This window comes from Yersinia proxima (assembly GCF_902170785.1).
GTDB classification, from domain to species: Bacteria; Pseudomonadota; Gammaproteobacteria; order Enterobacterales; family Enterobacteriaceae; genus Yersinia; species Yersinia proxima.
On the sequence record NZ_CABHYG010000017.1, the window covers coordinates 403,701 to 461,371 of the forward strand.

Here is a 57,671-nt window from a genome sequence, read left to right on the forward strand (position 1 = left end):
GCGACATTACTGGCAGCGACTACTCATGCACCTATTATGGCCGCTCTCATGGTGTGTGAAATGACCGGAGCCTATACTCTACTGCCAGGGCTACTATTATCCTGTGTTATTTCGACAACAATAGCCCGTTGGTTGCGCCCTATTTCGGTATATCACTCACGGTAAAATACGCCAATAATAAATAACCGTAATATACACATTAATATGTATTACTTAGCCATTGCTGCCAGATCTAAATACTTTGCTAAAGGCTTTTGTTCTGGATGCGGCAGATAAGGCAATTGCCCTAATTGCGGCGCCGGTAAACGCTCACGCAACATGGCGATTGTTTCCGCATAATGCGCCAATCCCGGATTAATACGATTGGCAACCCAGCCTAATAACGGCAATCCATCATTGATAATCGCCTGAGCAGTTAATAAGGCATGATTAATACAACCTAATTTAATCCCAACCACTAAAATGACCGGTAATTGTTCTTGAATCACCCAGTCAGAATAAAAACGTTGGTCATTCATCATCACTTTCCAGCCACCACACCCCTCAACAACAACGGTATCGGCTTTAGTTGATAATCGCAACAATCCTTCCGTCATTTTATTGTAGTTTATCAGGGTGTCAGAGCAGGCATGGATAACATCCCCGGCTAATGGGTATGGATTAACATCCTGATAATCCACTTCAATAGAGGATGAAGCCTGTAAAATCAGTGCATCTTGGTTACGCAGCCCATCGGGAGTTTCTTTACTCTCCGTCGCTACTGGTTTATAGCCAACAGCTGTTCTGCCATTTTGGCTTAAGGCCTGAAGTAAGGCCCGTGACACTACGGTTTTACCAACAGCTGTGTCGGTTCCCGTCACAAAAACACGCGTTAACATAACAATACTCCGCAATCTGGCCACTTCGACTCACGTCTTTTCGCCTAATATTAGCGAAAATTGCAACATGGATAAAAGTCTAGGCGATGCCGACTACAAACAGCTTGCGTTAGCGCAATGTTTTGCCGAACTGAGCACAGTTTTTAACGGATATCGGCCGATAATATAGTGAACATATCCAATATACCCATTAATAATTAACTCTTAATTATTAATTACGTCCTATCCTTGCAGTAATTTAACTAATAATGAGCCGTTATATAACGCTTCTTTTACCAGCGCAGCCCCCGGCATTGTCCCTTGATTAAAAAATTTAGTCTGTTCAACCAAAATATGTTCGCTATAAGCGGGCAGTGCTTGTTGGTGAATGCAAGATGCAATGGCGGGATGCAGAATAGAAGCCGCTTTATTTAATGGTGAGCCAACAAGAATTTTTTCTGGATTAAATAAATTGACCATTATGGCAATAATTCGCCCAACACTGTGGCCAACGCCCAAGATAATATCTTTGGCTAATTGATCGCCAGCCAAAGCCGCATCACATAAAGACTCGACCGTCAGTGGCGAACCATGTAATAGCGAACTCATTGATCCATTTAATCGTTGTTGGGCAATTTCCAGCATATTTTCAATACTGGCAACCGTCTCAAGACAACCATGATTACCGCAATAACAGCGCTTCCCATAAGGGTCAACTTGAGTATGGCCAATTTCAACCACACTGCGGCTACCTGCATGTAATACTCTGCCCGCAGTAATCACCCCGGCACCGACATTATGGTCAATCACCACTTGAATCACATTCTGACAGCCGCGCGAAGCGCCATACAAGGCCTCTGCCATCGTCCAGGCGCAAATATCATGTTGCAGATAAACAGGTAATCCCGTTCGCTGCTCTAGCGCTGGGCCAAGTAGCATCTCATCTACTTCATAGAATGGCATCTTATGCACGATGCCCGCCGGTGCATCAATGATGCCAGGCATGGTAATAGCAATAGCCGTTAGCCGCTCAAGTTTTTCCTGGTGGCGGATAAAGAATTGATCGACTTCGCTAAGGATACGATTGAGTAAGGGTTCTGAATGACTGTCCGGTAAGGGAATTTGATCTTCAACCACCAGTTTACTACTGAGGTCACGCAGCGCGAGAGTAATGGAGCCTCGGCTAATTCGCCCGGAGACATAGTGCCAAGCCTCGGTATCCAGAACCAAACCAATTGCTGGCCGTCCACGGCTACCGACATCTTGATATTCTGTTTCTTTTACCAAATGAGCTTCAACTAATTCCCGCACAATCTTGGTGATACTGGCGGGGGCCAGTTGCGCCCTTTTAGACAGTTCAATACGGGATATCGGGCCGAACAAATCAATCAGCCGATAAACGGCCCCTGCATTGGTTTGCTTGATTTGATCAATATGCCCAGGCTGTCCATCCGTTATCACTAAACCGGCTCCTTCTCTGTCACCGAGTATTTTTCGCGCTTCTAAATAAAGATTATCGGCTATGTTGGGGCTTTTGGCATATGGCGTCAACTATTTGATTAGTTATGTGATTTACTGCACATAATCGGTGATATCCATTGACTCAACGCTGATTATTTAGCCGAATGAAGAGCAAAAAACATCCACCAATATTATTTAAACTTTGCCATCAAAAATGCCTTTATGCTTTACCTGTTGGGATATCCGCCATCATTAGGCGGATCAATGCTTCCGCTGGCGCAGTCACCGGGCGATGTTTATGATTGACCAGCCACACCTCTGTAGTGGCACTGGCTTCCGCTAACGGTAAGTATTTCACCCCATCCACTTTTATCCGAGTAAATGACGCTGGCAAGATAGAAACACCCAGACCGGAGGATACCAGCCCGACAATAGTCATCGCCTCTCCGACTTCTTGCGTGATATAGGGCGTGATACCCGCACGCGCTAATAGTGTCAAAATTTCATCATAAAGTGCAGTCCCCACCTCTCGTGCAAAGAAAACAAAAGGTTGTTCAGCTAACGAACTAAATTTGACACTCCCCTGAGGTAAGGCGGCTAACGGACTTTCTTCATGGACAACGGCCACTAAAGGCTCACGCAGCAACAAGCGATATTGCAACGCATCTGGCAGACGGGTATTACGCATTACGCCAATATCAAGTCGCCCATCCAGCAAGGGTTCAATTTGCTGTTTGGTATTCACTTCCTGCATTTTAATGTGAACATGTGGGTGTAATTGGCGAAACGCGCGCAAATTCTTTGATACAGCGCTGATAAAAGGTGCTGACGAGGTAAAGCCAATGGTTAACTCCCCCGACTCCCCACGATGCAGGCGCGCGGCTTTCTCTGTCGCTGAGTTGACCTGCGCCAAAATTTGGTATGCCTCTTTTAAGAACAGCGCGCCTGCTTGGGTCAGACTGACATTGCGGTTATTGCGGGCCAATAACCTGGCTCCGATTTGCTCTTCCAATATCTGAATTTGTTGGCTTAGCGGGGGTTGCGAAATACGCAAACGCTCAGCTGCTCGTCCGAAATGTAGCTCTTCTGCTACCGCGATGAAATAACGTAAGTGCCTGAGTTCAATACTCATCCTACCCCATTGATACTTTTAAAGTCTTATTGCGAATGATTAATATATTAGACAAAAAACTCTGCTATTTCTATGATCCTGTTATTACGCCGAACAACGATTGATCCTGCTCTGTTGCGGTGAACAAACTGTTTTGATTGTGCTTGTTTTTATTGTGCTATTGATAAGGAAATACCGTGACCACCTCTTTGCACACTACGGATACCGCAGTGTCGAACCTCGCCGCAAATGACGATGCAACTGCTACAGCGCCTAAAACTACTCGTTTCACTAAACGTCCTTATATTCAACGCGGTACACCGGAATTTATTCGTGTCACTCTGGCTTTCTTTTCGGCCGGATTAGCCACCTTTGCTCTGCTTTATTGTGTACAACCTATCCTGCCGTTGTTATCGCAAGATTTTAACATCTCTCCTGCGGGCAGTAGTTTATCGCTATCAGCCGCTACCGGGATGTTGGCGTTTGGTTTGATGTTTACCGGGCCATTATCGGATGCTATTGGCCGTAAATCCGTGATGGTGGTGGCCTTGATGCTGGCCGCTATCTGCACTTTGATTTGTTCATTTATGACCAGTTGGCAGGGGATTTTGCTAATGAGGGCTTTGATTGGCTTATCCCTTAGCGGTGTAGCTGCAGTGGCAATGACCTACCTCAGTGAAGAGATCCATCCCAGCTTTGTCGCGCTCTCCATGGGGTTATATATCAGCGGTAACTCGATTGGTGGGATGAGTGGTCGTCTGGTCACTGGGGTACTGAGTGATTTTTTCTCCTGGCGTGTTGCATTGGCCGTGATTGGTTTATTTGCGTTGGCTGCAGCCTGCATGTTCTGGCGTATTCTTCCGGCCTCTAAACATTTCCGCCCGACATCATTGCGCCCCAGAACGCTGGTGATTAATTTCAAACTACACTGGCGTGATTCAGGCTTACCACTGCTGTTCGCAGAAGGCTTTTTAATCATGGGCAGCTTTGTCACTTTATTTAATTACATTGGTTATCGTTTGCTAGCGCAGCCTTATTATCTCAGTCAAGCTGTGGTGGGGTTATTATCGATAGTCTATCTGACCGGCTCTTATAGTTCGCCTAAAGCGGGTGCATTAACCAGTCGTTATGGCCGAGGGCCGGTATTAATGGCATCGATAGGTATGATGCTAATTGGGGTCATTATTACCGGCTTCTCACCGGTAATAACCATATTTATTGGCATGATGGTATTTACTGCTGGTTTTTTTGCTGCACATTCGGTCGCCAGTAGTTGGATTGGTCGTCGGGCGCGCCGGGCTAAAGCACAGGCTTCATCATTATATCTATTTTGTTATTATGCCGGCTCTAGTGTGGCGGGGACATTAGGTGGTATTTTCTGGCTAAATTTAGGCTGGACGGGTGTTGTGGTATTTATCGCCACCCTTTTGTTGCTGGCATTGTACGTTGGGCAACAGTTGCGTAAATTGCCAGAAGCGGCCAGAATCTAATCTTAAATGAGGCAAAGTTGATTGGACGCCAAATTACAATTTGACGTCCTCTTCGCTATGTACCTATTATTAAGAGGAGCTTAACGACCCTAAGCGATTGTTGCTTGAGATATAAATTAAGTATCTAATGTATTAAGGGATTTATTACTGAATATTTCCTTAATTTATGTAAGGTCAGGAGAAAATATGACAAACCACTTCCTCACGCTTTGGGATATACTCGCGACAACATTTTCCATTTTCTTTTTCATCGCATACTTGCTGATTCTGTTTCAGGTCATTTCCGACCTTTTCCGAGACCATGAATTAAGTGGGTTTTATAAAGCGATTTGGATTCTGTTTTTACTCTTCATTCCACTTCTAACGTCTCTGGTATACCTCATCACACGAGGTAAAGGTATGGCTCAGCGCTATCGAGCTTCGGTACAAAAATCAGTATCCGAAACCAATGAGTATATCCGTCATGTTGCCGGTAAATCGCCAGCAGAGCAGATTGCTGACGCGAAAAAATTATTAGATGAAGGGACTATTACTGAAGGTGAATATCAGCAGCTAAAAGCTAAAGCACTGTCCTGATATTTTGATTCATCACTCAAGGCCAAATGTCATTTATCTCGTCATTTGGCCTTTTTATTTTTGCATTAAAGCGATAAAAATAATACGAAGTGGTGCACAATTGTCTCACCGCTTATAATCCTCACTTGTGCTTATTTTTTGCGAGATTCAGGAATGAAACACTCTTCGCTACGGCGTTCGCTATTATTAGCCGGTATTACCCTGCCTTTAGTCAATTTTGCACTCCCCTCCTGGGCCGCCGGGGTTTCAGGATCGTTGGACAAACAACTGGCAGAGCTTGAGCAGAGTGCTAATGGTCGTTTAGGTATTGCGATGATTAATACCGCCAATGGCAGCAAAATTCTGTATCGTGGAGCTCAACGTTTCCCATTTTGTAGTACTTTTAAGTTTATGCTGGTTGCTGCGGTATTAGGTCAAAGCCAATCTCAGCCGAATTTGCTCAATAAGCATATCAATTACCATGAAAGTGATTTGTTATCCTATGCGCCCATCACCCGTAAAAATCTGGCGCATGGCATGACCGTTTCTGAGTTATGTGCGGCTACTATTCAATATAGTGATAACACTGCCGCGAATTTATTAATTAAACAACTGGGTGGTTTGGCGGCGGTTAATCAGTTTGCGCGCAGTATTGGCGATCAGATGTTCAGGTTAGACCGCTGGGAACCGGATTTAAACACCGCGCTTCCTAATGACCCACGTGATACCACCACTCCTGCGGCTATGGCAGCGAGTATGAATAAATTGGTGCTGGGTGATGCATTGCTCCCTGCCCAACGCAGTCAACTTGCAACATGGTTGAAAAGAAACACCACTGGAGACGCCACCATTAGAGCGGGTGCCCCTGCTGATTGGATGGTGGGTGATAAAACCGGCAGTGGTGATTATGGAACCACCAATGATATTGCGGTGCTCTGGCCAACTAAAAGCGCACCGATTGTTTTAGTCGTGTATTTCACGCAACGTGAAAAAAACGCGAAGTCACGCCACGATGTATTGGCCTCCGCAACCAAAATAATTTTGTCGCAAATCTCCTGATTTCCGGTGTGGTGGTGATTACTGCCCGTTATAAAATATTTGATATTTGTTTTTAAAAAAATACCACGCGTTCCGTTTCCTGGAACGACAAGGAGTGATGCAGTTTGCTTTATTCTAAAACAAGTGACCCATTTTTTTCTCCTTTGTCAGGAGATAATCTTCATTTTTAGGATTGCGACCTATAATCAATGGAATACGTTCAATAACATTTATTCCCCCAAGACTTAAAGCATTTATCTTTTCTGGGTTATTGGTCAGTAATCTTACATTTTCCAAAAAGAGGAGTTTTAGCATTTCAGCGCAAATAGAAAAATCACGTTCGTCTGCAGCGAAACCCAAATGAATGTTGGCCTCTACCGTGTCCATTCCAGAATCTTGCAACGAGTAAGCACGTATTTTGTTTAATAAACCAATATTGCGTCCTTCTTGGCGATGATATAGCAATACTCCACTACCTTCTTCGGCAATACGTGCAAGCGCGGCTTCAAGCTGGAACCCGCAATCGCAACGAAGGCTAAACAAAGCATCACCGGTAAGACATTCAGAATGAATGCGACATAGCACAGCTCCGTTATCAGGGATATTACCGAAGATTAATGCAATGTGGTCTTTTTTAGTGTCGCTTTCTTCAAAGCCAACGATAATAAAATCTCCCCATGGCGTGGGAAGTTTTGCTTTTGCAATAAGTTCGAGGCGCATGGCTGCATCTCCGGAAAAGGGATTTCACAGTTGACTATGTTGCTTATTATTGTTTTTTTCTTATTGACCTTACTATATTAATCATTTCCAGGGCTGTCATTGCTACTTCAGTACCACGATTGCTCATTTTTGTGCCTGCACGCTCTATTGCTTGTTCAATATTTTCCGTTGGCGTTACACCAAAGGCAATAGGGATATCATTTGCAAGGGCGATGCGATTAAGTGCAGAGCATGCTTCACGGCCTAAAAGTTCGGAATGCGTCGTACTTCCTCGAATGGTTGAACTTAATGCAATAACTGCATCAAGACAGGTTGTCTTGGTTAAAATTTGCACTGCCAAGGGAATTTCATATGTCCCTGGTACCCAAACCACGGTTATGTCTTCATCTGCAACATGTCCGATTCTCTTCAGCGTGTTAATTGCACCATCCAGTAATGATATATTTATAAAGTCATTAAAACGCGCAATAACAATGGCTATTTTTGCATCGGCAACGGTATGATCGCATTCAATAACATTCATCGTTAACTCTCCAGAATAATTTAATAAAAATAATTAGCTATTAAAGTGTAAATATGGAAATCAATATTATTTCTATCCTGAATCTGTATTGCGAAACTAATAAACATACTAGAATAGTTCTTTGCTTTTACCAGCCATTGATTTGAAAATCAGAATTTTATTAGGTTAGTTTTCTGTGCCAAACTAGTAAATACACCGTACTGCCGATTCTTTGCAGATGACTTATTTATCAAAAATAACTCAGTGCTTTCATAGTGCTCTTTTTACTGGTATAACTTAATGTATGTTGTAACTAAAATATGATTTATGACCAAAACGATGAATAAATATGACTTGATAGATCGACTAAATAACCACTTTACCGCGTTGGAAGTTGGATTGCAGGAACTCCACCAGCAACTTAAGGATTTACCCTTGCTCGCTGCCCGCGTCTTTTCCTTGCCTGAAATAGAAAAAGGCACCGAACATCAACCGATTATGCATATTCCTGTCAGCGCAACAGTAGGAACAGAGGCGCGAGATTTGGCGATACAACACTACCAGCGGTTATTTATTCACCATCAAGGTCAGAATGTCAGCAGTAAAGCCGCCCTCCGCCTCCCCGGAGTACTCTGTTTTTCAGTGACAGAGCGCCAACTAGCTGCTTGCCAGAAGAGTATTCAACACATTAATCAATTAAAAACCGCACTGGAGCACATCATTACCGTTGAATCAGGCTTGCCAAGTGAGCAACGTTTCGAATTTGTTCACACCCACTTGCACGGGTTGATCACGCTCAATACCTATCGCACCATTACGCCGCTGATTAATCCTGGTTCAGTGCGCTTTGGTTGGGCTAATAAACATATTATTAAGAATGTCACTCGCGAAGACGTTCTGGCGCAGCTAAACAAGAGTCTACATGCCGGCCGCGCCGTCCCCCCTTTTAGCCGCGAGCAGTGGGTGGAATTAATTAGCAAGGAAATTAACGATGTTCAACGGTTGCCAGAACAGGCGCGCCTCAAGATCAAACGACCGGTTAAAGTACAGCCTATTGCACGAGTCTGGTATCAGGAACAGCAGAAACAAGTCCAACACCCCTGCCCTATGCCGTTGATTGCCTTTTGCCAGCTTCAATCGGCAGCCGAATTACCTAAACTAGGCGAATTAACAGATTACGATGCCAATCAGATTACACATAAATATAAGCCAAAGGCTAAACCCTTGCGGCTGTTAGTGCCCAGGTTATATTTATATGTCGAAATAGAGGCAAAAAGTCCAAGCTAATCATTAATGCTTTCATGAGATTTATAATATTACCGATCTCCAGGCGATTTTTATGAATAAGCGCCTCCATCACCAAAAGAAATTAACTCCTTCGCGGAGAACTTTTTTAGGCACATAGCTACTCAAGCCTGACGCATGACAATATTCAATCAAATCGTTTAAAGAGTGACAGCCCACTTTGTCATAAATAAATCTAAGCCGATTCTCAATTGTTCTATTTGATAAGAATAGTTTCTCTGCTATTTCTTTTGCTGTCATTTTTTGAATTGCATAAAATATTATATCAAGTTCTTTTTCTGAGAAGTCATCTACCGGCGGGGTGAGTGTAATAACTGAGGGCTTCAAACTTTTAAAAAAATCACATACAGAAATAAAACTAAATTTTTTACCAAAAAAAACAGTCCCTAGCACATCCCCATTCTGGTTATAAATAGGAAACTTTGGGAAGTACCACGGTGAAAGAAGCCTTTCACGCCCAAAAGTCGAAGTTACAATGATCTCAGCGCCCTCTCTGCTTTGCTCTGCCTTCCTGTCGTGAGCTTTGAAATCATCACTATACTCAGACCATGAACAGGGCATTTCCTCATCTAAGCGCCCTTCAAAATCAAAGCCAGGTTGAATATCAAACAAATCAAGACAAGATTCATTTAAATAAACAAATTTGGATTTATTATCTTTTATCGCCCAAGGAATGCTCGCTTTTTCCATTATGGAAATAATAGGTATCTCACTGAGCGAATCAACCATCAAACCAGAGTCATCTGAGGGACTACTTTTCTTATCTTCCATAAAATAAACTCCTGCCGAATCAAAATAACACGTTAGTAAATACAAGCCACCTTATCTATAGCCACCAGGTGGCTCACATGAAAAATAGCATTCATTAATGACTATTCACGTAAATAAATAATCGATTAATTTAAAATACATTATGGATATATATGTCGCGCAAAAAGAAGCATATATTATGTTAAGTCAAAAACGAAAATAAGCACTACCTAAATTAGGTGATTCTTTCTTTTTTAGTATTATCATTCAAAAAAATTCCAATTATCACGCTTATGATATTCTGACATTATAATGCAGTTTGGTTCTCCCCCAAACAGCGCCAGAAAGAGATACCAGCGCTGTCCGAGAGTGAGAATGGCGATTATTTCATACTGCCAACCATATCTTCTGGTTTAACCCATTCATCGAACTGTTCATCAGTAACATAACCTAGCTTCAGAGCCGCCGCCTTGAGGGTCAGCCCCTCTTTATGCGCTTTCTTGGCAATTTCGGCTGCCTTGTCATAACCAATATGAGTATTCAGCGCCGTAACTAACATCAGCGACTCATTCAGTAGCTGGGTAATACGGTCACGATTAGGTTCAATGCCAACCGCGCAATGCTCATTAAAACCGCGCATACCGTCGGCCAGCAGACGAATAGATTGCAGGAAGTTATGAATCACCAATGGGCGGAATACGTTCAGTTCAAAGTTACCAGACGCCCCACCAATATTGACCGCCACGTCGTTACCCATCACCTGCGCGCATAACATGGTCATCGCTTCACATTGTGTCGGATTGACTTTACCCGGCATGATAGAACTGCCTGGTTCATTCTCAGGAATAGAGAGCTCGCCAATGCCACAACGGGGACCGGAAGATAACCAACGCACATCATTAGCGATTTTCATCAATGAAGCCGCTAAACCTTTCAATGCACCGTGACCATGAACTAATGCATCGCAGGTTGCTAATGCCTCAAATTTATTCGGTGCGGTGACAAAAGGTTGCTGAGCTAAGGTGGCTATTTCATTGGCTACACGGACTGCATATTCCGGATGGGTATTCAGCCCCGTCCCAACGGCAGTGCCGCCTAGCGCCAGTTCGCAGAGGTGAGGAATGGTGGCTTCAATATGTTGTATGTTGTGTGTCAGCATCGCCACCCAGCCCGAAATCTCCTGCCCCAGCGTCAGAGGCGTGGCGTCTTGTAAATGTGTCCGGCCAATCTTCACAATATTGCGGTAGGCTTCGGCTTTATTTCTCAGGGTCTGTTGCAATGTTTTCAGTTCAGGTAACAGATGCTGTTTTAACCCAATAACTGCAGCGACATGCATTGCGGTTGGGAATACATCATTTGAACTTTGGCTTTTATTCACATCATCATTAGGGTGAACCAGGCGATTATTACCCCGCTCACCTCCTAACAATTCACTGGCCCGGTTAGCCAACACTTCATTCATATTCATATTGGTTTGTGTGCCAGAACCGGTTTGCCAAATAGAAAGCGGGAACTCACTCACATGTTCGCCACTCAAGACCTCATCTGCCGCGCGCATAATCGCTTTTGCTCGCTCGACGGGGAGCAAACCCAGATCCATATTGACCTGAGCGGCGGCACGTTTGGTCAATGCCAGCGCATGAATCAGTGCCGTCGGCATTTTCTCTTGCGAAATACGAAAATGCTCCAGTGAGCGCTGAGTTTGCGCGCCCCATAATTGGTTGGCCGGTACATCAATCGGCCCCATTGAATCCTTTTCACTGCGGGTGGTCACCATCACTGTCTCCTTAGCATATGAATAGAAGGTTGTAGTATGACCTGTATATGATGGCATATTTATCGCCACCGTTATGCGATTGATTCGCATTTCTCTCATTTAGTTATATTCGGTTATAAGACGGATTGCATTACTACTTGCAACCCCTTTGCCCCCATTGTTTACTAAGGGACGATTTTTATCAGGGCGATGAATTTCGCCAGATTCAACGGCAGATGACCTCTATGCAAAAAATGAAGAATGCAGTACAAAACTACGCCTGGGGCAGTACCAATGCGCTTACCGAGCTTTACGGCATAGCCAATCCGCAAGGCAAACCTATGGCGGAATTATGGATGGGCGCTCATCCCAAAAGCAGTTCTGAAGTTGCGGATACCAGCGGCCAATGGCATTCATTGCGCGATGTGATTGAGAAAAACCCTGATGCCACTTTAGGTCGCGGCGTTTTTAAACGTTTTGGTGAATTGCCCTTTCTATTCAAAGTGCTATGCGCCGCCCAACCATTATCGATTCAGGTACATCCAAGTAAGGCTGCGGCAGAAATTGGCTTTGCCAAAGAGAATCAGGCCGGTATCCCGCTGGATGCCGCCGAGCGAAATTACAAAGATGCCAACCATAAGCCTGAGTTGGTTTATGCCCTAACGCCTTTCCAGGCCATGAATGGTTTCCGTACTTTGGATGATATTGCGGCCCTGCTCCAGCCATTAGCCGCCGCTCATCCGGATATCGCAGCGTTTCTACGCTCCCCTGATACCGAACATTTAGCCACCTTATTTGCCAGTTTGCTGAGTATGGCAGGCGAAGAGAAAACGCGTGCTTTGGGGATATTGAAAGCGGCACTGAATAATCAATTGGGTGAGCCATGGGATACTATCCGCAGTATTTCGCGTTTCTATCCCGATGACAGTGGTTTGTTCTCGCCGTTGTTGCTGAATGTGGTCACCCTGCAACCGGGTGAAGCCATGTTCTTGTATGCTGAAACCCCTCATGCCTACCTTAATGGCGTGGCGCTGGAAGTCATGGCAAACTCGGATAACGTATTACGTGCAGGACTGACGCCTAAGTTCATTGATATCCCTGAGTTAATGGCTAATCTGCAATTTATTCCAAAACCTGCTGCCAGCTTGCTGACTACGCCAAAACAGCAAGGTAATGAGTTAGTGTTCCCCATCCCTGTTGAGGATTTTGCCTTTTCATTACATACACTAACGCCGGAGCCACAGGAATTGGTGCAAAACAGTGCTGCCATTGTATTTTGTGTTCAAGGCCAGGCAGTATTGAAAAAGCAACAGCAGGAAATTACGTTGCAGCCCGGTGAGTCCTGTTTCATTTCGGCTAATGAATCACCCATCACCGTCCACGGAAGTGGCGCAATTGCCCGTGTTTACAACGCAGGGTGAACGAAGTGACTTGTTTTGTTGTCTATTGCTGGCCTTTTGCTATTGCGATGGTTAAATTTCACCATCGCAATAATATTTGTGAATAGTTAAGCTAGGCCTATATTAATTTGTTTGGTGTATTAGAAAAGGATGAACACAATAATGAAAAAATCGTTAGTGGCTGTCAGCGTCATAGTGGTGCTTGGCGCAGCATGGACTGGGGCCTCATGGTATACCGGCAAATTGATTGAACAACGTATGGGCGAGTTGGTTAATAACGCAAATGGCCAGATCAGAACCTTGCTACCTAAAGCTGGCGTTAAGTTCGCTTATAAAGATTACCAACGTGGCCTGTTCAGTAGTCAGGTTCGCTATGTGTTGCAAGCAGATAACAGCGTCGCAGGTGAAAAAGCCTTGAAAGAAGGTGAGGAAGTCGCATTTATCGAAACTATCGATCATGGCCCTTTCCCATTGGCGCAGCTAAAAAAATTCAATCTGATCCCAAGCATGGCATCAGTGCATAGTGAGCTTGCGAATACACCGGCATTGAAAAAGCTGTTTGAAATCACTAAAGGCCAATCACCGTTTACAGCAGATTCGCGCATTTCATACAGCGGTGACACCTCTTCTGCCATTACGTTTATTCCGATTGATTATCAGCAGAACACCACCAGTATGAAATTCTCTGGTGCTAAAATTGATGCTGACGTCTCCCGCGATCTGCGTGATGTCACCATGAGTGGTTCGAGTGATAGCCTGGTTTTCGCCAGTAAAAATCAGTGGGATCAAGTTGAGCAATTTAGTCTGCAAGGTTTGGTGATTAAAAGTGACACCAATATCGGCAAATTTGATCTCAGCATTGGCTCCCAACAACTGGGTATCAAACAAATTGGCCTCAGTATTGATGGCAAAGACACCGCGACACTGGTGGGCTTTAACCTGAATACGCAATTAGGCGAAACCGATAAAGACTTGAACGGCAAGTTGACCTACACCCTGGACGCATTAAAGATTCAGGATAATGATTTCGGTTCCGGCAAATTGGCTTTCGCCTTCGACAAACTTGATGGTCAGAGTTTGAAGCAGTTTACCAACGCCTATAACCAGCAAGTGCTGAAAGCAGTTCAGGCGGGGGAAAACCTCGATCCCGTTGCTTACCAAGAGCAAATGACCGAGATACTGATTGCTAACCTGCCAGCTTTGCTGAAAGGTAATCCAACCCTAAGCATTGCACCACTGAGCTGGAAAAATGCCAAAGGCGAAAGTACCTTCACTCTAAATATCGCGCTGACCGATCCGGCACAAGCCAAAGCCGGTAGTGAACCGATGCTGGCGCAATCGGTGAAAAAAGTCGACGCAACATTGACCATTCCAATGGCTATGGCCACTGAACTGACCACCCAGGCCGCACGTCTGCAAGGCTATACCCCAGAAGAAGCACAAAAACTGGCGCAGCAGCAAGTTCGGGGCATTGCGGCCATGGGGCAGATGTTTAAACTGACCACCACTAAAGATGATGTTATTAGCAGCAGCTTCCACTTTGCTGATAACCAGGTCGATTTGAATGGTCAGAAAATGTCACTGCAAGAATTCGTTGGCCTGTTTGGCATGTTCGGCGGTGCACCTGCTGAGGAAGATACCGGCACTGAATCTGAAGATGTGCCAGTCGCACCAGCGGCACCAGCGCAATAAATATTGAATTTTAAAAATATGAATAAACGGGGCCAGATGGCTCCGTTTTTTTATCTGAAAATAAAGAGTTTCTGATAAAAAACAGTACATGTTCGTTTTGTTAAAGAAAGAAATAACACAATAATTTATTTTATCTTTTTTATCCAAAACAAGGCATCGCCAGTGATCCCTACGATATCCAACCCCACACTTTATAGTGCGAACAACATCAATCTGGAAGAGGATTCCATAGTTTTTTTTTCTATTAGTTCACAACAAAAAAAATTAGTTAAAAAAATAACTCAGATAACAAACGATCAATTTATAATCGAGTTATATATAAAAATAAGATCTTCTGCCGAGAATAAGACTCAACCACCTATCATTAACAAAGTCCGCGTTTCATTTGTGTTAAACCACAACAATTTTGATAGTAATCAAACAGCCAGTCTGATGAAGGGTACTATTGGTGCCAATAAACCTGGTGCCAGAAAATCATCACTTTTCCGTGCAAAGCGAAAAAGTAAAAAATCATTAAATAACACTAATAATATCAGCATAAGACATGAGAGTTTTATAAAAGCAACCTGTCGGTATTTCCTTTTTTATAGAAAGAAAAACCGTCATGAAATACTTGATATCCTACTTTAAGATAAAGATGAGAATAAGGCCTCATCATAGGTAAACGCAAATTAGTCAGACCTCAACCAAGTGACTCGTACGAGGTTCAGGCCGATCCTCTGCGGATCAACACCGGCGGTAATATGACGCTTTGCAGTTGTAAATCTACTCCGGCAATACGCTGAAGTAATCGCTGCCCGGCACTGTAGCCAATCTCCCGTGCAGAACTGGTGATAAAGGTCAATGGCGGTTCGGTCAGCTCTGCTGCTGGCACATCACCAAAACCAATTAATGCGACTTGCTGATCAAGATAAGTATCTACTCCCGCACTGCCAATCGTCCTGCCAGTTCGTAGAATACCAAAATAGGCTCCCAGTGCGACCGACGCCTGATGACAAACAATCGCGCTGACATTAGGGTGACGCCGTAACAGTTCTTCTGCTGCATCAGCCGCCGCCTGTTGTTGACTATCGCATTCAACCACCCATTCCGAGCGAAACGGTAGCCCATATTGCACTAACGTGGCGCAAAAGCCCCCGAGCCGTTCAGCCCGCGTCAGCGAGTGCGAATGTCCCCCCAGATAGGCAATTTGCCGATGACCACGGCCAATCAGAAACTCGGTCGCCATTTTAGCGGCTTGCATATTATCAGGACGCACCACATCGACGCCGTCCAGCACATTGGAACGGGCAGCACAAATCAGTGGAATATCATGCTCAGCCGCCTTTTCTTGTAGCCCCATCTCTCGCTTGGCCCCACCGCCCAGTACCAGGCCATCGACACCTTGATCGATAAGCGTGTCAAAACAACGCAGCAATCCTTTGCCGTCACGGCCACTTTGCGTGAGGAATAACAATTTGCCTTCAGCCTCAATGGCTTCACTTAAGCCGGCTGTCATTTCCGCATAAAAAGGATCGCCAATATCACGCACAATCAAGCCAATGACACCTGACTCCCCGCCGCGTAATTGTGCCGCCTGGCGGTTACGGACATAGCCTAATTGTTCGATTGCGTGATTAACCCGATCGGCTGTCGCCGGAGAGATACGCCCTTTGCCACTGATCGCTAACGAAACTGTCGCCACAGAAACGCCTGCGAATTTAGCTACATCGGTGATTGTCGTTTTTTTAATTGTCATGCCAAAAAGTAAGCCAAGTTAAACGTTTAATCCATGATGACCCAGTATACCCAAAAATTTGGAGTTGCAGCTAGGCGGCCAGCAAGTGATTCGGGTGAGTGCGCACAGCTAACAACCCTGCGGCTTCAAATGTGAGGGTATACAAAAGTAGGATCAGTAATTGTGACATATCACTCATATTATCTGGGTTAAACGTTTTATCTTATTTTACCTCCAGACAGGGAGACGAAATAGTCGCCATTATCCATCAGCAATGGCGTTTTTAACATCAGGTATGTGCCAGTACAGGAGTCACTATGTCAGCGGCAAAAAAACAAAAAATTACGCTGTGGGAGTTTTTCCAGAGTTTAGGGAAAACCTTCATGCTACCGGTCGCCTTGCTCTCCTTCTGCGGGATCATGTTGGGTATCGGCAGTTCACTTAGCAGTAAAGATGTCATCACCTTATTACCCTTTATTGGTCACCCGGCCTTCCAGCTATTGTTTACCTGGATGAGTAAGGTTGGTTCATTTGCCTTTAGCTTTTTGCCGGTCATGTTCGCCATCGCGATCCCACTGGGGATGGCGCGTGAAAACAAAGGGGTGGCAGCGTTCTCCGGTTTCGTCGGTTTTGCCGTATTGAATTTGGCAACTAACTTTTACCTGACCACCAGCGGCGTATTACCGACAACTGACCCTCTGGTTCTGAAAACTCATAACATTCAGAATATATTGGGCATTCAGTCCATAGATACCGGTATTTTGGGTGCGGTGATCGTGGGGATCATTGTTTATTTACTGCATGAACGCTTCAATACTATTCGCTTACCTGATGCATTGGCCTTCTTTGGTGGCACCCGTTTCGTACCGATCGTCACTACTGTGGTGCTCGGATTGGTCGGTTTGTTGATCCCACTGATCTGGCCTTGGTTTGCACTAGGCATCAATGGGTTAGGCCGTTTGATTAACGGCGCTGGTATGTTCGGGCCGATGATTTTCGGCAGCGGCGAGCGCTTATTACTGCCATTCGGCCTGCATCATATCTTAGTGGCATTGATCCGCTTCACCGAAGCGGGCGGCACTATGGATGTGTGCGGTCATAGTGTTAGCGGCGCGTTAACTATTTTCCAGGCGCAATTATCTTGCCCTACCACCACCGGTTTCTCTGAAAGTGCCACTCGCTTCCTGTCGCAAGGTAAAATGCCGGCGTTCCTCGGCGGCCTGCCAGGTGCAGCACTGGCAATGTATCATTGTGCTAAGCCAGAAAATCGCCATAAAATTAAAGGGTTGTTGATTTCGGGTGTCGTTGCTTGTGTTATCGGCGGCACCACAGAACCCATTGAGTTCCTGTTCCTGTTTGTTGCCCCGTTCCTGTATTTGATTCATGCCATCCTGACTGGGCTGGGCTTTACTGTGATGGCGTTATTAGGGGTGACCATCGGTAATACTGACGGTAATATCATTGATTTCGTGGTCTTTGGCATTCTGCATGGCACCGCCACCAAATGGTACTGGGTGCCTGTCGTTGCCGGGATCTGGTTTGTGGCTTACTACTGTATTTTCCGTTTTGCTATTCAGCACTTCAATATCAAAACTCCGGGTCGTGAGAATGAAACCACCGTCAGCAGCAATGCAGAAAAAGCAGCCAGTGGCGCTGTTAGCGGCAAGTCTGGCTATAACTCCCCCGCTATTTTGGCTGCTCTGGGTGGTGCCGATAATATCGTCTCACTGGACAACTGTATTACGCGCTTACGCATGTCGGTTAAAGATATGAATTTAGTGGATAAAGAAGCATTGAAAGCCAATCGTGCCATTGGTGTCATTCAACTCAATGACCACAATCTTCAAGTTGTTATCGGCCCGCAAGTGCAATCAGTGAAAGATGAATTAGACTCACTGATAGGGAATGGTCAATTTGCCATGTCATAAGAAGCCAAACTCAGTGAGTGAAGGGTTGACCGCACCTAGGGGCGCTCCGGCGGCATAAGCCGCTACGACCCCAACGGCACGTTTCCCCTTCATTTGACTTTCTATAAATAGGTTTGTCATTAACTGCCACGGGGTACTCTGATACCCCGTTTTTTCATAAGCGAGATGCTGATGTTTGATTTCTCCACCCCCGTCGATCGTCACGGCACCTGGTGTACCCAGTGGGACTATATTGCTGACCGCTTTGGTGCTGCGGATTTGCTGCCCTTCACTATCTCGGATATGGATTTCCCCACCGCTCCGGTTATTTTGCAAGCACTCAATCAGCGCATCGGGCACGGTGTGCTGGGGTACAGTCGCTGGCAACATGAAGATTTTCTTGGCGCAATCCGCCACTGGTATCAGCAGCGTTTTCATTGTGATATTGATACATCAATGGCGGTTTATGGCCCGTCGGTCATCTATATGGTGGCCCAGTTGATTCGCTGCTGGTCGGCACCCGGTGATTTCGTCGTCACCCACACCCCCGCTTATGATGCTTTTTACAAAGTAATCCTCGGCAATCAGCGCCAATTACTCAGTTGCCCGCTGCATAAAGTCGATAACCAGTGGCAGTGCGATATGGCACATCTGGAAGCATTACTGGCGCGCCCGCAAACCAAAATATTGTTACTGTGCAGCCCGCATAACCCAACAGGCAAGGTCTGGACAGCAGCAGAGCTCGCCCAAATGGCCGAGTTATGTGAGCGCCATCAGGTCAAGGTCATCAGTGATGAAATTCACATGGACATGACGTGGGATAATCAAGTGCACACGCCGTGGAGCCAAGTCGGTCTAACACCCTGGGCCTTACTGACCTCCGGTTCCAAGACATTTAATATTCCGGCCCTCACGGGAGCTTACGGTTTTATCAGTGATACTGAAACTCGTGAAACCTATAGCCAAATGTTAAAGGGTCGTGATGGCCTCTCTTCTCCAGCTGTTTTAGCCATCGTGGCGCACATTGCGGCCTACCGTCAGGCTGAACCCTGGTTAGACGAATTACGCCGTTATCTGCAAGCCAATCTGGCTTATGTGGCTCAGCGGTTGAATGAAGCATTTCCCACATTAAACTGGCAACCGCCGCAGGCAACCTATTTGGCGTGGATAGATTTGCGGCCACTGAATATTGACGATAATCAATTGCAGAACGTGCTAATCGAACAACAGAAAGTCGCCATTATGCCGGGCTTCACTTATGGTGAAGAAGGCCGTGGTTTCCTACGCCTTAATGTCGGTTGCCCGCGCAGTAAAGTTGAAGCTGGAATGGATAAACTCATTAATGGGATCCGGTTTTTGCAGCGGGAATAGCGAGTTTGCGTCGGTTATAACTGGTTGTTAATCTCGCGAATAAATATAAGAATGTGGCTCCCCAGTGGAATAGCCACATTCATTTATTTATAGGAAACAAGGATTTGTGCCTAGAATAACAACCATGAATTTTATAACTGCTCGTTATGGTGAGTTCATTTTTCATCGACTGGATTTTTCGATCGACGATCATGATTTCATTATGATTTTCTCTGAAGCTGTCATGTTAGCAGGCGGAGGAACCTCAAGTTTTTCTAACGAGGATGTGGGATTTATAATTCCTGAAAATACATATGAAATAAAATTTGATCGGGCAGAGAATTTTCATAATGACAGTTACTTCGAATTACCGACAACACAATACAGCAAGCTCAACTATAAAAGTTTAATGCGACTGGGTAGTGCTTTAAATATATTGATAATGAATCATTATCACAGTTTTAAACCCAGGCTTTATTTATCCGTAGCGGTAAATACCAGATTAAAACTCCTGTATGACCGTTTATTATTAACCCATCGTGAATTTAGCATTCCCATTGAAATCAAAAAGAATATTGGTGAAGGAGGAAGAGGATATGCAATCAAAACACCTCGATTTTATGATACTGCAGCGTAAAAAAGAAGGAATGAAACGCGCCAAAGCTGCGTTTGTTGCAGCGGAGAAAAATGGAACATTACAAGTGTTGAAATCGGCTCTCTCTCCACAGTAATACGAGTTACAGGCACCTTTTGCAGGGTAAAAAGGTGCCAAAATGAGACTATTATCACTTTTTTATGTAACACGGTGGATATTTTCACTGATTTGTTTTTATAATGTTCTGCACTTAATCCATAATAATCCAGTGAGTGCACATATGATTGACCCCCGCCTTCCCTTGACTGACATTCATCGCCACCTTGACGGCAATATTCGTGCGCAAACTATTTTGGATCTGGGACGTCAGTTCAATCTGTCGCTGCCTGCTGATGAGTTAGAGGCTCTGCGCCCGCATGTTCAAATCACTAAAACCGAACCTGATTTAATTAGCTTCCTGCAGAAACTGGATTGGGGCGTCGCTGTTTTAGGCTCTTTGGAAGCCTGTCGCCGCGTGGCTTATGAGAACGTCGAAGATGCCGCAAATGCGGGCTTACATTATGCCGAGCTGCGTTTCTCTCCGTTTTATATGGCGATGAAGCATCAGCTACCCGTCGCCGGTGTAGTTGAAGCCGTTATTGATGGCATTCAATCTGGTTGTCGTGATTTTGATATTGATATTCGTCTCATTGGTATTCTTAGCCGCACTTTTGGTGAGCAAGCCTGTCTGCAAGAACTGGATGGTTTGCTGGCATATCGTGATGCTATTACTGCGCTGGATCTGGCGGGTGATGAGCTGGGTTTCCCTGGTGGGCTATTCCGCAGTCACTTTAACCGCGCGCGTGATGCCGGTTTGCGGATTACCGTCCATGCCGGTGAAGCCGCTGGCCCTGAGAGCATCTGGCAGGCTATTCGCGAGTTAGGGGCGGAACGTATCGGTCACGGTGTTAAGGCCGTAGAAGATATCAAACTGATGGATTATTTGGCTGAGCATAATATTGGTATTGAATCCTGTCTGACATCCAATATTCAAACCAGCACCGTGGCATCACTGGCTACTCACCCATTAGCCACCTTCTTACGCCATGGCGTATTAGCATCTATCAATACTGATGATCCTGCGGTTCAAGGTATCGAAATTGCTAATGAGTATCATGTTGCCGCACCAGCCGCTGGCCTGACAGCACAAGAAATTCGTCAGGCGCAAGAAAATGGCCTGACAATGGCATTTATCAGTGAGCAAGAAAAGCAGATATTGCGCGACAAAATTCGCAGCTAAACAGCAGGATATCAAAACAGCGCGTATCACTAAAAAGCTCTACGCGCTTCGAGTCACTAACAAAGCCAAATGAAGGGGAAACGTGCCGTTGGGGTCGTAGTGGCGTGAGCCACCGGAGCGCCCCTAGGTTCGGTCACCCCTTCGATAACTGAAGTTGGCCAGTTATAATGTCTCGTGTGTTTTCGCAGTGAGCGTTTCTGCGCTCTCTCTGGCGACCCGTTTGGCGTAGCGCTGCGCCAATACGGCACAAACCATCAATTGAACCTGATGGAATATCATCAGAGGCAATACCATAACCCCCACGACCGAGGCAGGAAACAGCACGTTAGCCATCGGAATTCCATTGGCCAGACTTTTCTTCGAACCGCAGAACACAATGGTAATTTCATCGGCGGTGTTGAAGCCCAACCAACGGGCAGCCAACGTATTGACGACCAGCACCAATGTCAGCAAGACCATTGAACAAACCAATATTGCCAGCAACGACCAGCCGTCGATTTGATGCCAAATCCCCTGCACTACCGCCTCACTGAAGGCAACATAAACTACCAACAGAATCGATGACCGGTCAGTAATATTAACCAGTTTCTTATGACGCTCAACCCATTTGGCTATCAGTGGGCGTGATAAGTGACCGACAATAAACGGTACCATCAATTGCATGACGATAGAACCAATAGCATGCAAAGTATCAGTATCGCCCCCTTGGGTATGCATCAGCATCCCCACCAGAATCGGTGATAAAAACACACCGAGAATACTGGACGCCGAGGCACTACATATGGCAGCGGCGACATTCCCCCCAGCCACCGAGGTATAGGCGATAGCGGATTGCACCGTCGCTGGCAATGCACACAGATAGAGGAACCCCAGATACAGCGTTGGCGTTAACACCCCGGGAACTAACACATTCATACCCAATCCCAATAGCGGGAACAGGGCAAACGTACTGAGGAATACCACCAAATGCAGTTTCCAATGCCCCATGCCGGAGACTATAGCGGCGCGGGACAGTTTGGCACCGTGCATAAAGAACAGTAATGCGATAGCCGCCGTCGTCAGGTGTTCAAACCATACTTTGACCTCACCCTCACAAGGAAAGATCGAAGCAATAATAACAACCAGTATGAGTACTAATAAGAACTTATCTATTCGTAAGCGTTGTAACCAAGACATGCAAAAGTATTCCTTCAATATACCCTTCGCTCTGGACGCTGCGGGGGTGTTAGCTACGCTTACTCACCCGAATCACGTACTGATGTAAGCTCATCGGGATTTGTTAGCTTGCTGCCTACCCGCAACTCCAATAGCTTTGGGTATAGTTTAAAAAAAACGAAGAGATCTAACTCAATTTGCAGTGACAACTGGCAGCGTTTTTTTCTGTTGATCAGAGGCAATGCCCAACTCAATCAACTCCATCACCGTAATCGCTTCTGATGCTGGCACCGGATTGGCTGCTGTACCCAAGATGGCTTCGCGGATCCCAGCATAGTAAGCAGGATAATTACCCGGTAATGTCAGTAAAGGTTTCTCGGCCAGAACGCCATCATGTGACAGTGTCACGACACCATCGCGCATGTCATAGCCCCAGTCAGCCTGCGGTAAACGCTCACCGGCTTTCAGTCGGTCTTCCTGTGGGTCTAAACCAAATTTAATGTAGCTGCCTTGCATACCGTGGACGATATAACGCGCAGTTTCTGCCGCCGCCAAAACCGTGCCATGTAACACCACACGTTGCTCCGGATAGCTGAGAATGGCATGGAAGTAGTCAACCGACTGCGCCCCTGGACGTAGCATTCCTAAATCCACATTTAAGCTGTCTGGCAAACCAAAGAGTTGCAGCGCTTGATCCAGTAAATGCGGCCCCAGATCGTACCAAATACCGCTGCCAGCACCACCTTGCTCGCGCCAGCGCTGGCGGATTTCAGGACGATAACGGTCAAAGTGAGATTCAAAATAGACGATTTTCCCCAGCGAACCTTCCGCCAGTAATGTTTTTAATGTCAGAAAATCACTGTCCCAGCGGCGATTGTGAAATACAGATAATAGCAGCCCAGCTTCGTCAGCTTGTTTCTTCAGATCTCGCGCTTGTGACAGTGTCACGGTAAACGGCTTATCGACCACCACATGTTTACCGGCTGCCAGTGCCCGTTGGGCCAAAGGAAAATGGGTATCATTGGGGGTTGGAATAACGATGAGTTTAATTGAAGGGTCATCAAATAAGGCTTGCGGGTCAGAAACGACAGTCATTGACGGCCAATCTGCATGAACTTTACTGGCATCACTACTGGAAACTCCTGCCAGCTCCAGCCCAGGCGTCCCCATTATCAGGGGAGCATGGAATGTTTTACTGGCGTAGCCATAACCCAGTAAACCCACTTTTATTTTTTCAGCCATCACATATTTCCTCTTGCCCGGTATCACTCGATACAATCGATTTGACACTATGATGATTCCCGCGACAAGAGGTAATTTTTTGCTTCACCAGACCTGCAACATTAAACCCGTACCATGCCCTCGCCATTTTCGCGCCATTCGGGGTGGCGTAAGCTGCGTTGTGGATAATTGGTTTCAATGCTGCGACGCCTGAAATCACTGGGGCTAACCCCTACACGCTTGCGGAATACTCGAGAAAAATAAAGCTGGTCGTCATACCCCACCACCCGACCAATGGTCGCGATTGGTTCTTGCGTGGTTTGCAGTAATAATTTAGCGCGGATCACCCGTTGGTCTTCGCGCCAGCGCAAGATATTAATCCCCACTTGCTCGCGAAACAGGTGCGCCAAGCGTGACGGTGATAAACAGACATGGCGGGCAACTTCATCAATGCGCAACTCGCCGGCTAAATTGCCGGTAATAAATTGGCAGGCCTCGATCACCCGCGGATCCATAATACGTTGCGGACTGAGAGGATCTTCTTCCATTGCACGCAGCAACAGCCGCTCCAGCAAGTTCATCCCTAACTCTTCACCAAAACGACGACCGGATTTTTGCGTCTGTTCTATATTGGCAAACAGACGATCGAACTCCAGCAGTAAATTATTGTTAGGTAAGGATAAACGCCCTACTTCATGGGTTTTACTGTGCCACTCCAACCAATCAGCCCAATAGGCCCGAGGACGGAAATAGACCCAGCGATGATACCAACAATCACTGTTAGGTGAGCGACCATAATAATGTGCCGCTTTAGGCGGAAAGAGCAGCAAATCACCAGGGTTACTGTAAAAGGTGTTTTCGCCATCAAAAATCTTGCCCTGACCCTTAATGGTCAGATTCAAGATATAACCTTTCATGCCGCCGGGCCGGTCGATAAAGAAATCGAGTGGTCCATCAGCCAGAATCGGGGTTAATCCAGCCACCAGATAAGCGTTAAAAGTGTAGCCTGGCAGCAAGGGATTGGGTTGCGGTTCCTGAACCATGCGATGGTACATTGAGTCTCCTTGATGTCATTTCTGCGCTTATACCCGTCATACATCAGTTTATCGGGCGGATTTCAAATCCGCCCGATAGTGATAACAGAATTGTGAGCCACGGTGGATTTTTATGGACTTTCCTGTCATCCGTGCGTTTATACCGTCCGTTTAGCCAGCTGCTTGTAACGGTCGAAGATAACCGCTGCCAGCAGGATCAAGCCGCGCACCACATATTGTGAGAACGGAGAAATATTCAGTAGGTTCATGGCATTTTCCACTGTCCCCAGAATCAAAATACCGGCGATGACATAGGAAATTTTGCCAATCCCGCCTTTGAGGGATACCCCACCCAGCACACAAGCGGAGATGACTATCAACTCATAACCAATCGAGGTCATGGGCTGACCACTGGTCATGCGCGACGCCAGAATGATCCCCGCAGCGGCGGATACCAGACCAGACAACACAAAGATAATGATTTTGGTACGTACCACTGGAACGCCGGCCAAACGGGCGGCATCTTCATTACCGCCAATCGCCAGTGTATTACGGCCAAAGGTGGTTTTATTCAACAGAAAACCGAACAGTGCCAGGCAAGCAATAGTGATCCAAATCGGTGCGGGCAACCCTAACCAATTGGTATAACCGAGCGCGAAGAAACGTTCATCTTCGATACCCACCGCTTTACCATCAGAAATGATGTAAGCCAGGCCACGAACGATCTGCATGGTCGCCAGCGTGGTGATTAGGGCGTTGATTTTTAAGCGGGCAATGACAAAACCATTGATCAGACCACACAGAGCACCCAGCAACAAGCCTGCTCCCACACCTAACCACAAACTTTCAGTCATGTTAATGACCACCGCCGTGGTGACCCCCGCACAAGCAATAACCGAGGCGACGGATAAGTCAAAATCACCGGATGCCAGGCAAAACAGCATGCCACACGCCACCATTCCGGACATCGAGATAGCCAGCCCCAACCCTTTCATGTTGATAAAGGAGCCAAAGTTAGGCACAAAGATGACACAACCGATAAAGACTACGGCGAACACCACCAGCATGCCGTAACTATCCCAAATACGGGACAGCCCCAATCCCCCTTTAGCTGGGGCCTCTTGCGGTGGCTGCGACTGAGGTGATACAGGGGGTTTCTTATCTGAACTTAATGTCACGCTGGACATGGATGTATTCATTATAATCTCCTTCACAATCAGGCCACCGCTGGTGCGGTATCCGTCGCAATATTCGGGGTACGTAGCATCGCCAAACTGAGCGCTTGTTCTTCAGTGGCATCATCGTGATTTAACTCACCGGAGATGGCTCCTTCGCGCATCACCACAATTCTGTCCGCCAGCCCAAGAACCTCTGGCAAATCACTTGACGCAAACAGCACGGCAATGCCTTGTTTCGCCAGTTCGTAAATCACGTTATAGATTTCATGCTTGGCCCCGACGTCAATACCGCGCGTCGGTTCATCCAGCAGGATCACTTTCATATCCTCAGATAACCAGCGCCCCAAAATGGCTTTCTGCTGATTTCCTCCGGAGAGATTCATAATCAGCTGCTGAGGGCCGGGCGTTTTGATATTCAAGGACTGAATGCGTAGTGCGGCGTTCTCTTGTTCCCAGCGATTGTTAATCAGGCAACCGGCGGTCAGTGTTTTGCGGCGGGCGCTGATATTGATATTGTCCTGCACCGAATGCACAGGAATGATACCGTCGGCTTTGCGATCTTCCGGGCACAGCATGACGCCGGCGGTAATGGCATCAATCGGCGAGCGAATAGTGAGCGGCTTGCCATCCAGTAAAACCTGCCCACTAGTCAGTTTGGTGCCACCAAATAGCCCTTTAAGTAATTCGCTGCGCCCGGCACCGACCAGGCCAAACAAACCAACAATCTCACCCTGATGCACGGTTAAGCTAATAGGCGATTTCACGCCGATGGCTTTTACATCTTGCAATGTCAATCGTTCTGGGCCGATTTCACGTGGCTGGTAACCATAAATATCCCCCAGATTGCGCCCGACCATGGCTTGTACCAGCGAATCATTATTCACCTGTGCCATATCAGCAAAAGTGCGCACATAACGACCATCTTTGAACACGGTAATGGCATCACTCAGCGCAAAGATTTCTTCCATACGGTGAGAGACATACAATATGACGCGCCCTTCAGCACGTAACTCACGGATCACCCGGAACAGTTGCTCAATTTCCCGTGCAGAAAGCGAACTGGTCGGCTCATCAAACGCGATGATTTTGGCATTACGCGCCAGCGCCTTGGCAATTTCCACCATCTGCCATTGGCCGATGGAGAGATATTTGAGTGGAGTATCGGGGTCAATATCCAGCCCCAAATGTTTGAGTTGTAAGCTGGATTCATAACGTAGCAATTTACGGTCAACCATGCCCATCTTGGTAGGCAATTGGCCCAAATAGATATTTTCTGCCACCGTCATTTCTGGAACCAAATGCAGTTCCTGGTAAATGATGGCCACCCCCGCATCCAGCGCTTCGGTGGTATTGGTAAAATTAACCGCTTTACCTTTAATGTGGATCTCCCCCTGAGTCGGGGTGTAATTACCGCTGAGAATTTTTAGCAGGGTTGATTTTCCCGCGCCATTCTCCCCCATCAGGGCATGAATTTGACCGGCCTGACAGGTAAAACTGATATCATCCAGCGCTTGCACACCGGGGAAACTTTTTCCGATGCCACAAAAAGCCAGATAAGGTGACTGTTCGGCTTCCAGCTCGGCCTGTAACGCAGAATGGAGTGCTGACATGATGGCTTCCTTGATAAAGTTTGGGTTGCACTGGAGCTACATTTCAAACAGCCCCAGTGCGCCATAGCGTGCAGTGGAATTACATCAAGCCTTTCTTCTCTAACTCGGTTTTGAAGTTATCGCGAGTGATCAGCACCACATCAGTTACTTCAGTAAATTTCGCTGGCTCAACATCTTTGGTGACCCAGTCATGCAGCATCTGAATACTCTTGTAACCATGGATATCCGGGCTGGGTAACAGAGAACCATAGAAGCCTGTTGCCTGACCTTTGGACAGTTCGCTGACCGCATCAACCCCATTGATACCAATGCCTATCACATTCGGTGCCTTGAAGCCCTGACCTTCAGTTGCGCGCACGCCACCCAATACGGTGTTGTCGTTCATCCCGACAATCAGCCAGTTTTTCACTTCAGGATGCTGCACTAACATAGAGTTAGCCGCATCGAATGCCCCTGGAATATCATTGGATTTGGTGGGAACTTTGTAGATCTGTTTTTCCGGGAAGCCCGCAGCTTTCAGTGCGTCCATTGAGCCAGAAGTGCGACGACGCGCAGTGTCCAGCTCATCAGAGGTAATCGCCATAACAGCAGTTTCCCCCGGTTGCCATCCACGATTGTTCATCTCTTTCCACAGTTCCTGGCCTTGGCGTTCACCAATTTTGGTGGCTGCCATCATCACCAATGGCACGCTCTCCATAGGTTTGCCTTTGGCATTAACGAATTGATCGTCAACGGCGATCACTTTCAGGTTATAGCTGCGAGCCTTGGCTTCAATGGCTGGCCCCAGTTTCGGGTCCGGGGTACAGATAACAAAACCCTTCGCACCACTGGCCGCCAGACTGTCGATGGCATTCAGGGTTTTTTCACCATCGGGCACGGCAATCTTAATCACTTCAAAACCTAAATCTTTGCCAGCTTTATCGGCGAACTTCCATTCGGTCTGGAACCAGGGCTCTTCAGGCTGCTTGACCAAAAAGCCTAATTTCATGCTCTCGGCAATAGCTGAATGTGACATAACTGCCGCTAACCCAACCACAGCCAGCGCCTTAGTTAATTTATGCATAGTGTTCTCCGGACTTTTTTTGTAGGAAGAGACATTTTCTGTTTATTTAATCGTCAACCACAGCAATCTGTCGATTTTTAGTGGAAACGTTATCAGTCGTGTTTTTTAACTTCTGAGCGGTTATATGCTTTATTTAAAGCCATCTAACCTCACCACACCCGGTAAGACGCTGACAGTTTTAACGTTAATTACGTATCAGAATGTAGAGCGCTATCACATCCAGGGATTACAGTTTATTTATCCATGTATTCAGCAAATTTAACCTATTTCTAACTTTTGACTGACATCACAAAAACGCTATAGGAAGCAGAAAAGTACATACTTCCAGCTATTGGCTCCTCACATCTTGCTGTCACTCACTCCTATCTTTGTTAGCAATTCAATGAGTCAGGAGCAACCACCATGACAGGCGACGTTATATCGGCAGACCGCCCTTTATTAGCAAAAAGAGCGATATCACTCGGGTTGGATTTTGGCAGCGATTCCGTCCGGGTATTGGCGGTGGATTGTCAGGATGGCACCGAGATAGATACTGAAGTTGTCTACTATCCGCGCTGGCAGAAAGGTCTCTACAGCCAGGCGGCACAAAACCAGTTCCGTCATCATCCCCTCGACTATATCGAAGCCATGGAGCAAGCTATTAGCCAAGTGGTGAGCCGCCTGTCCACAGAGCAACGTCAACAGATTATCGGCATCGGCGTGGATACCACCGGTTCCACCCCCGCACCTATAGATGCCCAAGGTCAAGTATTGGCATTGCGCCCTGATTTTGCTGAAAACCCTAATGCGATGTTCGTGTTGTGGAAAGACCATACCGCCATAGAAGAAGCTGAAGAAATCAATCGACTATGTCGCAGTGGCGAATTTGAGGATTATTCGCGTTATATCGGTGGGGTTTACTCTTCTGAATGGTTTTGGGCGAAAATTCTGCATGTCACGCGCGCCGATAAAGCGGTACGTGATACAGCGGTGTCATGGATTGAGCTATGCGACTGGGTTCCCGCACTACTTTCAGGCACCACTGCCCCGAAAGAGATTCAGCGCGGCCGATGCGCGGCCGGACATAAAAGTTTATGGCATCCATCATGGGGAGGATTACCACCGCGCGAATTCCTGGCCGCACTTGATAACAGTCTGGTCAACCACCTCGATTACCCGCTGTTCACTGATACCTATACCGCTGAACGCCCGGTCGGTCTGATTACCGCTGAATGGGCCGAGCGTTTGGGGCTGCCTGCGACTGTGGTTATCTCCGGTGGTGCGTTCGATTGTCATATGGGTGCCGTCGGTGCCGGTGCTCAACCTTATACTTTGGTTAAAGTTATCGGCACTTCTACTTGTGACATTTTAATTGCCGATAAAGAGTTAGTCGGTGAACGGGCTATCGCCGGGATTTGTGGGCAAGTAGAGGGTAGCGTGGTTCCCGGTTGGATTGGTATGGAAGCGGGTCAGTCAGCATTTGGCGATATGTATGCCTGGTTCAGTCGTTTATTGAGCTGGCCACTGCATCAAGCCGCACTGGCACAGCCAGAATTACAACCACAGCTCAAACAGATTGAATCTACCCTGCTGGCTTCGCTGACAGCTGAGTGGGCTAAAAACCCCTCACTTGATAATCTACCAGTGGTATTGGATTGGTTTAATGGCCGCCGCACCCCGAATGCCAATCAGCGACTAAAAGGCGTGATTACCGACCTGAATTTGGGGACTGACGCACCCACGCTGTTTGGTGGATTTATCGCCGCCACCGCATTTGGCGCCCGTGCGATTATGGAATGCTTCGAACAGCAAGACATTCCGGTGGAGAACGTGCTGGCATTGGGCGGTATTGCACGCAAATCGCCGGTTATCATGCAGGTTTGTGCTGATGTCATGAACCGACCGATCCAAATTGTGGCATCTGACCAATGTTGCGCTTTGGGCGCGGCGATTTTTGCCGCCGTTGCCGCCGGTGTGTTTGTTGATGTACCGACAGCACAACAACATATGGCGTGTAAGATTGAACGCACCCTGACACCCAATGCAGCACAAGTTGCCCGCTATCAACAGCTTTATCAACGCTATCAACAGTGGTGTCTATCCGCTGAGCCACACTACGCACCGGTAACCGAAGCGTGATTAACCGGCTGATTTATCACTTTATGCTGTATAAAAATTGATTAAATGGAGTATCCGATGGACGTATTCAAGCAATCAGAAGTGTGGTTTGTGATAGGCAGTCAAAACCTGTATGGCCCTAAAACCCTGCAACAAGTGATGGATAATGCCCATCATGTCGTCAATAGCCTCAATAGTGAAGCGGGCTTGCCGGTCAAACTGGTGCTTAAACCGTTGGTGACCACGCCTGATGAAATTACCGCGTTGTGTCGTGAGGCCAACTACGATACCGCCTGTATTGGGATCATGACCTGGCTGCATACTTTCTCGCCGGCCAAAATGTGGATTGGTGGCCTGAGCATTCTGAATAAACCGTTGCTGCAATTCCATACTCAGTTTAATGCTCAGATCCCATGGGAAACCATGGATATGGACTTTATGAACTTGAACCAAACTGCTCATGGTGGCCGTGAGTTTGGTTTTATCGGCGCACGTATGCGCCAGCAACACAGTGTTATCACCGGTCATTGGCAAGATAAAGAAGCTCATCAGCGGATTGGCCAGTGGATGCGCGTTGCGGCAGCCAAACAGGAAAGCCAACAACTGAAAGTTGCCCGTTTCGGCGATAATATGCGCGAAGTGGCGGTGACCGAAGGGGATAAAGTTGCCGCACAGATCCAGTTTGGTTACTCGGTGAATGCCTATGGCATTGGTGATTTGGTCACCGTAGTGGATGCGGTCAGCAAAGGTGAGATTGATGCCTTGGTTGAAGAATATGAAGCCACTTACCGGCTAACAGATGCCGTGCAGCTGAATGGCAATAAACGCGAAAATCTACTGGATGCCGCGCGTATTGAATTGGGTATGAAGCGTTTTCTGGAACAAGGTGGTTTTAAGGCTTTCACCACTAACTTTGAAAATCTATATGGATTAAAACAGTTACCGGGGCTGGCAGTGCAACGCCTGATGCAACAAGGCTACGGTTTTGGTGGCGAAGGTGATTGGAAAACCGCCGCATTATTACGCATTCTGAAAGTCATGGGCACCGGCCTAAAAGGTGGTACATCCTTTATGGAGGATTACACCTATAACTTCCAGCCGGGTAATGATCTGGTGGTGGGCTCTCATATGCTGGAAGTGTGCCCATCGATCGCTAAAGAAGAAAAACCGCTGTTGGATGTGCAGCATTTAGGTATTGGCGGTAAAGCCGATCCTGCCCGGTTGATCTTCTCGACTCCGGCAGGCCCGGCACTGAATGCCAGCTTAATCGATATGGGGAACCGCTTCCGCTTGTTGGTCAATGTGGTTGATACCGTCGAGCAACCGCATCCATTGCCAAAACTGCCGGTTGCGCGCGCTATTTGGCAAGCTCAGCCTTCACTGGCAACCGCCGCCGAGGCCTGGATTATCGCGGGTGGTGCGCACCATACCGTGTTCTCACAAGCTATTGGGGTGGATGAGTTGCGTTTGTATGCTGAAATGCACGGCATTGAATTCTTGCTTATCGATAACGACACCACATTGCCAGCATTCAAAAATGAAATTCGCTGGAATGAAGTCTATTACCATCTGAATCGCTGAGTCAGGCATATAGCTAAAGGGGCTTAACCGCCCCTTAAGGTTAATGACAAAACTACGATGGTTCAGTGCGTGAAGGGTTTACCGCACCTAGGGGCACTCCGACGGCTTACGCCGTTACGACCCCAACGGCACGATTCCCCTTCAATTGACATTGTTAGTAGCGTGTAATCTCTTGATTATTTACTCGGTCTGTAATCGCCACAAACGTGCATAGGTGCCGGACTGAGCCAGCAACTCTTGATGGTTACCCTGCTCTAATACTTGCCCCTCTTTTAATACCAAAATACGATGACATTGGCGCAAAGTGTTTAAACGATGTGCGATGCATATGACAGTGCGATTACGGGTGATTTCCGGCAACTGGCGCATAATCGCCGCCTCAGACTCATAATCCAGCGCACTGGTTGCTTCATCAAGAATCAGTATTTTGGGATCCGCCATCAATGCTCTGGCTAACGCTACCCGCTGCCGCTGCCCACCCGATAACAAACTGCCGCGTTCGCCAACTGGCGTTTGATAACCCTGTGCTAGTGCAGCAATAAAGTCATGTGCGCCAGCTAAGCGGGCAATATGCTCAACATGAGCATCATCAGCGTTTGGCCGACACTGGCATATGTTGTCACGTATCGAGCCGGAAAATAGTACGCTCTCCTGCAACACCACACTCATCTGGCAGCGCAATGTGGTGGCATCCGTAATAGCTAAATCCTGCCCATCGACCAGAATTTGCCCATGTTGTGGTGTATATAATCGTTGAAGTAGCTTGGTTAATGTGGATTTTCCGCAACCAGATGGGCCGGTAATACCAATAAACTCACCACCAGCAATATCTAAATTAAGATTTTGTATCACTTCGGCGGTATCGGGTCGATAACGGAAACGTACCTGTTTAAAAACCAGCCTCCCTGGGCTACCCGAACTGGATAACAACCCAGCGCTGCCCGGTTCAGTGGGATAATCCAGAATGGTGCCAATGCGTTTTAGCGCCACCTGTGTATGTTGAAAATCTTGCCAGATTTGTGCCAAACGCAAGATAGGCTGAGTGACATAGCCTGAAAACAGTGTGAACGCAATAAACTGCCCTGGCGTCAGTTCTCCAGCCAATACCAATGTCACACCGATCCACAATAAAATAGCCGAAGTTATTTTATTGATTAACGTGATGCCTTGTTCAGCAATATTCGCTGCTCTGGCGCACGCAAATGAGGCTCTTACATAACCTGCCAATGAGTGCCGCCAACGCCGATTAAACTGATTCTCGGTGGCAGATGTTTTGATGGTTTCCAGCCCACTGATGGCTTCAGTCAGGAATGCCGTATTCTGTGCACTGGCTTCATATTGGCACTCCACCCGCTTGCGTAATACCCCGCCCACCGCCCACCAGAACAACAGATAGCAAACCAAAGAAAACAAAACTATCCATGTCAACGGCTGGCTATAACAAAACATCACCGCGATAAAGGTGCCAACAAAGACTAAATCCAGCAACATGGTCAACGCCGATCCCGTCAGGAAGCTGCGAATTTGCTCCATTTCCCGCATTTTAGCGATAGTTTGGCCAGTTTGTTGTGAAGCGAAGTAACTCAGTGGCAACCCCATTAAATGCCGATAAAGCCCGGTATTTAGCTCAGCCCCCACTCGACTGGATAAATGTGAGAATAGCCATCCGCGCAAAAAGGTGTAGCACGGCTCCGCAATTGCCAGCGCAACCATGGCCCCCCCCAGCACCATCAAGCTACCCACCCCTCGGCTCACCAACACTTTGTCGATGACACTTTCAAATAGCATCGGTGTCACCAGCAAAATCCCCTGCAAGAGCAATGAAACCAAAATGATATTACGTAACTGATGGCGGTATTTGGTGATCACCGGAATAAACCAGCTAAACCCAAAAGGTATTTTCTTTTGTTCTTGCGGTTCAGCTTTCGCCAATAATATGGCCTCGCCACTCCACAAGCTGGCGAGTTCTTGCTGACTTATCTGTTTTTGCTGACCATCAACGGGAAAATATACGCTTGCGCCTGGTTCATTAAGCGCCAGTAACACATACCACTGCGTGTCATGACAGAACAAAATAGGAAGCGGCAAATGTTCTAACCGCGAAATGGGATAGTTCACCGCCCTCGCCCGCAAACCAATCCAACTCGCACAGCGGCATAGCGCAATATTATCGATATCCTGGGGAGCTAATCCGACTTTGTGTGCCAAGTGTGAAGATTCGACAGCCAAATCAAAACATGCCGCAGCACGGGCCAGCGCTTCCAACGGTTGATTAACCTGAGTCGTGGTTGAATTTATCATTATCAACGCTCCCTCATGGCTTCAGCTTGGTACTGTTGCAATGGACTGAGCAAGTAATCGATAACGCGCCGACGGCCAGTCTTAATCTCTGCGCTGACAGCCATACCTGCCGATAAACGCACCGGTTTCCCCTCTACGATCAGTGTATCGCTATCGAGCCGAATACGTGCCGGAAACACCAAACCTCGCTGTTGGTCTTCCATGGCATCACGGGAAATATGTTTGACTTCACCAGAAAGCGTGCCGAATCGGGTATAGGGGAAACTGTCTATTTTGACTTCCACCTGCTGGCCGGGCAGTACAAAACCGATATCTTTATTGAGGATCATAACATCCAGTTCTAGCTGATGATTTTCCGGGACCAAAACCATGAGCGGTTGAGCGCTGGTGACGACACCGCCCAAAGTGTGCACCGTGGATTGCTGTATTACGCCGGAAACTGGTGCACGTAATGTCTGTTGCCGCTGCTTTTCTATTAACTTCACCCGCTCTTGCTGCAATAGGTTGATAGCTTCGTGCGCCTTATTCAGTTGTTCCTGATAACTTCGCTTCTTCTCTGCCAGATAATGCAACCGCGTTTGCTTCAGATGGTGTGCTTTAGCTTGTAAAACAGCCTGTTCATTCTGTAAACGACTCGCCTCAGCATTGGCATTGAGCCATTCTCGCTCTTGTATCAACACCTCAACTTCAGCAATCGACTTCGATCTCACCAGGGTACGCAGTGCCTGTAGCCTTTGCTGGATATTTTTCATCAATGCTCGCTGTTGACCCATACTGGCATATCCCGCCTTGATATAGGCCTGATTAACAGTTTGCTCGCTGTCCTGGCGCGCAAGTTCGGCATTGACTTCAGCATCTTCTTTCGCCAAAAGCGCTTTAGCTTTCATCACCAGGCTCTCGGGGCTGTTCTGGGGCGAAATGAAAGATGAGAGCGGATCAACGCTCAGTAGTGCTGACATGCGCGCAACCTCCAGCGAACGGTGCATTAATTGTTGGTTGATATTGCTGACCTCGGCATCAATACCAATAGGACTAAGTTCAATTAGCACTTGCCCCGCTTCTACCCGGTCACCATCACGAACATTGATTGCTGCCACCACTCCCGGTTCAAGCGATTGGATGACTTTAGAATGCTCAGATACAATCACTTTCCCATTGGCTGATGCATGAATATCAAGCCTTCCGACAATTGACCAGATCAAGACCAACACTAATGTGAGTGCTAAAAACCAGGCAGTACACCAGGCCAATGGCGCTAGCGGACGTTCCACGATATCAAGGTAAGCAGGGAGGAAATCATATTCGTCGCGGGTTCGTTTCGCAGTGTGATAACGTTGCCAGCGTTTTTTTATCCGGCCGAAAATGGCTAATTTCGCCCGAAATCGCATCAACTTCATTTTGATTCCTCATGACTAAAGTCGGCTTGCTGTTGCCACAGTTGGGCATAGATACCGTTTTGTGCCAGCAGTTGGTCATGATTTGCCAGCTCAGCCACACAGCCTTGCTTTATGACGGCAATACGATGACAGTGCCGCACCGTCGAAAGGCGGTGAGCAATGGTAATGACTGTGCGATTGGTAATAATGCGGGACATATTCTTCTGAACTTCAGCTTGTGACTCATCATCCAGAGCACTGGTCGCCTCATCAAAAATCAAAATACGAGGGTTGGCCAGCAGCGTACGGGCAATAGCAATACGCTGGCGTTGCCCACCAGAAAGAGATGCCCCACCTTCAGACAGCACGGTGTCATACCCTAGCGGCAAGGCCAGAATAAAATCGTTAGCACCCGCCAAACAGGCCGCATCAACGACGTCACTCAGTGGGGCAGTTGGCCGAGAATAGGCAATATTTTCACGAACGGTGCGGTTAAACAGGTAATTTTCCTGCATCACCACACCCACCTGACGACGTAGATACTCAGGAGAGAAATGGTTTATCGAGTAACCATCAATATTAATAACGCCCTGTTCAGCAATATAAAGCCGCTGTAGTAGCCGCGCGACCGTACTTTTGCCTGAACCTGACGGGCCGACCAGCCCGATATGATCTCCCGCGCGCAGTGATAATGAGAAATGACGTAATACGGGATCAAGATCGGGGCGATAACGGAAAACCACATTGTCCAGGGTGATATCACCGTTAATTTGGCGATGAGAAGGTGCGACACCGGTGGCTTGCTCGACCGGCAAACTCAAAATATCGGAAATCAGCAGCAGCCCCACCTGCGCTCGGATGCTCTGTTGCCATAAATCAACCAACTTACTCATTGGCATTAATGCTTGTACCGCCAGCATATTAAAAGCGATTAACTGCCCGATACTGAGTTGTACAGACATGACTTGATATGCCCCAACAACAATCACCAGTGCTCCTGCCAGCTTTTGTAGCAATTGAGCACACTGACTGCTGAAGTTTTGCAGGTTTTGCACCTGAAAATTGGCTTGAGCATAATCCCGCGTTTGCGTTTCCCAGCGCTGCTGCATTTGCGGTTCTAACGCCAGGCTTTTAACGGTTTCAACTCCGGAGACAGTTTCGGTTAAAAATGCGCCATTCTGAGCCGCGCAACCGCACAATACTTCGACTTTTTTTTGCAATGGCCGAGTGGTAAGTACCGCTAATAACAGATAAAGCGGTAACGTACCCAGAATTATTAATGTCAGTAGCGACGAAATACACCACATAACAATAAATAAGACGAGAGTAAAAACCACATCCACACATAATGTCAGAGCCGAACCTGTAATAAATTCACGAATATTATCCAGCTCTCGCACTCTTGCAACAATATTCCCCACATGGCGCTGCTTAAAATAACTTAGTGGTAACTTTATTAAATGTTTAAATAGCTTGCCACCTAATAAAATATCCACGCGTGTGGTGGTATGGCTAAAGATATATTCACGCAGAAGTTTCAGAATGACTTCATACACCCCGACAACTAATAACACAATAATTAATACATCAAGCGTTGCCAGTGCATTATGAACCAAGACTTTATCCATAATGACCTGAAAGAAAAGCGGAGATATCAAAGCCAGAAACTGCAATAGCATTGATAATACCAAAACCTGAACCAGTGATTTGCGGTGACGCAGTAAGACCGGAATAAACCAGCGTATATCAAAACGCGAATGGCTGCAATAGAGTACAACACCGCCCCAGAGCTTGCTAAGATCTTGATAATTTATCACTTGTGGCTTATTACTATCAGAATATTGCAGTAATGCCTGATCAGAGTTCAATCGTGCCAACAGGATAAATCTGCCCTGAATATCCCGAAACGCCAGGGGTAATTGTGTTGGTTTTATTTTATTGAGTGATTGTTTTTTTACTTTGAAACGGGTTGATGTTATACGCGATAATTGCGCAAAAGACCCTTTCAGGGCGTCGAGTGAGATCCTTGCCGAGGTATCAGTGACAGTATTTCTACCAAATACTTCAACGGATTCTGAATTTATTCCCGCCAACTGAATTAAGCGCGCTGCACATACCAAAGCGGAATGAAGATGATTTCCCATAAATTAAACAACCTATAATTTTACCGTCAAAAACAAATAATTGCTTATGAAGCTATAGAATATAACTCCGGCATTTTAGGGTTTCTTTTATACACCGCCACTATAGAGTAAGAATTTATAATGAAATTCATCTGAAAATTTCTTTAAATTCATTTAAAAAATAAAATAAGAAAAATTAAAACTTCAAAAGCCCCACCAATATGGATGTCACAGAGTAAATATTAAACACGCGGGTGTTATTATCAGCCAATCGCTCACATTTATTGATTTGCATCGCCAATTTCTTAGCGCTTTGTGTGATAATTTCGCCGTGATTTAATCATCGAAAACAGGAAATTTCGCACCATGACACCGACACTGTCTTCATCTGCCGATGCTCTCCCTTCGCTATCAAATATGAGTTCTGAAACAAATTTGCACCCCATTCAGCAAATTGCACAACAATTAGGCCTGAGTGCAGATGATTTAATCCCCTATGGTCATCATATGGCGAAAGTTGACATCCGTGCATTACGGGCCGGTGCTCCACAAGGCAAACTGATTCTGGTTTCCAGCATTACTCCGACGCCGCTGGGAGAAGGCAAAACTGTCACGACCATTGGTTTAAGTCAGGGAATCAATCAATTAGGCTATCGCGGGGTGGCTTGTATTCGCCAACCGAGTCTTGGCCCTGTCTTTGGTGTTAAAGGAGGGGCAGCAGGCGGTGGTGCGGCGCAAGTATTACCCATGGAGAAATTGAATCTGCATTTGACCGGTGATATCCACGCCATTAGCGCGGCACATAATCTCGCAGCGGCGGCGTTAGATGCACGTTTGTATCATGAGCAACGTCTGGGGCCAGCCTTTAGCCAACAAACCGGCATGCCACTGCTTAATATTGATGCTCAACAAATTCTCTGGCCACGAGTGGTTGACCATAATGATCGGGCGCTGCGGCATATTCAGGTCGGTGTGGGCGGCGGCACTCACGGTGTTGAGCGTCACGACCATGTGGAAATTACAGCGGCATCAGAACTTATGGCCATTCTGGCGTTGTCAGAAAATCTGCATGACATGCGCCAACGTATTGGTCGAATAATTTTAGCCCACAGCGCTAGCGGCCAAGCCATTACTGCTGATGATTTGGGGGTGGCGGGTGCCATGACGGTGCTAATGAAAGAGGCCATCCACCCGACGCTGATGCAAACCAGCGAACAGACACCGGTGTTCATTCACGCTGGGCCATTTGCCAATATTGCACACGGGAACTCTTCAGTGCTGGCTGACCGTTTGGGGTTGCAGTTAGCAGATTATGTAGTGACAGAAGCGGGCTTCGGTTCTGATATGGGAATGGAGAAGTTCTTTAATATCAAGTATCGACAATCTGGTATCGCACCATCCTGTGTGGTTCTGGTTGCCACATTACGTAGTCTGAAAGCCAATAGTGGTGTTTTTGATATCAAACCGGGCCAACCTCTGCCTGCTGAAATTCTCAATACCAACATTCCTTCATTGAGCCAAGGTTGCGCCAATCTAAAATGGCATATTAATAATGCCCAAAATTATGGTTTACCGGTGGTAGTGGCCGTCAATCGCTTCCCTGACGACAGCACGGAAGAACTGACCTTTTTGGCCGACTATGCGCTATCTGCTGGCGCAGTTGCCTGTGAAATCAGTGAGGCTTTTGCAAAAGGCGGCGCGGGCACCACCGCCTTGGCTCAGTGCGTTATCGATGCTTGCGCTCATGCATCTCCCCCTGTACTGGCGTACCCTGACAGTGCCTCATTGGAACAGAAAATAGAGATTTTGGCGCAGCGCTATGGTGCCCGTGAAGTCACTTTTACCCCACAAGCACGCCAACAGCTTGACTCAATAACTGAGGCCGGTTTTGGTCATTTACCGTTGTGTATCGCCAAAACACCGTTGTCCATCAGCGCAGATGCCAGCTTGAAGAATGTTCCACATGACTTCGTATTACCTGTCACGGCCTGTGCGGTGTCAGCCGGTGCTGGATTTGTGCGGATTTATGCTGGGGATATTATGACCATGCCGGGTCTGGGAACACAGCCTGCGTATTATCATATTGATATAGATGACGAAGGGTGTATTCGCGGGTTAAGCTAGGTAGATACTAGAAAGTTAATAGATCAATAAGGTTCACTATGTCTCAACCTAAGGAATATCAACGTATTGGCGGCTGGCTATTGGCACCGCTGGCTTATTTGATTGTGACATTGCTCAGTGCCAGCTTAATGTTGGCACTCTATGCTATGGCGATTTTTACGCCAGAATCCAGAGAATATCTGGTGACCAACTCGCAGGCATTTACTTTGCAATGGTATTTCTCCGTGGTCACCACGCTCTTAATGTGGATTTATACCTTATGGGTCATCTGGCTGTTCTGTAGCCGCTCACAGCGATTCCCTAAATGGTTTATTCTCTGGCTATTACTGACTGTATTATTGGCATTAAAAGCATTTGCTTTCTCGCCCATCAGTGATGATATCGCCTTACGCACCTTGGGTTGGCCCCTGCTGGCGGCGGCGATTTTTGTGCCTTATATGAAACGTTCGCAGCGAGTAAAGCATACTTTTATTGAACATTAAGCTAATTGCGCACTTTTTCTTCCAGGTATCCAATAGATTTCAAGGTGCAGGAAGGCGGCAAGCAAGAGCATCCCGATGAGCTGACACAAGTCAGTGATTCGGGTAATTGAGTGCAGCCAACACACCTGCAACTTGAAATATGACGGATAAAAGGGTAATAACCTTGCTCTTCATCTGTTGTTCTTAAGCCGCCAATTTTGGATAATAGGCGGCTTTACTTTTTTTAGGCTCCGTAATGACTTTTAGGCTCCGCAATGACTGAATACCTACTGCTGTTTGTCGGTACTGTTTTGGTAAACAACTTCGTTCTGGTCAAATTTCTTGGCCTGTGCCCTTTCATGGGCGTCTCCAAAAAACTGGAGACCGCCATTGGTATGGGGCTGGCGACGACTTTCGTACTGACATTGGCCTCGGTTTGCGCCTGGATGGTCAACAGCTTTATTTTGCTGCCACTTGGGTTGGTCTATTTGCGGACGCTGGCTTTTATTTTGGTTATCGCGGTGGTGGTGCAATTTACTGAGTTGGTGGTGCGCAAAACCAGTCCGGCACTTTATCGCTTGCTGGGGATCTTTTTGCCGCTCATCACCACAAACTGTGCGGTATTAGGTGTGGCCTTACTTAATGTCAATCAATCACACAATTTTATGCAATCGGCAGTCTATGGCTTCAGTGCCGCCGCCGGTTTCTCTTTAGTCATGGTGCTGTTTGCGGCTATCCGTGAGCGGCTGGCTGTCGCTGACGTTCCCGCCCCCTTCCGTGGCTCGTCCATTGCCCTGATAACCGCGGGGCTGATGTCATTGGCCTTTATGGGCTTTACCGGATTGGTGAAGTTCTAATGATGTCGTTATGGATTGCCATTGGTGCATTAAGTACATTGGCGCTGATTTCCGGTGCCGTGCTAGGTTTTGCTGCCCGCCGTTTCCAGGTTGATCAAGACCCTGTTGTCGAGCAAGTTGATGCTATTTTACCGCAAAGCCAGTGTGGTCAATGTGGCTATCCCGGCTGTCGCCCGTATGCCGAAGCGGTATCCGCGGGTGGTGAGAAAATAAACAAATGCGCTCCCGGTGGCGAGCAAGTGATGCTTAAACTGGCCGAATTGCTGGCCGTAGAGCCACAACCGCTGGATGGTGACGAAGCTGCCGCCCACCCGCAGCGCAAAGTGGCTTTTATTGATGAAGCAAATTGTATTGGTTGCACCAAATGCATTCAGGCCTGTCCGGTTGATGCCATTGTTGGCGCGACGCGTGCAATGCATACGGTTTTGCCGGATCTCTGCACCGGTTGTGACCTCTGTGTGTCGCCGTGCCCGACGGACTGTATTGAGATGATCCCGGTTGCTACCACCACCGCCAACTGGAAGTGGGATTTAAGCACCATCCCAGTTAAAAATCTTCCAACCCAATTAGCTGCCTCGCAGATGATTCCGGTGAAAATGATAGACGTGGAGCAACATGTTTAAGCTGTTTACTGCCCGCCAACACGACAATATCTGGGATTTCGATGGCGGCATCCATCCGCCAGAAATGAAGCTGCAATCAAGTCGGGTTCCGATGCGTATCGCATCCTTGCCGGAACAGTTAATCGTTCCTTTGCAACAGCATCTGGGGCCAGAAGGCGAACTGCGCGTCAGCACCGGTGAGCGAGTGTTAAAGGGCCAGCCACTGACAGTTGGCCGTGGCCGTACGGTGCCGGTGCATGCACCGACTTCCGGCGTTATCACGGCAATTGCGCCGCATACTACTGCTCACCCCTCGGGTCTGGCAGAGCTGTGCGTACACATAACTCCCGATGGTGAAGACCGCTGGCGCGAGCAACAGCCTTGGGCCAATTACTCGCAGCGGGATAAAACTGCCCTGCTCGAGAGGATCCATCAGGCGGGTATCGCCGGCTTAGGAGGCGCGGGGTTCCCCACCGCCAGCAAATTACAGGGCGGTTTGAACAGTGTAACCACACTCATTATTAACGCTGCCGAGTGCGAACCTTATATCACTGCCGATGATCGCCTGATGCAAGAACATGCCTCAGAAGTGGTCTTGGGGACACAGATTTTAATGTACTTGTTGCAGCCGCAGCAGGTGCTGATGGGTATTGAAGATAATAAACCTGAAGCTATCGCTGCCCTAAAACAGGCATTACGCGGCCAGAATAAAATACAGCTGCGGGTGATACCCACTAAGTATCCGTCAGGTGGGGCCAAGCAACTCACCAAGATCCTGACTGGTAAAGAAGTGCCTTTCGGTAAACACTCATCATCCATTGGCGTATTGATGCAAAACGTCGGTACAGTGGTAGCCATTAAGCGGGCGATTATTGACGACGAGCCATTAATCGAACGCGTGGTAACATTAACCGGCGATGCATTATCAAAACCAGGTAATTTCTGGGCCAGAATTGGCACGCCCGTGCTGCATTTGTTGAAACTGGCCGGTTTTACACCGCAAAACCAACCGATGGTGATTATGGGCGGCCCATTGATGGGCTTTACCCTGCCCAGTCTGGATGTGCCGATTGTTAAGATCAGTAACTGTATTTTGGCTCCCACGGAAGCTGAAATGGGGTTACCTGAACCAGAACAGTCGTGTATTCGCTGCGGTTTGTGTGTCGATGCCTGTCCGGCGGGCTTATTACCTCAGCAACTCTATTGGTTTAGTCGCGGCGAAGAGCATGAAAAAGCGCGCAATCATAATTTATTTGATTGTATCGAATGCGGTGCCTGCGCCTATGTTTGCCCAAGTAATATTCCTTTGGTGCAATATTATCGTCAGGAAAAGGCCGAAATACGCACCCTTGATCAAGAAGCGGAACGTGCTGCACAAGCGAAAGCGCGTTTTGAAGCTAAGCAGGCACGCCTGCAACGGGAAAAAATCGCGCGGGAATTGCGTCATAAACAAGCCGCCGTCAAGTTGACAGATGTAGACCAACAGACGGTTGAAGCGGCTGTCAGTCGTTTGGCTCGTGAATCCAATAATACAGATTCAACTATCAGTGTGACCCTTGGGCAAACACCCGATAATAGCGCTGCTATTGCTGCGCGTGAGGCTAGAAAAGCGCAAGCCCGCAAACGTCAGGCAGAAAAAAATCTGGCTGTCACCGAACCTGAAACTGATGTTGTTGACCCACGTCAGGCTGCGGTTGCCGCTGCCATTGCCCGTGTAAAGGCCAAAAAAGCGGCGCAAGCACAGCTTGAGTCAGAGCCGGTGAACAGCGAAAGTAAAGTGCCTGAGGAAGACCCTCGCAAAGCTGCCGTAGCAGCAGCCATTGCCAGAGTAAAGGCCAAAAAAGCGGTACAGACGCAACTTGAGTCAGAGCCGGTGAACAGCGAAAGTAAAGTGCCAGAGGAAGACCCTCGCAAAGCTGCCGTAGCAGCAGCCATTGCCAGAGTAAAGGCCAAAAAAGCGGCGCAAGCACAGCTTGAGTCAGAGCCGGTGAAAAGCGAAAGTAAAGTGCCTGAGGAAGACCCTCGCAAAGCTGCCGTAGCAGCAGCCATTGCCAGAGTGAAAGCCAAAAAAGCGGCGCAAGCCACATCAACCGTTAATCCTGACTAGATCAAAACTGACGCTCGACTTGTCATTGTAGTTGAGCGTCAGTTCACTGACATCAGGTAGGTGTAGGTAGATGAAATATCGCGCAATTTAGATTCAGCATGGCAGCTATCAACTTCAATCACTTCCATCTCTACACCACTGCCAAACTCATCACGCAACTTAGGCAGCACTTCATTAAACAAATATATTGAGAATTTTATGCATTCTTTGACACTACCCTGATGGGAAATAGATAAGAACTCTCCCGCCGGGATTGAAAGTGCATCTATCTCACGATGCCCTTGAATTTCATGTCGTTTTTCTTTATCAATAGCCGTCGAGTAATGCATACTTTTCTGCCCTTGCTCACCCTTATTGGCAGAAAACAGGGAATACACTCGCTGACAAGAGAAGTTAACTTCTTTGAAGAAATCGAGCAAAATCTCATCTTTCATTGCCATGCAAGAGGAATGCTGCCCACTACAATGGTTGTGTTCATCAAAATCCAATTGCCGTGTAAAACCAACTAACTCTTTCTCTGGTAACGATATTCGCTTGATTTCTGGCGTGTAGTTCTCATAGAAATTGAATCGTGGCAGCATTCCCTGCACATCCCAATGCTGCATCTGCCGGAAACTATTGGGAGTGACGCCAAAACGTTTCTTAAAGGTGCGAGTGAAGGTCTGTTGTGAGTCGAAACCCAACTCATCAGAGATCTCAATGATTGGCCGACGTGAGATACGCAGAGCAACAGCCGCGCGTGTCAACACCCGTCCACGTATATAGGAAGCTAATTGTAACCCCACAATACTTTTAAATTTCCGTTGTAAGTGCCATTTTGAATATCCGGAAATCTTCGCCACATCATCCAGTGTGGGCCGTTTTTCTAAATTAATTTCAATCCATTCAATTAATTCATCTATAAACAATATGTCTTCGTTTATCATTTCATTGTTCTTTAAATATATAATTACACTGCATACTACATTAATTTATCATTATGCCAACGCTTTTCTCAACCCTAATTTTAAACGTTAAAAAATCGTTAACTTACAATTAATTACAAAGAAAAGCCTTTCAATTATCGCTATAATAAACAGACTATTATAGTTCTCTTTTAAGTGCTGACACCTCATTATTCCCATAAGTAAAACATTATTCCCTTCTATTTACCTGTAACTATTCAGATATAAATTGCAAGTTAAATTTGTAGATTAGTGCTATTTATTAAACAGCACTATTTACTTAATAGTATGCCGATGATGATTAATAACCCTATGATTAAGGCGTATTACACTTTGTCTGAATAGGGTAGAATGCCGTGCTCATATTACCCCCTGACGGCTGAGTGTATTGACGCCTGCAAGTATTGACTTGCCCGCGCGATGCCTGCGTTTGAGAATCCTGATAAGTATTTGACATATGGTTGCAATTTCATGAAATTCAGGCCTGTAACATCGACCCAGAACAAAGGGTTGCAGATAGCCAGTTCCCCTTTTACACATAACCAACGTAGCACCCGCAGTATTATGCTGCTGGTTATTTTAGCCTGCATTCCGGGGATTCTCGCCCAGACCTGGTTCTTTGGCTATGGCAGCCTGATTCAAGCCGCACTCGCCATGGCAACTGCTGTGCTGGCCGAAGGCGCTGTCTTGCATTTACGTAAACAGCCGGTACTGACACGATTACAGGATAACTCTGCCCTGCTCACTGGCTTATTGTTAGGTATCAGTCTGCCGCCACTTGCCCCTTGGTGGATGATTGTTCTGGGTACTGCATTTGCCATTATTATTGCCAAACAACTTTACGGCGGTTTAGGCCAGAATCCGTTTAATCCTGCCATGGTCGGCTATGTTGTATTACTGATTTCATTCCCGGTACAAATGACCAGTTGGCTTCCTCCTCTGCCATTACAAGGAACGCCGGTTGGATTCTATGACAGCTTATCAACCATTTTTACCGGATTCACCCAAAGTGGTGCCGATATTCATCAACTGCAGATTGGCTATGATGGGATAAGTCAGGCCACACCTCTCGATAACTTTAAAACGGCACTGCGCTCCCAACCCGTGGAACAGATTCTGCAACAACCGATCTTTGCTGGCGGGCTGGCGGGTATTGGCTGGCAATGGATTAACCTCGGTTTCCTGGCAGGCGGCCTGTTGCTGCTTTGGCGTAAAGCTATTCACTGGCATATTCCGGTGAGTTTCCTGCTGGCTTTGGCAGGGTGTGCTGCGATCAGTTGGATGATTGCACCGCAGAGCTTTGCGCCCCCTATGTTGCATCTGTTTTCCGGTGCCACCATGTTGGGTGCTTTCTTTATTGCAACCGATCCGGTCAGCGCCTCGACAACACCTCGTGGTCGGCTGATTTTCGGGGCATTGATTGGTATTTTGGTGTGGCTGATTCGCGTTTACGGCGGTTATCCCGATGGGGTAGCATTTGCGGTGCTGCTGGCCAACATCTGTGTGCCACTGATTGATCACTACACTCAACCACGCGTTTATGGTCATCAGCGTGGGCATAAATAAGGAGCCGTTATGCTAAACACTATGAAGCGTCACGGCATCACTCTGGCATTGTTTGCCGCAGGTGCCACTGGGCTGACAGCAGTGGTTAATTCGTTAACCGAATCTACCATCGCCCATCAGGCGGCACTACAACAGAAAGCCTTGTTGGATCAGGTCGTTCCAGCAGAAAATTATGACAATGACATGCAAGCCGAATGTTACGTTGTCACTGATTCAGCACTCGGCAACATGGCCCCTCACCGCCTTTATCTGGCGCGCAAAGAGGGGCAGCCAGTCGCAGCCGCCATCGAAACCACCGCGCCAGATGGCTATTCCGGCGCTATCCAATTATTGGTCGGAGCAGACTTTGGCGGTAACGTACTGGGTAGTCGGGTGATTGAACATCACGAAACCCCTGGCCTCGGTGATAAAATTGATATTCGTATCTCTGACTGGATCAGTCATTTCAGCGGCCGACATGTGGATGGCGAGCAAGATAAGCGTTGGGCAGTGAAAAAAGACGGCGGCGACTTTGATCAGTTTACCGGTGCGACCATCACGCCAAGGGCAGTAGTCCGGGCGGTGAAAAATACGGCGCTATTCTTAGAAACTCTGCCGGCAAAACTCGCTAGCTTGCCCGTCTGTGGAGAAGATCAATGAGTGAAGCAAGAGACTTGTTAGCCCAAGGGCTATGGAAAAATAACTCAGCATTGGTACAACTGCTGGGCCTGTGCCCGCTGCTGGCCGTTTCATCAACGGCAACCAATGCGCTAGGCTTGGGTCTGGCCACCACACTGGTATTGGTATGCACCAACACAGCAGTATCGGCGCTGCGCCGCTGGGTGCCGAATGAAATCCGCATCCCTATCTATGTGATGATCATTGCTTCCGTGGTCAGCACGGTGCAAATGCTGATTAACGCCTATGCATTTGGTTTATATCAGTCGCTTGGGATATTTATCCCGTTGATTGTGACCAACTGTATTGTGATTGGTCGGGCAGAAGCATACGCCGCCAGGAACCCGGTAGGTTTATCAGCACTGGATGGCTTAGCTATGGGGCTGGGGGCAACATGCGCATTATTTGTCTTGGGCTCCCTGCGTGAAATCCTGGGTAATGGCACCCTGTTTGATGGTGCTGATATGTTACTCGGTGATTGGGCAAAAGTACTGCGTATTGAGGTCTTACATCTGGACAGTCCTTTCCTGTTAGCTATGTTGCCACCGGGCGCGTTTATCGGCCTGGGTTTGTTGTTAGCCGGGAAATATGTCATTGATGAGAAAATGAAAGCGCGCAAAGCCAGAGCCTTGGCTACCGCACCGCAACTTCAGGATGGAGTGGCAGAGAAAGCCTTATGAATCAAGAGAAACGTGTCGCTATTTTGACCCGCCTGCGGGATAACGACCCACACCCAACGACGGAATTGGTTTACAGCACGCCGTTTGAGTTGTTGATTTCGGTGCTTTTATCGGCACAAGCAACCGATGTCAGTGTCAATAAAGCCACTGCCAAGCTCTATCCAGTGGCTAATACTCCGCAGGCCATACTGGATCTGGGTGTTGATGGCCTCAAGTCATACATCAAAACTATTGGTTTGTTTAACACCAAAGCTGAGAACGTGATTAAAACCTGCCGGATATTGCTGGAAAAACACCACGGTGAAGTCCCAGAAGATCGCGCTGCACTGGAAGCCTTACCCGGTGTCGGTCGCAAAACGGCCAATGTGGTGTTGAATACCGCCTTTGGCTGGCCGACGATTGCCGTTGATACACATATATTTCGTGTATGTAACCGCACAGGCTTTGCCCCTGGTAGCAATGTTGATCAGGTTGAAGCCAGGTTACTCAAAGTGGTTCCCGCTGAATTTAAACTGGACTGCCACCATTGGCTGATTTTACATGGTCGCTACACCTGTGTTGCCCGCAAACCCCGCTGCGGTTCGTGCATTATTGAAGATTTGTGCGAGTTTAAAGAAAAAGTCTATCCTGAACATTAATCACCCCGCCCAGTAAAGTATGCTGGCCGATGGCTGATAGGTTAAATGGGTCACAGAATAAAGTTCATTCAGTTATCGCTGAGTGAACTGTTTAATTAATGACTCTAAATAGCTAAGCTGCTTTAGTAGTGGCTTAGATAGCCCAACTTCACTCACTACCGTACCCTGCAATGCCGTCATCTCATTAATAAATTGATGCCATGCGCGACTCAGTTTTTCAGCCTCGGCAACAACAGCACTTTTCTCCTGAGTAATTTTAATGATCACGTTGACACCGGAAATTAACTTCTCTGATTGCTCTAATTGGCGGTTGAGTTCCGTTAAGCGAGGGGACGTGATATCCATTTGGTTATTCAGTTTTTTAGCAGTGATATCTTTTGTCAGTTGTTTTCGCCGTAATTTTTCTGTTTGCAAGATAGCGTCAATTCCCTCAATAATTACCACGTTATGCAGACTTGAGGCCGACTTATCTAATAACTCAGTTTTTTCGATAAACAATTTTTTCAGTTGAGCAATATCATTGCCCAGGCTATTTATAAGATTAACACGATCTTTACACATTTCAGTTTTACTTTCCTCATCAATATCATGACTGATTAGTGTCTCGTCGATTTCGTCCAAAGTCGTGAAATAAGTTAAAGCCAGAGTATTTTTCAATTTAGCCTGTAATGTTGATAGTGACTCACGCACAATAATATCCAATCTTTGCGAATAAAAACTGACTCGTAGTGCTTTCTCCTGCAATGCTTCGGCCCCTGCTGTTTTAACCTGAGCAAGACGAAATATATCTTTAACTCCTTGACTAAAAGTTTTAATGTTAATATCTGGGTAATTCAGACAACTGCACGGAAATGTGTTTATTCCAGCCATGATAATGTTCCTCATAATGAATAATTAAATACGAACAAATTAATTAGCCATAAATTATTGATGTTATTATTTGAAGTTAATAGTTTTCTTGATTACTTATATTGTACTTTATATTAAACACCCTAAGCTGTCGGTTACTAAATAATAGAACAGTTAAGTCATTTTTACATCATTAAAACCCGATAAAAATTTAATAACAACCCTGTAAAATGATATTTAATTAAAGTGTTAATCATTAATGTAATGATATTTATTATACAGCATCATTTTATCAATATAAGATGCAGCTATTAATTCGCCAGATGGACATCAATGGATTTGATCCGCAATATTCGAGTGATAAGCCCGCTCTATGCCGCGATTGCGGTATTCGATTAGACGCTAGTGCCCCGCCCCACTAGACTTGTGACAAAATAGACTCAAACAGTTAATCATTTTGTTACCTGTTTGAAACAAAAAAACACCTGCGGCGTATTATCATGAAATTTAAATCAGCCATAAAACCCTATACCGGCGCTGCTGGTGGCTGGGGATCTCTTGAAGCCACCACGCGCTTTGTGTTGGACAGCAAGCAAGCATTGAAGAATATTCGTAATTTGCTGCGCGTCAACCAAGTCAAAGGCTTTGACTGCCCGGGCTGCGCCTGGGGAGATGACAACCACAGCACTTTCAGTTTTTGTGAGAATGGGGCCAAAGCGGTCAGTTGGGAAGCTACCCGCAAGGCGGTGGAGCCAGAGTTTTTTGCGGAACACAGCCTGACGACCCTGCGCCAACAGAGTGATTATTTTCTTGAATATCAAGGGCGAATCACCCACCCCATGCGCTATAACCCCGATACTGACCGTTATCAACCTATCAGTTGGGAAAGTGCTCTTGAGTTAATTGCCAAACATATTAATGGATTGGATAACCCAAATCAGCTGGAGCTATATACTTCAGGCCGAGCCAGTAATGAAGCCTCCTACCTTTATCAGCTGTTCGGCCGTATGTTGGGAACCAATAATTTCCCGGATTGCTCCAATATGTGTCATGAAGCCAGTGGCACCGGGCTGAAACAGAGTATTGGCGTCGGTAAAGGCACCATTCGTATGCAGGATTTTGAACTGGCTGACGCCATTTTTGTCTTCGGGCAGAATCCGGGCACTAATCATCCGAGGATGTTGCACAGCTTACGCCATGCCAAAGATCGCGGCGCACGGATTGTCAGCTTCAATACCTTGCGTGAGCGTGGATTGGAACGTTTTGCTGACCCACAAAACCCGATTGAAATGTTGACGCCTAAATCATCCCCCATTAGCTCTGCCTATTTTCAACCCAATCTTGGCGGTGATATGGCAGCGGTTCGCGGTATGGTGAAAGCCCTGCTGGAAACCCATCGCCAGCAACTGGAACAGGGGCAGTCCGGCTTATTTGATGAAGCCTTTATTAGCGCTCACACTGAAGGGATCGATGATTATCTGGCGGCGGTTGATAGTACGTCATGGGCGCAGATTACCCAGCAATCAGGCTTAACCGAGGCGCAAATACGTCATGCAGCAGATATTTATCAGCATGCAGAGCGCGTTATCCTGACCTGGGCAATGGGTATCACACAGCATAAACATTCGGTGATAACCGTCAGGGAACTGACCAACCTGCAACTTCTGTTTGGGCAATTAGGCAAACCCGGTGCGGGGTTATGCCCGGTTCGCGGCCACAGTAATGTGCAGGGCAACCGCACTATGGGCATCGATGAGAAACCCTCTGCCGCCATGTTAACGCGGTTAGGCCAGCATTTTGGTTTTACCCCGCCTCAAGCCGCTGGACATAATACCGTGGAAGCGCTTGAAGCCATGCTGCGCGGCGAAGTCAAAGTGTTGATTGCCCTAGGGGGCAATCTGGCAGCAGCGGCTCCCGATACCGAGCGTACCGCCCAAGCACTGCGCCGCTGTGATCTTACGGTACATATCAGCACCAAGCTCAATCGTAGCCACCTGATAACCGGCGCTGAAGCCTTGATTCTTCCGACGCTGGGCCGTACTGAACGTGATATGCAAGCGACTGGCTCACAATTTATTACCGTAGAAGATTCATTTAGCATGGTGCACGCCTCTGAAGGTGTGGGGAAACCGCTGGCGGAGACTCAGCACTCAGAAACAGCCATTGTTTGCGGCATTGCCAATGCTGTTTTTGCTCAGCAGCCCGCAGAGGGAAAAGCGCTGGATTGGCTGGCATTAGCCGACGATTACAACTTGATTCGTGACCATATTGCAGCAACCACTCCCGGTTTTGATGACTTTAATGCCCGGTGCGAGCAACCCGGTGGTTTCTATCTGGGCAGTGCCGCCGCCGAAATGCAATTTGCCACCCCCAGTGGTAAAGCCGAGTTTTGTGCAGCAATGCTCCCTGATAGCTTATTTCCGCAGACTGCCGGTGAGCAGGCTCCTTTTGTGCTGCAAACTTTGCGTTCACACGATCAATATAACACCACTATTTATGGCCTCGATGACCGCTATCGTGGAGTTTATGGTCAACGTGAAGTGCTGTTTATCAACCCGCAAGATTTGGCTGAACTGGCATTAGAAGATGGCGATTTAGTTGAAATTGAAACGCTGTGGAATGACGGGATCACACGAAAAGTCAGTGGCTTCAAGCTGGTAAGTTACGATATTCCCCGTGGAAATCTGGCTGCTTATTACCCTGAAACCAATCCGCTGGTTCCGTTATCCAGTTTTGGTGATGAAACCCACACACCAACCTCAAAATCAGTGCCGGTGACAGTGCGCCGCTGGCAAGAACCACAAACATTACGTATTGCTTGAATATCGTCAAAAAGCTGGCCCTGTTTCGTCGGGGCCAATTATTGTGGATCACGGCTGACAAAAAGCACCAGACATACCCATGTCTCAGACTGCTGACAACCCCCGACGACTCGATCTTGCAAGGTGGGAACAGGTAGAAGAGTAAAGCGTCCCCGCCAAGGACGGCGCGGTTCGAGCCCCCAGGGAGGGGTTTACGGCGTCTTTACGATCTGCCTGTTTTCACCGTTACGGGCACTTTGTCATTAACCTCAGACATACCCCTGCCTTTAATAGGGAATTCCTCTACAAAATGATATGCCGCTTGCCCGATGGGACTGATTCGCGTAAAACTGTCAGCCGGATTAACCCCACTCACTACACCATTCACTGGACGATATGTTTCAAGATAACCCGCTGCTGGCGCAGCTAAAACAGCAACTTCACACTCAGACTCCACGCGTCGAAGGCGTAGTTAAAGGTACTGAGAAAGGCTTTGGCTTTCTTGAGGTAGACGGGCAGAAAAGTTACTTTATTCCGCCACCACAGATGAAAAAAGTTATGCATGGCGATCGCATTGTTGCCACCCTACACACCGATAAAGACCGTGAAATTGCTGAGCCAGAAACCCTGGTTGAGCCATTTTTATCTCGTTTTGTCGGCCGTGTGCAACGAAAAGATGACCGCCTGTCTATCGTTCCTGACCATCCTCTGCTGCGTGATGCCATTCAATGTCGTCCAGTGCGCGAACTGGCACATAATTTCCAGACCGGTGATTGGGCCGTGGCGGAAATGCGCCGCCATCCATTAAAAGGTGATCGCGCCTTTAATGCTGATCTGACTGCTTTTATTACGGATGGTGAAGATCACTTCGTGCCATGGTGGGTGACATTGGCACGCCATAATCTGGAGCGTGAAGCGCCAGCAATGGTTGAATCAGCACTGCACGATACCAACCTGCAACGTGAAGATTTGACTGCGCTTAATTTTGTCACTATCGACAGCGCCAGCACCGAAGATATGGATGATGCATTGCATGTGCAAGACAACGGTGATGGTTCGCTGTTGTTGACCATTGCTATTGCTGACCCTACTGCTTATGTCGATGAAAACAGTGAGTTGGACTTAATTGCCCGTAAACGTGCATTTACCAACTATCTGCCGGGCTTTAACATCCCGATGCTGCCACGTGATTTATCCGATAATCTTTGCTCACTGCGACCGAATGAACGCCGCCCGGTATTGGTGTGCCGCGTCACTATCGCTGCTGATGGCACGCTCGGTGATGATATTCACTTCTCTGCCGCCTGGGTTGAGTCGAAAGCCAAACTGGTTTATGACGAAGTCTCTGATTGGTTAGAAGGCAGTGGTGACTGGCAGCCACAAAATGCTGATATCGCTGAACAAATCACCTTATTAAAACGTGTTTGCGAAGCGCGCAGCCATTGGCGTGAAACGCATGCATTGGTGTTTAAAGACCGGCCTGACTACCGCTTCGTGTTGGGTGAAAAAGGCGAAGTGCTGGATATCATTGTTGAGCACCGTCGCATTGCTAACCGTATTGTTGAAGAGTGCATGATTGCCGCCAACGTCTGTGCCGCTGTTGCGCTGCGTGACAATCTTGGTTTTGGCATCTATAACGTCCATACCGGTTTTGATCCGGCGCTGGTTGAGCAAGCCGCTAATGTGTTGCAGGCCAATGGGGTGGAAGCCGATCCGCAAGCCCTGCTGACCTTACCTGGTTTCTGTGAATTACGCCGTCATCTTGATGCCTTACCGACCCAGTTCCTTGATAGCCGCATCCGCCGTTTCCAGACATTCGCTGAAATCAGCACCGTTCCCGGCCCACACTTCGGTTTAGGGCTTGAAGCATACGCCACCTGGACCTCGCCAATTCGTAAATACGGCGATATGGTCAACCATCGTCTGCTGAAAGCCATTATTACCGGTCAGCAAGCGGAAAAACCACAGGACGAAATCACGGTTCAATTGGCCGAACGCCGCCGTTTGAATCGCATGGCTGAACGTGATGTCGGTGATTGGTTATATGCCCGTTACCTGCAACCGATGGCCGGCACAGATACGCGCTTCCCGGCGGAAATCATTGATGTCACTCGCGGCGGCCTACGGGTGCGCTTACTGGATAACGGCGCAGTCGCCTTTATTCCCGCGCCCTTTATTCATGCGGTGCGTGATGAAATGGTGTGCAGTCAGGAAACCGGCACCGTACAAATCAAAGGTGAAACGGTTTACAGCCAGAGCGACAAAATTGAAGTGCGCATTGCCGAAGTGCGGATGGAAACGCGCAACGTGGTGGCCCGCCCAGTGGTTTGATGTTTAGAATCAATACTTATTTAAATATACCCTAAATAATTCGAGTTGCAGGAAGGCGGCAACGGAATGACCCCAAGGAGTTGAGATAACTCAATGAGTTGGGTAAGTAATGGCAGCCAACGCACATGCAGCTTGAAGTATGACGGGTAAAGCCGTGGTGATGCACAACATCCCACGGCTTTTTTTATGTTCGCTATTATCCGCTCCACTATTTTCACTTCGTACCCATACATTCGGGTAGTCGTCACAATATGTAAGAAAATGATTCTAATGGTGAGCAAAAAACATTTACCTCATCACAGTTCTCACTTTCGCTACTTTTCTTTCACATTAAAGCTCCTATGTTAACTAACGGTTTGCATCTCTTTTCCCAAACGGGTGCTGATTACCGTTAAATTTCCCCCATAACAAGGAGTCGTTACCCATGAAAAACGTCAAGACTGTCGTCATCTGGCTGACCGTCGCGTTAATAGGTGCATTCGCGTTTGCCATGCTGGCATTGAGCCGAGGCGAACATGTCAATGCTATCTGGCTGGTGATTGCCTCGGTAGCCTGTTACAGCATCGCCTACCGCTTTTATAGTCTGTTTATTGCCAAGAATGTCTTTGAGCTGGATGACCGCCGTTTAACCCCGGCAGAACGACGTAATGATGGTCTGGATTATGTTCCGACCAATAAATGGGTACTGTTCGGCCACCACTTCGCGGCTATTGCCGGGGCCGGGCCGCTAGTCGGGCCTATTTTGGCCGCCCAAATGGGCTTCTTACCCGGTACTATCTGGATTCTGGTGGGCGTAATGATGGCCGGTGCGGTACAGGACTTCCTTATCCTGTTTATCTCAACCCGCCGTGATGGCCGCTCATTGGGGGAAATGGCAAAGCAAGAATTGGGCGCTTTTGCCGGTGTTATCACCATGCTGGGTGCCTTAGGGGTGATGATCATCATCTTGTCTGCACTGGCATTAGTGGTGGTTAAAGCACTGGCCGACAGCCCGTGGGGCCTGTTTACCATTGCCGCGACTATCCCGATTGCACTATTTATGGGCGTCTACATGCGTTTTCTGCGCCCGGGTAAAATCGCTGAAGTGTCATTAATTGGTTTTGTGTTAATGATGGCGGCAATTATTTACGGCGGGAATATTGCCGCTCATCCTTATTGGGGGCCATTCTTCACATTACACGGCACCACCCTGACCTGGGTATTGGTCATTTATGGCTTTATCGCCTCCGTACTACCGGTATGGTTGTTGTTGGCACCCCGCGACTATTTATCGACCTTCCTGAAAATTGGCGTCATTATCGGTTTGGCGATTGGTATTGTGTTTGCCATGCCAGAAATGAAGATGCCTGCCGTTTCGCGCTTTATTGATGGCAGTGGCCCGGTCTTCTCCGGCAGCCTGTTCCCATTCCTGTTTATCACTATCGCCTGTGGTGCTATTTCGGGCTTCCATGCGCTGGTTGCCAGTGGTACTACACCAAAACTGGTTGAACGCGAAAGCCATACCCGCTTTATCGGATACGGTGCGATGCTGATGGAATCATTTGTCGCCATTATGGCGCTGATTTGTGCATCGGTTATCGATCCGGGCGTTTACTTTGCCATGAACTCACCGGCGGCACTGATTGGCACCACGGTAGAAAGTGCCGCTCTGGCCATCAACAGTTGGGGATTTGTCGTCACACCTGAAACCCTGACCATGATCGCTAAAGATGTCGGCGAAAACTCAATCTTATCTCGTGCCGGTGGCGCACCTACCTTCGCGGTTGGGATGGCGCATATCATCAGTGAAGTCTTTAATAGCCGCAATATGATGGCGTTCTGGTATCACTTTGCCATTCTGTTTGAAGCGATGTTTATTCTGACCGCTGTTGATGCCGGCACCCGTGCTTGCCGCTTTATGGTGCAGGATTTGGTCGGCGTGGTAGTGCCAAGTCTGGCGAATAACCGTTCATGGTTTGGCAACTTATCCGGTACTACAGTTGCCGTCGCTTGTTGGGGCTTCTTTGTTTATCAAGGGGTAGTCGATCCGCTGGGTGGCATTAATACCTTATGGCCGCTATTCGGTATCGGTAACCAGATGCTGGCATCAATGGCACTGATTTTAGGGACGGTGGTGCTGTTTAAAATGAAGAAGCAGCGCTATGCTTGGGTAACCATCCTGCCAACAATTTGGCTGTTTATTACCTCAATGACGGCGGGCTGGCAGAAAATTTTCCACGAAAAACCGAGTATTGGTTTCCTGGCTCAGGCGAAGAAATTTTCGGCAGGTGTCGAGCAAGGGGTATTGATTGCCCCAGCCAAGAGCATTAAAGACATGGAAACCATTGTGTTTAACAACCAGATCAACGCCGCTTTGTGTGCTTTCTTTATGCTGGTGGCAGTGACCATGTTGATTTCATCTTTCTTCGTGATTCGGCGCGCACTGAAATCCAGCAAACCGACTACGCATGAGACTGAAATTGTATTCCGTGAGGAGACTGTTCGTGGCTAATGCAGGTATCCCACTGCGCAGGCAGCAAACCAATCTGTTACACCGGCCATATCCACCAGCGCCGCGTCAGATTACGCGCTGCATACCGCTGGTTCCCGTCGTCGCTCACCCGACCACGTTATGGGCTTGGGTTCGTTTGATTGCGCACCGAGTGGCTCAAAGTTTCCGTCTGATGGTGGGCGTGCAGGATTATGGCAATTATGTGAATCATATGCGCCGTCATCATCCGGATACGCCGCCGATGACCGAACGTGACTTCCACCGTTATTGTCTGGAGGCTCGCTTCCCCAGCAAAGGTGGCAAGTTGGGAAAATGCCCTTGCTAGGATAAAAACCAGAC

At 47.4% G+C, this 57,671-nt stretch carries 46 protein-coding genes (1 of these 46 only partly in view); 27 read left to right on the forward strand and 19 right to left on the reverse strand.

What is annotated here, in order from left to right:
* Positions 1-165 carry the 3' portion of a voltage-gated ClC-type chloride channel ClcB gene (clcB, locus tag FTB31_RS18090; protein WP_227731672.1) on the forward strand. The gene continues 1,116 nt to the left of window position 1, outside the view, so the window shows 165 of its 1,281 coding nt (coding positions 1,117-1,281); its start codon lies beyond the left edge, outside the window; its stop codon occupies positions 163-165.
* A 44-nt stretch (positions 166-209) separates the two neighbouring features.
* Here the strand turns inward: clcB and bioD are convergent, their stop codons facing one another.
* The 3 genes from bioD to FTB31_RS18105 all read right to left on the reverse strand — a co-directional run bounded on the left by bioD (position 210) and on the right by FTB31_RS18105 (position 3,450).
* Positions 210-878 carry a dethiobiotin synthase gene (gene bioD, locus FTB31_RS18095; RefSeq protein WP_050078037.1) on the reverse strand — a complete coding sequence of 223 codons (669 nt, stop codon included), beginning with the start codon at positions 876-878 and terminating at the stop codon, positions 210-212.
* 222 nt (positions 879-1,100) lie between these two features.
* A complete protein-coding gene (gene mlc / locus FTB31_RS18100; RefSeq protein ID WP_050078035.1) occupies positions 1,101-2,318 on the reverse strand; it encodes a sugar metabolism global transcriptional regulator Mlc in 1,218 nt (405 codons plus the stop codon).
* A 220-nt stretch (positions 2,319-2,538) separates the two neighbouring features.
* On the reverse strand, positions 2,539-3,450 hold the full coding sequence (locus FTB31_RS18105; RefSeq protein WP_077174731.1) for a LysR family transcriptional regulator: 912 nt from the start codon (positions 3,448-3,450) through the stop codon (positions 2,539-2,541).
* A 176-nt stretch (positions 3,451-3,626) separates the two neighbouring features.
* On the opposite strand from FTB31_RS18105, the gene FTB31_RS18110 reads away from it, so the two are divergent.
* The 3 genes from FTB31_RS18110 to blaA all read left to right on the forward strand — a co-directional run bounded on the left by FTB31_RS18110 (position 3,627) and on the right by blaA (position 6,533).
* Entirely contained in the window at positions 3,627-4,919 is a 1,293-nt protein-coding gene (locus FTB31_RS18110; protein ID WP_077174732.1) for an MFS transporter, read from the forward strand.
* Between the two features lie 186 nt (positions 4,920-5,105).
* Positions 5,106-5,495: an SHOCT domain-containing protein gene (locus FTB31_RS18115; RefSeq protein WP_050078032.1), complete on the forward strand. Its 390-nt coding sequence runs from the start codon at positions 5,106-5,108 to the stop codon at positions 5,493-5,495.
* Between the two features lie 153 nt (positions 5,496-5,648).
* Positions 5,649-6,533: a class A beta-lactamase BlaA gene (gene blaA, locus FTB31_RS18120; RefSeq protein ID WP_227731673.1), complete on the forward strand. Its 885-nt coding sequence runs from the start codon at positions 5,649-5,651 to the stop codon at positions 6,531-6,533.
* Between the two features lie 114 nt (positions 6,534-6,647).
* On the opposite strand, the gene ribA is transcribed toward blaA, so the two are convergent.
* Entirely contained in the window at positions 6,648-7,232 is a 585-nt protein-coding gene (ribA, locus tag FTB31_RS18125) for a GTP cyclohydrolase II (RefSeq protein WP_050078030.1), read from the reverse strand.
* A 46-nt stretch (positions 7,233-7,278) separates the two neighbouring features.
* A complete protein-coding gene (gene ribH, locus FTB31_RS18130; RefSeq protein ID WP_050078029.1) occupies positions 7,279-7,755 on the reverse strand; it encodes a 6,7-dimethyl-8-ribityllumazine synthase in 477 nt (158 codons plus the stop codon).
* A 318-nt stretch (positions 7,756-8,073) separates the two neighbouring features.
* Between ribH and tus the strand changes: the two genes are divergently transcribed.
* Positions 8,074-9,021 carry a DNA replication terminus site-binding protein gene (gene tus, locus FTB31_RS18135; RefSeq protein ID WP_227719598.1) on the forward strand — a complete coding sequence of 316 codons (948 nt, stop codon included), beginning with the start codon at positions 8,074-8,076 and terminating at the stop codon, positions 9,019-9,021.
* Positions 9,022-9,090: 69 nt separating this feature from the next.
* Here the strand turns inward: tus and FTB31_RS18140 are convergent, their stop codons facing one another.
* Both FTB31_RS18140 and fumC read right to left on the reverse strand, forming a co-directional pair.
* Positions 9,091-9,810 (reverse strand): helix-turn-helix transcriptional regulator, encoded by a 720-nt coding sequence (locus FTB31_RS18140; protein ID WP_050078028.1) that lies wholly within the window; start codon positions 9,808-9,810, stop codon positions 9,091-9,093.
* A 361-nt stretch (positions 9,811-10,171) separates the two neighbouring features.
* The gene (fumC, locus tag FTB31_RS18145) at positions 10,172-11,566 is read right to left on the reverse strand and encodes a class II fumarate hydratase (RefSeq protein WP_227726064.1); all 1,395 of its coding nucleotides are present in this window, start codon (positions 11,564-11,566) and stop codon (positions 10,172-10,174) included.
* A 224-nt stretch (positions 11,567-11,790) separates the two neighbouring features.
* On the opposite strand from fumC, the gene manA reads away from it, so the two are divergent.
* From manA to FTB31_RS18160, 3 genes are all read left to right on the forward strand, one after another.
* A complete protein-coding gene (manA, locus tag FTB31_RS18150) occupies positions 11,791-12,966 on the forward strand; it encodes a mannose-6-phosphate isomerase (protein ID WP_227731674.1) in 1,176 nt (391 codons plus the stop codon).
* A 141-nt stretch (positions 12,967-13,107) separates the two neighbouring features.
* Positions 13,108-14,637, forward strand: coding sequence for a YdgA family protein (locus FTB31_RS18155; RefSeq protein ID WP_227731675.1), 1,530 nt, complete (start codon positions 13,108-13,110; stop codon positions 14,635-14,637).
* Between the two features lie 162 nt (positions 14,638-14,799).
* Positions 14,800-15,267 (forward strand): hypothetical protein, encoded by a 468-nt coding sequence (locus FTB31_RS18160; RefSeq protein WP_077174737.1) that lies wholly within the window; start codon positions 14,800-14,802, stop codon positions 15,265-15,267.
* Between the two features lie 76 nt (positions 15,268-15,343).
* Here FTB31_RS18160 and malI read toward each other — a convergent pair whose 3' ends face one another.
* Positions 15,344-16,375 (reverse strand): Mal regulon transcriptional regulator MalI, encoded by a 1,032-nt coding sequence (gene malI, locus FTB31_RS18165; protein ID WP_227720628.1) that lies wholly within the window; start codon positions 16,373-16,375, stop codon positions 15,344-15,346.
* A 296-nt stretch (positions 16,376-16,671) separates the two neighbouring features.
* Here malI and malX point away from each other — a divergent pair, with 296 nt between their 5' ends.
* The 4 genes from malX to add all read left to right on the forward strand — a co-directional run bounded on the left by malX (position 16,672) and on the right by add (position 21,485).
* Positions 16,672-18,282 carry a maltose/glucose-specific PTS transporter subunit IIBC gene (malX, locus tag FTB31_RS18170; protein ID WP_077174739.1) on the forward strand — a complete coding sequence of 537 codons (1,611 nt, stop codon included), beginning with the start codon at positions 16,672-16,674 and terminating at the stop codon, positions 18,280-18,282.
* A gap of 171 nt (positions 18,283-18,453) precedes the next feature.
* The gene (locus FTB31_RS18175) at positions 18,454-19,632 is read left to right on the forward strand and encodes a MalY/PatB family protein (RefSeq protein ID WP_050078145.1); all 1,179 of its coding nucleotides are present in this window, start codon (positions 18,454-18,456) and stop codon (positions 19,630-19,632) included.
* Positions 19,633-19,756: 124 nt separating this feature from the next.
* Positions 19,757-20,248 carry a hypothetical protein gene (locus FTB31_RS18180; protein ID WP_050078012.1) on the forward strand — a complete coding sequence of 164 codons (492 nt, stop codon included), beginning with the start codon at positions 19,757-19,759 and terminating at the stop codon, positions 20,246-20,248.
* A gap of 238 nt (positions 20,249-20,486) precedes the next feature.
* On the forward strand, positions 20,487-21,485 hold the full coding sequence (gene add / locus FTB31_RS18185) for an adenosine deaminase (protein ID WP_227731676.1): 999 nt from the start codon (positions 20,487-20,489) through the stop codon (positions 21,483-21,485).
* A gap of 162 nt (positions 21,486-21,647) precedes the next feature.
* Here add and FTB31_RS18190 read toward each other — a convergent pair whose 3' ends face one another.
* From FTB31_RS18190 to FTB31_RS18215, 6 genes are all read right to left on the reverse strand, one after another.
* A complete protein-coding gene (locus FTB31_RS18190) occupies positions 21,648-22,661 on the reverse strand; it encodes a bile acid:sodium symporter family protein (RefSeq protein WP_050078010.1) in 1,014 nt (337 codons plus the stop codon).
* 171 nt (positions 22,662-22,832) lie between these two features.
* Positions 22,833-23,882 carry an oxidoreductase gene (locus tag FTB31_RS18195; protein WP_227731677.1) on the reverse strand — a complete coding sequence of 350 codons (1,050 nt, stop codon included), beginning with the start codon at positions 23,880-23,882 and terminating at the stop codon, positions 22,833-22,835.
* Between the two features lie 101 nt (positions 23,883-23,983).
* On the reverse strand, positions 23,984-24,916 hold the full coding sequence (gene araC, locus FTB31_RS18200; protein ID WP_050078007.1) for an arabinose operon transcriptional regulator AraC: 933 nt from the start codon (positions 24,914-24,916) through the stop codon (positions 23,984-23,986).
* A 137-nt stretch (positions 24,917-25,053) separates the two neighbouring features.
* The gene (gene araH / locus FTB31_RS18205; RefSeq protein WP_050078143.1) at positions 25,054-26,082 is read right to left on the reverse strand and encodes an L-arabinose ABC transporter permease AraH; all 1,029 of its coding nucleotides are present in this window, start codon (positions 26,080-26,082) and stop codon (positions 25,054-25,056) included.
* 29 nt (positions 26,083-26,111) lie between these two features.
* A complete protein-coding gene (gene araG, locus FTB31_RS18210; protein WP_227729817.1) occupies positions 26,112-27,683 on the reverse strand; it encodes an L-arabinose ABC transporter ATP-binding protein AraG in 1,572 nt (523 codons plus the stop codon).
* Positions 27,684-27,762: 79 nt separating this feature from the next.
* Positions 27,763-28,746 (reverse strand): arabinose ABC transporter substrate-binding protein, encoded by a 984-nt coding sequence (locus FTB31_RS18215; protein WP_004715863.1) that lies wholly within the window; start codon positions 28,744-28,746, stop codon positions 27,763-27,765.
* Positions 28,747-29,148: 402 nt separating this feature from the next.
* On the opposite strand from FTB31_RS18215, the gene FTB31_RS18220 reads away from it, so the two are divergent.
* Both FTB31_RS18220 and araA read left to right on the forward strand, forming a co-directional pair.
* On the forward strand, positions 29,149-30,864 hold the full coding sequence (locus FTB31_RS18220; RefSeq protein WP_050078005.1) for a ribulokinase: 1,716 nt from the start codon (positions 29,149-29,151) through the stop codon (positions 30,862-30,864).
* Between the two features lie 57 nt (positions 30,865-30,921).
* Positions 30,922-32,424 (forward strand): L-arabinose isomerase, encoded by a 1,503-nt coding sequence (araA, locus tag FTB31_RS18225; RefSeq protein WP_227720624.1) that lies wholly within the window; start codon positions 30,922-30,924, stop codon positions 32,422-32,424.
* A 180-nt stretch (positions 32,425-32,604) separates the two neighbouring features.
* Here araA and FTB31_RS18230 read toward each other — a convergent pair whose 3' ends face one another.
* The 3 genes from FTB31_RS18230 to FTB31_RS18240 are packed head-to-tail and all read right to left on the reverse strand — an operon-like array spanning position 32,605 to position 38,245.
* Complete coding sequence (locus FTB31_RS18230) at positions 32,605-34,725, reverse strand: type I secretion system permease/ATPase (RefSeq protein ID WP_227731678.1); 2,121 nt, start codon at positions 34,723-34,725, stop codon at positions 32,605-32,607.
* A 2-nt stretch (positions 34,726-34,727) separates the two neighbouring features.
* Positions 34,728-36,122 carry an HlyD family type I secretion periplasmic adaptor subunit gene (locus tag FTB31_RS18235; protein WP_227731679.1) on the reverse strand — a complete coding sequence of 465 codons (1,395 nt, stop codon included), beginning with the start codon at positions 36,120-36,122 and terminating at the stop codon, positions 34,728-34,730.
* Positions 36,119-38,245 (reverse strand): peptidase domain-containing ABC transporter, encoded by a 2,127-nt coding sequence (locus FTB31_RS18240; protein WP_227731680.1) that lies wholly within the window; start codon positions 38,243-38,245, stop codon positions 36,119-36,121. The genes FTB31_RS18235 and FTB31_RS18240 overlap by 4 nt, the downstream gene beginning before the upstream one ends.
* Positions 38,246-38,590: 345 nt before the next feature.
* On the opposite strand from FTB31_RS18240, the gene FTB31_RS18245 reads away from it, so the two are divergent.
* From FTB31_RS18245 to rsxC, 5 genes are all read left to right on the forward strand, one after another.
* Positions 38,591-40,348 (forward strand): formate--tetrahydrofolate ligase, encoded by a 1,758-nt coding sequence (locus tag FTB31_RS18245; protein WP_227731681.1) that lies wholly within the window; start codon positions 38,591-38,593, stop codon positions 40,346-40,348.
* Between the two features lie 38 nt (positions 40,349-40,386).
* Positions 40,387-40,830, forward strand: a complete 444-nt coding sequence (locus FTB31_RS18250; protein WP_050077997.1) for a DUF2569 domain-containing protein — start codon at positions 40,387-40,389, stop codon at positions 40,828-40,830.
* A 254-nt stretch (positions 40,831-41,084) separates the two neighbouring features.
* On the forward strand, positions 41,085-41,666 hold the full coding sequence (gene rsxA, locus FTB31_RS18255) for an electron transport complex subunit RsxA (protein WP_013649928.1): 582 nt from the start codon (positions 41,085-41,087) through the stop codon (positions 41,664-41,666).
* Positions 41,666-42,289: an electron transport complex subunit RsxB gene (gene rsxB, locus FTB31_RS18260; protein ID WP_174849572.1), complete on the forward strand. Its 624-nt coding sequence runs from the start codon at positions 41,666-41,668 to the stop codon at positions 42,287-42,289. The genes rsxA and rsxB overlap by 1 nt, the downstream gene beginning before the upstream one ends.
* A complete protein-coding gene (gene rsxC / locus FTB31_RS18265; RefSeq protein ID WP_227731682.1) occupies positions 42,282-44,375 on the forward strand; it encodes an electron transport complex subunit RsxC in 2,094 nt (697 codons plus the stop codon). The genes rsxB and rsxC overlap by 8 nt, the downstream gene beginning before the upstream one ends.
* Before the next feature lie 38 nt (positions 44,376-44,413).
* Here rsxC and FTB31_RS18270 read toward each other — a convergent pair whose 3' ends face one another.
* Positions 44,414-45,301 carry a helix-turn-helix domain-containing protein gene (locus FTB31_RS18270; RefSeq protein ID WP_050075598.1) on the reverse strand — a complete coding sequence of 296 codons (888 nt, stop codon included), beginning with the start codon at positions 45,299-45,301 and terminating at the stop codon, positions 44,414-44,416.
* A 489-nt stretch (positions 45,302-45,790) separates the two neighbouring features.
* Between FTB31_RS18270 and rsxD the strand changes: the two genes are divergently transcribed.
* Genes rsxD through nth form a run of 4 tightly spaced genes read left to right on the forward strand, consistent with a single transcriptional unit; the run spans position 45,791 to position 48,860 of the window.
* Positions 45,791-46,885, forward strand: coding sequence for an electron transport complex subunit RsxD (gene rsxD / locus FTB31_RS18275; protein ID WP_227719986.1), 1,095 nt, complete (start codon positions 45,791-45,793; stop codon positions 46,883-46,885).
* A 9-nt stretch (positions 46,886-46,894) separates the two neighbouring features.
* Positions 46,895-47,524: an electron transport complex subunit RsxG gene (gene rsxG, locus FTB31_RS18280; RefSeq protein ID WP_077293863.1), complete on the forward strand. Its 630-nt coding sequence runs from the start codon at positions 46,895-46,897 to the stop codon at positions 47,522-47,524.
* Positions 47,521-48,222 (forward strand): electron transport complex subunit E, encoded by a 702-nt coding sequence (locus FTB31_RS18285; protein ID WP_005169892.1) that lies wholly within the window; start codon positions 47,521-47,523, stop codon positions 48,220-48,222. The genes rsxG and FTB31_RS18285 overlap by 4 nt, the downstream gene beginning before the upstream one ends.
* Entirely contained in the window at positions 48,219-48,860 is a 642-nt protein-coding gene (nth, locus tag FTB31_RS18290; protein ID WP_077174749.1) for an endonuclease III, read from the forward strand. The genes FTB31_RS18285 and nth overlap by 4 nt, the downstream gene beginning before the upstream one ends.
* A gap of 72 nt (positions 48,861-48,932) precedes the next feature.
* Here the strand turns inward: nth and FTB31_RS18295 are convergent, their stop codons facing one another.
* A complete protein-coding gene (locus tag FTB31_RS18295) occupies positions 48,933-49,730 on the reverse strand; it encodes an alpha-xenorhabdolysin family binary toxin subunit B (RefSeq protein ID WP_227729822.1) in 798 nt (265 codons plus the stop codon).
* A gap of 479 nt (positions 49,731-50,209) precedes the next feature.
* On the opposite strand from FTB31_RS18295, the gene FTB31_RS18300 reads away from it, so the two are divergent.
* From FTB31_RS18300 to FTB31_RS18315, 4 genes are all read left to right on the forward strand, one after another.
* Positions 50,210-52,531 carry an FdhF/YdeP family oxidoreductase gene (locus tag FTB31_RS18300; protein ID WP_077174751.1) on the forward strand — a complete coding sequence of 774 codons (2,322 nt, stop codon included), beginning with the start codon at positions 50,210-50,212 and terminating at the stop codon, positions 52,529-52,531.
* Between the two features lie 375 nt (positions 52,532-52,906).
* Entirely contained in the window at positions 52,907-54,841 is a 1,935-nt protein-coding gene (locus FTB31_RS18305; protein WP_227729827.1) for an exoribonuclease II, read from the forward strand.
* A 424-nt stretch (positions 54,842-55,265) separates the two neighbouring features.
* A complete protein-coding gene (locus FTB31_RS18310; RefSeq protein ID WP_050075591.1) occupies positions 55,266-57,332 on the forward strand; it encodes a carbon starvation CstA family protein in 2,067 nt (688 codons plus the stop codon).
* A complete protein-coding gene (locus tag FTB31_RS18315) occupies positions 57,325-57,657 on the forward strand; it encodes a YbdD/YjiX family protein (RefSeq protein WP_072081615.1) in 333 nt (110 codons plus the stop codon). The genes FTB31_RS18310 and FTB31_RS18315 overlap by 8 nt, the downstream gene beginning before the upstream one ends.
* Positions 57,658-57,671 lie beyond the last annotated feature (14 nt).

Bases quoted from the DNA above. Each gene is read 5' to 3' on its own strand.
- bioD (WP_050078037.1), bottom strand. From the start codon at position 878: ATGTTAACGCGTGTTTTTGTGACGGGAACCGACACAGCTGTTGGTAAA.
- FTB31_RS18105 (WP_077174731.1), bottom strand. From the start codon at position 3,450: ATGAGTATTGAACTCAGGCACTTACGTTATTTCATCGCGGTAGCAGAA.
- FTB31_RS18115 (WP_050078032.1), top strand. From the start codon at position 5,106: ATGACAAACCACTTCCTCACGCTTTGGGATATACTCGCGACAACATTT.
- blaA (WP_227731673.1), top strand. From the start codon at position 5,649: ATGAAACACTCTTCGCTACGGCGTTCGCTATTATTAGCCGGTATTACC.
- ribA (WP_050078030.1), bottom strand. From the start codon at position 7,232: ATGCGCCTCGAACTTATTGCAAAAGCAAAACTTCCCACGCCATGGGGA.
- ribH (WP_050078029.1), bottom strand. From the start codon at position 7,755: ATGAATGTTATTGAATGCGATCATACCGTTGCCGATGCAAAAATAGCC.
- tus (WP_227719598.1), top strand. From the start codon at position 8,074: ATGAATAAATATGACTTGATAGATCGACTAAATAACCACTTTACCGCG.
- FTB31_RS18140 (WP_050078028.1), bottom strand. From the start codon at position 9,810: ATGGAAGATAAGAAAAGTAGTCCCTCAGATGACTCTGGTTTGATGGTT.
- fumC (WP_227726064.1), bottom strand. From the start codon at position 11,566: ATGGTGACCACCCGCAGTGAAAAGGATTCAATGGGGCCGATTGATGTA.
- manA (WP_227731674.1), top strand. From the start codon at position 11,791: ATGCAAAAAATGAAGAATGCAGTACAAAACTACGCCTGGGGCAGTACC.
- FTB31_RS18155 (WP_227731675.1), top strand. From the start codon at position 13,108: ATGAAAAAATCGTTAGTGGCTGTCAGCGTCATAGTGGTGCTTGGCGCA.
- malI (WP_227720628.1), bottom strand. From the start codon at position 16,375: ATGACAATTAAAAAAACGACAATCACCGATGTAGCTAAATTCGCAGGC.
- malX (WP_077174739.1), top strand. From the start codon at position 16,672: ATGTCAGCGGCAAAAAAACAAAAAATTACGCTGTGGGAGTTTTTCCAG.
- FTB31_RS18175 (WP_050078145.1), top strand. From the start codon at position 18,454: ATGTTTGATTTCTCCACCCCCGTCGATCGTCACGGCACCTGGTGTACC.
- FTB31_RS18180 (WP_050078012.1), top strand. From the start codon at position 19,757: ATGAATTTTATAACTGCTCGTTATGGTGAGTTCATTTTTCATCGACTG.
- add (WP_227731676.1), top strand. From the start codon at position 20,487: ATGATTGACCCCCGCCTTCCCTTGACTGACATTCATCGCCACCTTGAC.
- FTB31_RS18190 (WP_050078010.1), bottom strand. From the start codon at position 22,661: ATGTCTTGGTTACAACGCTTACGAATAGATAAGTTCTTATTAGTACTC.
- FTB31_RS18195 (WP_227731677.1), bottom strand. From the start codon at position 23,882: ATGGCTGAAAAAATAAAAGTGGGTTTACTGGGTTATGGCTACGCCAGT.
- araC (WP_050078007.1), bottom strand. From the start codon at position 24,916: ATGTACCATCGCATGGTTCAGGAACCGCAACCCAATCCCTTGCTGCCA.
- araH (WP_050078143.1), bottom strand. From the start codon at position 26,082: ATGTCCAGCGTGACATTAAGTTCAGATAAGAAACCCCCTGTATCACCT.
- araG (WP_227729817.1), bottom strand. From the start codon at position 27,683: ATGTCAGCACTCCATTCTGCGTTACAGGCCGAGCTGGAAGCCGAACAG.
- FTB31_RS18215 (WP_004715863.1), bottom strand. From the start codon at position 28,746: ATGCATAAATTAACTAAGGCGCTGGCTGTGGTTGGGTTAGCGGCAGTT.
- FTB31_RS18220 (WP_050078005.1), top strand. From the start codon at position 29,149: ATGACAGGCGACGTTATATCGGCAGACCGCCCTTTATTAGCAAAAAGA.
- araA (WP_227720624.1), top strand. From the start codon at position 30,922: ATGGACGTATTCAAGCAATCAGAAGTGTGGTTTGTGATAGGCAGTCAA.
- FTB31_RS18230 (WP_227731678.1), bottom strand. From the start codon at position 34,725: ATGATAAATTCAACCACGACTCAGGTTAATCAACCGTTGGAAGCGCTG.
- FTB31_RS18235 (WP_227731679.1), bottom strand. From the start codon at position 36,122: ATGAAGTTGATGCGATTTCGGGCGAAATTAGCCATTTTCGGCCGGATA.
- FTB31_RS18240 (WP_227731680.1), bottom strand. From the start codon at position 38,245: ATGGGAAATCATCTTCATTCCGCTTTGGTATGTGCAGCGCGCTTAATT.
- FTB31_RS18245 (WP_227731681.1), top strand. From the start codon at position 38,591: ATGACACCGACACTGTCTTCATCTGCCGATGCTCTCCCTTCGCTATCA.
- FTB31_RS18250 (WP_050077997.1), top strand. From the start codon at position 40,387: ATGTCTCAACCTAAGGAATATCAACGTATTGGCGGCTGGCTATTGGCA.
- rsxA (WP_013649928.1), top strand. From the start codon at position 41,085: ATGACTGAATACCTACTGCTGTTTGTCGGTACTGTTTTGGTAAACAAC.
- rsxB (WP_174849572.1), top strand. From the start codon at position 41,666: ATGATGTCGTTATGGATTGCCATTGGTGCATTAAGTACATTGGCGCTG.
- rsxC (WP_227731682.1), top strand. From the start codon at position 42,282: ATGTTTAAGCTGTTTACTGCCCGCCAACACGACAATATCTGGGATTTC.
- FTB31_RS18270 (WP_050075598.1), bottom strand. From the start codon at position 45,301: ATGATAAACGAAGACATATTGTTTATAGATGAATTAATTGAATGGATT.
- rsxD (WP_227719986.1), top strand. From the start codon at position 45,791: ATGAAATTCAGGCCTGTAACATCGACCCAGAACAAAGGGTTGCAGATA.
- rsxG (WP_077293863.1), top strand. From the start codon at position 46,895: ATGCTAAACACTATGAAGCGTCACGGCATCACTCTGGCATTGTTTGCC.
- FTB31_RS18285 (WP_005169892.1), top strand. From the start codon at position 47,521: ATGAGTGAAGCAAGAGACTTGTTAGCCCAAGGGCTATGGAAAAATAAC.
- nth (WP_077174749.1), top strand. From the start codon at position 48,219: ATGAATCAAGAGAAACGTGTCGCTATTTTGACCCGCCTGCGGGATAAC.
- FTB31_RS18295 (WP_227729822.1), bottom strand. From the start codon at position 49,730: ATGGCTGGAATAAACACATTTCCGTGCAGTTGTCTGAATTACCCAGAT.
- FTB31_RS18300 (WP_077174751.1), top strand. From the start codon at position 50,210: ATGAAATTTAAATCAGCCATAAAACCCTATACCGGCGCTGCTGGTGGC.
- FTB31_RS18305 (WP_227729827.1), top strand. From the start codon at position 52,907: ATGTTTCAAGATAACCCGCTGCTGGCGCAGCTAAAACAGCAACTTCAC.
- FTB31_RS18310 (WP_050075591.1), top strand. From the start codon at position 55,266: ATGAAAAACGTCAAGACTGTCGTCATCTGGCTGACCGTCGCGTTAATA.